This is a genomic window from Haematobacter missouriensis (genome assembly GCF_000740775.1).
Lineage (GTDB): Bacteria > Pseudomonadota > Alphaproteobacteria > Rhodobacterales > Rhodobacteraceae > Haematobacter > Haematobacter missouriensis.
This window is the reverse complement of the sequence record NZ_JFGS01000001.1, coordinates 1-56672: the sequence shown is the minus strand read 5'-3', so window position 1 is coordinate 56672 and position 56672 is coordinate 1. Positions and strand designations below refer to the sequence as shown.

The window sequence follows — 56672 nt, the reverse complement described above, 5'->3', positions numbered from 1 at the left end:
AATGGCCCCTTCGTCCTCCAGAACGTCCAGCACTTGGTCATGCTTGTCGTCAGGCACATTGCTCACTGCAACGAGGTATCCCCCGCGGCGAAGCCCTTCGGCATAGGTCTCCCGTTCGTCGCCGGGGAAAAAGAAGTCGGAGATGCTCTCCCAGAAGCCGCGATCCTCATAATCCGAGGAGGCGCGACCGACATATTCCTCGCCTCCGGTAACGCGGATGGAACTCTCCGGAAGGCCCAGAGCCTTCAGCGCGGTCTTCGCCTTGTCCGCCTCTGCCTTGCTGTCGAAAAATGCCGTCAAGTTCCGGTTTCCATAGTCGGCCATGATATGGTCCTCTTTCATGGATGAGGCCTCGGACGGTCCGCCGCTTCTGATGATTTCAGACCGTTGACGCCTCAGGGTCACCGGAACGGAAACAGCATCGCGCCTCTGGCGCTGGATCAGATGTATCTCTTCCGTAAGTACCAGTCGTCGCTGGACGACTAGACGTTCCTCGACCACGGGGATGATTGTGACACCGCCCTCGACACGCGTCTCGGGGACTGCATCCACCTCCCGGTTGATCGCAACACGCTTCACTTCAACTTCCGTGGAAGCCAGTTCGACTTCCGCAGTCTCGACAACGGTTTCAGTACGAAGATGAACGCTCACACGACCTGACACGCTATTTCTCACTGAGATTTTCACGTGCTCTTCGGCAAGCGGCAGTACCAACTCCTCGTCGCGCATCTCGCACCCTCCGCGATCGGGGTATGAAACGCCGCTTAAGCGGCGAAGTTCCCGCTTATCGCGCAAAGGTCACATCCTTCGATGCGCAGCTATACCGCCATTGCCGTTGCCGCCAGAACGACATATTCGGTCGTTAAGCAGCCATGCGAGGACGCTTCCGTGCCTGAACGCCCATCCTCTCTCGCCCCCTTCCGCCACAAGACGTTTCGGATGCTGTGGATGGCCACGCTGCTGTCAAACCTCGGCGGGCTGATACAGGGCGTCGGCGCGGGCTGGATGATGACCACGCTGACCACGTCCACAGGTCTGGTAGCACTGGTTCAGGCCTCCACCACACTGCCGATCATGCTGTTCTCCATTCCGGCGGGTGCACTGGCCGATACGTTCGACCGGCGGCGGATCATGCTGTGCGCGCAGTCCTTCATGCTGCTCGTGTCAATCGGACTGGCGCTGACCGCTTTTGCAGGACTGCTGACGCCCTGGATCCTTCTGGGCTTCACCTTCCTGATCGGCGTGGGGACCGCGCTTCACAACCCGTCATGGCAATCCTCCATGGGCGACATCGTTCCCCGGCAGGATCTGGCGCAGGCTGTGTCGCTGAACTCCATGGGCTTCAACCTGATGCGGAGCGTCGGGCCGGCCATCGGCGGCATCATCGTGGCGACGGCGGGCGCAGCGGTGGCCTTCGCGCTGAACGCGTTCAGTTATGTCTCGCTCATCTTCGCTCTCTGGCGATGGAAGCCGGAGCCCAAGCCCGCACCTCTTGCGCGTGAACCACTGGGCCGGGCGATCGGCTCCGGCCTGCGCTATGTCTCCATGTCGCCGCATCTGCTGAAAGTGATGCTGCGGGCCTTCTGCTTCGGCTTCTCTGCGGTTTCCATCCTCGCGCTGCTGCCCGTCGTGTCGCAGCGGCTGCTGAACGGCACAGCGCTGACCTACGGCCTGCTGCTCGGCTGCTTCGGCCTAGGCGCGATCGGGGGAGCGCTCTCCAACGCACGGTTGCGCGAAGTGCTCTCGAACGAGAACGTGGCCCGCTGCGGCTTTCTCGCAGTGGCGATCACCACGGCCGTTCTCGCCATCAGCCGGGACTTGTGGCTGAGCTGTCTGTTCCTCCTGCTGAGCGGTGCGGGATGGGTCATTGCTCTGTCGCTCTTCAACGTGACGGTTCAGCTCTCCACACCCCGCTGGGTCGTGGGGCGGGCGCTTGCCTTCTATCAGACCTTCACTTTCGGCGGCATGGCGATCGGGAGCTGGGTCTGGGGCATGATCGCCGAAGGATACGGGGTGGATGTCGCGCTGCTCGCAGCTTCCATCACGCTTGTCCTCGGCATGGCGCTCGGGCTGGGTTGGAGCCTGCCTGCTTTCGGCACCGTGAACCTCGACCCCTTGGAGCGCTTCAACGAACCGGCGCTGCGGCTCGACATCAAGCAGCGCAGCGGCCCCCTGATGATCATGATTGATTACGTCATCCGCCCCGAGGACACCGACGACTTCCTTACCGCGATGAGCGAGCGACGCCGCATCCGCATCCGGGATGGCGCGCGGCAATGGGCGCTCCTGCGTGACCTCGAACAGCCGGATCTCTGGACCGAAAGCTATCATGTGCCGACATGGATGGATTATCTCCGCCATAACCAGCGCCGTACCGTCGGCGATTATGAGATCACCAAGCGGCTCCGCAGCCTTCATTCCGGCGATGCGCCACCGCGCGTCCACAGGATGATCGAACGCCAGACGGTGCCCCCGCACGACGATCTGCCGCTGAAGCCGATCAGCGAAAGCATTCACTAGCTCTGGCGAGATCGTCAAAGAGCACTATACCTCCACCCTTGTCCCATGCGTGATCGATCACGTACGGGAAGGGTGCGGCCTGCATCGGAATGGCTGGCGAGAAGGATACTTTGATGACGGATATGCCGCGACGCTGGCACCTGCGTACAGCAACGCATGCCCTGCATGATGTTGTGGACAAGACTGTCGGCAGCGTGGACAGCCTAGCCGGGTATGGTGACTATCTCCTGGCGCTTTTCCGTTTCCGGATCGCGGTGGAGACAGCACTTCAGACCATTTCTCTGCCGGAGGGGCTTCGGGGGTGGCAACCCGCCCGAGTGGCCCCTGCTCTCCTTTCCGATATCCGTGACCTTGGCCTGACACCAATGGCCCCGTTGGCGGGAGGTCCCATTCTTGATGCGCGGCGCGAGACGGCTTACGGTACGCTCTACGTTCTGGAAGGCGCGACCCTTGGGGCGCAGGTGTTGCTTCGGCAGGCACAGACGCTTGGGCTGACAGGCGAACATGGAGCGCGGCACCTTGTCCTCCAGGCAGGGCGCATACCCCAATGGCGAGAGTTTCTTGCCCGGCTTGAGGCGGAGACCGACTTTGATCTCGGTCTCGCCGCCACGGCGAGCAGCGCCTGCTTCGCCCTTGCCAAGAACGCCTTTGGAAAAGGTATCTGATGCAGGGGGACTTCCAGCTCGATCTGACGACCTGCGACCGGGAACCGATCCACGTTCCCGGCGCCATTCAACCGCATGGCTGCCTGCTCGCCCTGAGCGGCGATCTTACGGTGGTGCACCGTGTCTCTGCCAATGCCGCGGCCATGCTGGAGGCGCCGGAACTCCGGCCCGGCACATCGACCGACACCGTTCTGGGACGTGGTGCCCTTCATCGGCTCCGCAACGCTCTCCTGCTCGCCATTGACCGTCCCGCCCTGCTCTTCGCCGTGGAAGCGCGGGAGGGCAGTCCCCTGTTCGACATCGCCATCCATCGCTCCGGCGAAGAGATCGTGGTGGAGTTCGAACCCGCGGAGGAAGGCGGCGGCGCGCCGCTGGAGATCAGCCGCACCCTGATGGCCCGCATCCGCCGCATCGACCAGGAATCAGCCCTTATCCAGCAGGCTGTCCGGCTGGTCCGCGGCACCACTGGATATGACCGGGTGATGGCCTATGCCTTTCAGGAGGACGGGTCCGGCAAGGTGATCGCCGAGACGAAACGGAATGATCTGGAGAGCTTTCTCGGCCAGTACTTCCCGGCTGCGGATATTCCCATCCAGGCCCGCGCGCTTTATCTGCGCAACACCATCCGCATCATATCCGATGCGTCGGACCATCGCGTCCCGCTTCTGCCGGAAGTGGATGACCAAGGGCGCAAGCTCGATCTGTCGCAGGCCCATCTGCGCGCCGTCTCTCCCATCCACTGCGAATACCTGCGCAACATGGGGGTCGGCGCTTCCATGTCGATCTCCATCGTGGTGGATGGCCGCCTCTGGGGGCTGATCGCCTGCCACCATTACGAAAGCCGCGTCCTGCCGATGTCGCTTCGCGTGTCGATGGAGATGTTCGGGGAGTTCCTCTCGCTCCAGCTCAGCTCCCTCCAGCGGCAGGAGAAGCTGGAGGTCGCACGTGAGGTCCGGGCGACCGTGGAGCGGTTGACCTATCTCGGCAGCACCACGCCGCCGGATCGGGTGCTGGTCCGCAGCCTGCCGGACCTTGCGCAGGTGCTGCATGCCGACGGCGCGGCGCTGCTGATCGACGGGTTGTGGACGGAAACCGGCAGCACCCCTCCCCCGGGCGCGGCGCGGGGCATCGTCGCCGATTTGCGGGATGTGGCGCAGGGGCGCGTCTGGTCGACCAATGCGCTTTCGTCCATACTGCCCGAAGCGGCGGAGTATCATGAGGCGGCCTCCGGCTTGCTCATCATCCCGCTGTCGCAGTTGCCGCGCGATTACATGTTCTTCTTCCGCAAGGAGATCATCCAGTCGCTCGACTGGGCGGGAGACCCGAACAAGACCTATACGACCGGCCCCCATGGCGACCGCCTCACACCCCGGCGCAGCTTCGCCATCTGGAAGGAGACCGTCTATCAGCAGTCGCGCCCCTGGACCGTTCAGGAAATAGACGCGGCGGAGTCGATCCGCAGCGCGATCACGGAAATCCTGCTCCGCCACAGCGAGCTGCTGGCCGATGAGCGCGACCGCGCGGCCCTGCGACAACGGGTGCTGAACGACGAGCTGAACCACCGGGTGAAGAACGTGCTGGCGCTCATAAAGTCGCTGATCGGCCAGCCGGTCGTCGACGGCGGGAGCCTGAGGGATTACGTGGAGGATCTGCGCGGACGCATTCAGGCGCTGGCCTATGCTCACGACCAGGTGATCCGCGGCGAGGATGGCGGGATGCTCGATGACCTGATGCGTGCCGAACTCGGTCCCTATCTGGGACATGCGGTCACGCTTTCCGGGGAGCCCGTGCATCTTGACGTCCGCGCCTTCCCGGTTCTCGCCCTCGTACTGCATGAGATGGCAACCAACGCGGCGAAATACGGCGCGCTGTCGGAGCCTGAAGGCAGGCTGCTCGTCGAGTGGCAGCGCCGCGCGGATGGAGCGGTGGCGATCACCTGGACAGAGAGCGGCGGGCCGGAAGTCGTCGAGCCAAAGCGCGACGGGTTCGGCTCCACGCTCATCACCCGCTCCATTCCGCACGATCTGGACGGAGAGGCGGAGGTGACCTTCGCGCCGGAAGGGCTTCGTGCCCGTTTTCTGATCCCTTCTCAGCATGTTACGTCGAGCGGTCTCACAGCCGAAACCGCATACACGGAGGAATCCATGTCCTTGCCCAAGCCGGAGTCACAAGCCCAGGCGCCCGCGCATGACCTGAACATACTTCTTGTCGAGGATCAGGTGCTGATTGCGATGGATGTGGAGGCGATGTTGGGTGATCTTGGTTATGACAACGTGTCGGCAGCCCGCGCATCGGGTGAGGCGCTGTCAATGATCGAGCGCGCAGCGCCCGACCTCGCCGTTCTGGACGTGAATCTGGGACGGGACACATCCTTCCCTGTGGCGGAGGAGCTGATCCGACGGAAGATCCCGTTCATCTTCGCCACAGGCTACGGGGACAGTTCCATCATTCCCTCGGTGTTCGAGAAGATACCCGTGGTGCAGAAACCCTATGAGGCAGAAATGATTCTGGCCGCGCTGAGCAGGGAACAGGCGCGGCTGGCGGGCAAGGTCTGACCCCGCCCGCCCGGTCGCAGGCATCGAACTACTGATCCGCGCCGCCGATATTGGTCCCTGTCGCATCCGGCGGCAGGCCCTGCGTCCGCTCGATCTCGCGCCAGCGGGCGACATTGCGGTTATGTTCCTGCAAGGTAGTGGCGAAGGCGTGCCCCCCCGTGCCATCCGCGACGAAGAAGAGGTACGTCGTCTGCTCGGGGTTCAGCGCGGCCTCGATCGACAGCCGGCCCGGATTGGCGATGGGCGTAGGCGGCAACCCTTCGATGACATAGGTATTGTACGGGGTAGCCCGCCGCAGCTCGCTCTGCCTCAGGCCACGCCCAAGAGCGCCTTTCCCCTGCGTGACGCCATAGATCACCGTCGGGTCGGTCTGGAGCCGCATCCCCTGTTCGAGACGGTTTACGAACACGCTGGCGACGCGGCCGCGCTCCTCCGGCAGTGCGGTTTCCTTTTCCACGATGGAAGCCATGACGAGGGCCTCCTCTGGTGTGCTGTAAGGCAGACCTTCGGCGCGGTTGGCCCAGAGTTCCGCCAGCGTCGCCGCCTGCCGGTTCTCCATCTGGCCGATGAGCTGTGCCCGGTTGCCGCCGCGGGTCACCTCATAGCTGTCAGGGGAAAGCGACCCCTCCGCAGGGACCGTGCCCACCTCGCCCGAGAGGAACTCCGCACGTTTCAGCGCCTCGACCACCTGCCAGCTCGTCACGCCTTCGGCCAGTGTCACGCGAAAGCGCACGTCCTGCCCCTGGGCGAGATCGACATATTTCGCCGGAGCCGCTTCCGTCGCGGGGTCGAACTTCACCACTTCCACGTAGCGGTTGGTTGTCGGGTCAAGTTCCCGAACCACGGTATCGGCGACAAGGACGCCGATGCGGTAGTTGATCTCCGTCCCGCAGGTGCTCTGTCCGGCCTGCGTAAGGCTCTGGAGGATGGCTTCCATCGGGGCGCCAGGGGGGATGAGATACGAGCCGAACTTGAGGTTGCCCGACTGGTCCCGGTAGTTCGCGCCAAGGCGGAAAATGGCCGCGTGAGAGATCGCTCCCTGATCGGCCAGACGTTCGGCGACAGTGCTCATGGAGGCGCCACGGGGCACCTGAAAGCAGATCGCCTGCGCAAGCGGCCCCTGCCCGGTGAACTCCCGCTTACCCCAGGCCACGATGCCCGCCACCACCGCCAGAAGCACGATGAACAGCGTCAGCGCGTTGGAGGCGATATTGCGCCACATCAGCCGGTCACCCGCCCCATCACCAGCGACGCATTCGTGCCGCCGAACCCGAAGGAGTTGGAGAGCGCCACGTCGATCTTGCGCTTCACCGCTTTGTTCGGCGCAAGGTCGAGTTTCGGCTCCACTGCCGGATTGTCGAGATTGATCGTCGGCGGCGCCACCTGATCACGGATCGCGAGAATGCAGAAGATCGCTTCCACCGACCCGGCCGCACCGAGCAGATGGCCGATCGAAGACTTGGTGGAGGACATGGTCGCGGAGGCGGCCGCATCGCCCATCAGCCGCTCCACCGCGCCGAGTTCGATCGTATCCGCCATGGTCGAGGTTCCATGCGCGTTGATGTAGTCGATATCGGAGGGTTGCATCCCGGCCCGGTTCAGCGCGGCCTTCATGGACCGGAAGCCCCCGTCGCCATCCTCCGCGGGTGCGGTGATGTGGTAGGCGTCGCCGGAGAGGCCGTAGCCCAGAACCTCGGCATAGATCTTCGCGCCGCGCGCCTTGGCGTGCTCGTATTCCTCCAGCACCACGATGCCCGCGCCTTCGCCCATGACAAAGCCGTCGCGATCCGCGTCATAGGGGCGGGAGGCGGATTTCGGATCGTCTGCCCGTTTGGTGGAAAGCGCCTTGCAGGCGTTGAAGCCCGCGATGCCGATCTGGCAGATCGCGGCCTCGGCCCCACCCGCGACCATCACATCGGCATCGCCGAGCATGATGAGCCGCGCAGCATCACCGATGGCATGGGCGCCGGTGGAGCAGGCGGTGACGACGGAATGGTTCGGCCCCTTGAAGCCGAAGCGGATAGACACCTGTCCGGAGACAAGGTTGATGAGCGCGCCCGGAATGAAGAAGGGCGATACGCGGCGCGGACCCTTGTCCTTGATAAGCAGCGCGGTTTCCGCGATGGAGTTCAGCCCGCCGATGCCGGAGCCGATCATTACTCCCGTCCGCTCCTTGTCCTCCTCGGTCGCTGGCTCCCAGCCGCTGTCGCGGATCGCCTGCGTGGCGGCGGCCATGCCGTAGAGAATGAAGGTGTCGACCTTGCGCTGCTCCTTCGGCTCCATCCAGTCGTCGGGGTTGAACGTTCCGTCCGTGCCGTCGCCATAGGGCACTTCGCAGGCATAGGTCGTGGCGAGGCCGGCGGTATCGAACCGCGTGATGGGGCCTGCCCCCGACTCCCCCGCCAACAGCCGGGACCACGTTTCTTCCACTCCCGACGCCAGCGGTGTGACCAGTCCGAGACCCGTGACGACGACCCTGCGCATGCTCGTTCCTCCTGCCTTCTCCGGCGGTTTTCTGGGTGCCGCTCTTACACGCGGGGGCCGCGTGGTGCAATCTCCGGGGCGCGTCTCACCCCGCGGCGCCGGGGTCGCGGGCGACCAGCAGCGGTTTGGTCAGGTCCGAAAGCCGCGTCTTCTGGCACCCGTCCGCCGAGAAATTGCCGGGATCAAGCCAGGCGGCGTGGGCAGCGCGTATGTCCGGCCAGTCCTTGTCGATGATGGCGAACCATGCCGTATCGCGGTTGCGGCCCTTCGTGATGGTCGCCTGGCGGAATGTCCCCTCGTAGCTGAAACCCAGCCGGGCCGCCGCCCGCCGGGAGGGCAGGTTGAAACTGTCGCATTTCCACTCCACCCGGCGATAGCCCGCATCGAAGGCCCAGCCGATCATCAGCGACAGTGCCTCGGTCGCCGCGCGCCGCCCCTGCAACGGCGAGGAGAGGTTGATGTGTCCGATCTCGATGGTGCCCACCTCCGGCGTGATGCGCAGGAAGCTGGCCACGCCGGCGGGGGTGCTTTCCCGATCCAGGTCAAGGATGGCGAAGAAGAACGGATCCTCCAGCGCCGACACGTCACGCACCCATCTTCCGTACTCCTCCGCCGTGGCGAAAGGCCCGTAGGGAAGGTAATCCCAGATCGCGTCATCCGCCCCGTTCGCCGCGTGGAGCGGGGCGGCATGGGCGTCCTCCTCCAGCCGTTCGAGCCGTGCGTATCGGCCCGCCAACGGTGTCGCCTCCGGCTTCCGGGCAGCGGTCCAGTCGGCGACGGGATCTCCAAAGCGCTTGGTCATGTCGGTCCTCAGACGAATTGTTCACGGATAAGCCGTTCTTCCAGCCCATGGCCGGGATCGAACAGGATGCGGTGGCGCACCGCTGGGTCTGAGCGGACAGAGACCCAGAGCACGTCGCGCACGGACCTTCCATCGCTGTCAGCCATCACCGGGCGCTTCTGAGGTTCCAGCACATCGAACCGGACGGTTGCAGTTCGGGGCAGCAACGCCCCCCGCCAACGGCGCGGCCGGAATGCCGCCATCGGCGTCAGGGCAAGCACGGCGGAGCCAATTGGCAGGATCGGACCATGCGCTGAATAGTTGTATGCGGTGGAACCCGCAGGCGTCGCGACAAGCGCGCCGTCGCAGATCAGCTCCTCCATGCGCACCTTGCCATCCACCGTGATTCGCAGCTTGGCCGCCTGCGGTCCGGCGCGGAGGAGGGAGACTTCGTTGATGGCCAGCGCCTCGTGTATGCGGCCCGCGGCATCCTCCGCCGTCATGGCGAGCGGGTTGATGACCTCCTCCTCCGCATCGGCGAGGCGACGGGGCAGCCCTGTCTCCACGAATTCGTTCATCAGGAAACCGACCGTGCCGCAGTTCATGCCGTAGACCGGGACGGAGAGATGCTGCGTACCGTGCAGCGTCTGGAGCATGAACCCGTCTCCCCCGAGCGCCACAATCACATCGGCGGCCTCTACCGGGGCATCGCCGTAGCGCGCGACCAGCCGCTCCCGCGCATCCTGCGCGAGATCGGAAGTCGAAGCGAGAAAGGCGATCCGCCTCCTGTCAGTCATTCTGTCCCCCTGCCCCGTTGTCTTCGCCCGCCCGCAATCCGTTGGCAAGCGGCTCGGGCGGAAAAGCGGCGCATTACCGCTTTCGGCGCGGAGAGGCTTGCGTTAAAAGCGCCCATCTTTCAGCACCCGCAGGGAGTGGCACCCATGACCGCAGCGATCCGCGACAGCGGCTTCTTCACCGAACAACTCGAAGCGCGCGATCCCGAGATTTTCGGCGCGATCGGCAAGGAGCTGGGTCGGCAGCGGGAGGAGATCGAACTGATCGCCTCCGAGAACATCGTTTCGCTCGCCGTGCTCGAAGCGCAGGGTTCGGTGCTGACCAACAAATATGCCGAAGGCTATCCGGGCAAGCGCTACTACGGCGGCTGCCAGTATGTGGATATCGTCGAGACGCTGGCGATCGAACGCGCCAAGGAGCTGTTCGGCGCGAAGTTCGCCAACGTGCAGCCGAATTCCGGCAGCCAGATGAACCAGGCGGTGTTCCTCGCCCTGCTCCAGCCGGGCGACACGTTCATGGGCCTCGACCTGAACTCGGGCGGGCACCTGACGCATGGTTCCCCAGTCAACATGTCTGGCAAGTGGTTCAACGTCGTCTCCTATGGTGTGCGCAAGCAGGACCAGCTTCTGGACATGGAGGCGATCCGGGCCTCTGCGCATGAGCACAAACCGAAACTGATCGTCGCCGGCGGCACCGCCTATTCCCGCATCTGGGACTGGGCCGAGTTCCGCAGGATCGCCGATGAGGTTGGCGCATGGCTGATGGTGGACATGGCCCATATCGCGGGCCTGGTCGCCGGTGGGCAGCATCCCTCGCCCGTGCCGCATGCGCATGTGGTGACCACCACCACACACAAGTCGCTGCGCGGCCCCCGGGGCGGGATGATCCTCACCAACGATGAGGATATCGCCAAGAAGATCAACTCTGCTGTGTTCCCGGGGCTTCAGGGTGGCCCGCTCATGCATGTGATCGCCGCTAAGGCGGTGGCTCTTGGCGAGGCGCTGCGCCCCGAATTCAAGACCTACGCCGCGCAGATCGTAAAGAACGCGAAGGCGATGGCCGACGAGCTGCAGAAGGGCGGAATCGACATCGTCTCCGGCGGCACGGACAACCACCTGATGCTGGCCGACCTGCGCCCCAAGCATGTGACGGGCAAGGCTGCGGAAGCCGCTCTCGGCCGCGCGCATATCACCTGCAACAAGAACGGTGTGCCCTTCGACCCGGAAAAACCTTTCGTGACCTCGGGCGTGCGGCTGGGCACACCGGCGGGCACCACGCGGGGCTTTGCCGAGGAGGAGTTCCGCCAGATCGCGCGCTGGATCGTCGAGGTGACCGACGGCCTGTCGGCAAACGGCGACACCGGCAATGCCGATGTGGAAGCCAAGGTAAAGGCCGAAGTGGCCGCCCTCTGCGGACGCTTCCCGCTTTACCCGACGCTCTGATCTACAGAAAGCCGCGCCAGACCAGCACGGCGCCGATGAGCAGCGCGAGCAGCAGAAACTGAAAGGCCAGCCCGGCCAGCCAGTCGAGAAAGCGGGACCGGCGGAGACGCCGCCGGTCCCGCCCTTCCAGATACCCCCGGCAGACGCGATAGGCGTGGTCGAGATCACGCTCCGCGATCCGTCCGGCGAGCTTCGGGTGGCCCCGGAGCCGCTCCGCCTCCGCCAAAAGACCGACCTCCTTGCGCACATAGCCGGGGATCACTCCCCGAGCGTGCGAGAGCTTGTCCGACAGGGTCCGGCCGTGCAGCCCCGTACGCCGCGACAGAAGCGTGGAAATATCGCCCTCCCTGTCACCTGTCCTATGCATCGCCCTGCCTCGCGTTTCCGTGAGTCAGCTAGTGCGTCGCCCCGCCACAACAACCCCTTGGCGGATCGCTTGGCAGGCGATATCTACCCGGATATGCTGAATACGATCATCACCGGCGAACCGGCCAAGACCACCCCGCTTGTCATCGTGCATGGCCTATTCGGCTCCGCGCGGAACTGGAATGTCATTGCCAAGCGCCTGTCGGCGGGGCGTCAGGTCATCGCGGTTGACCAGCGCAACCACGGCGACAGCGCCTGGGCCGCACCACATGATTATCCCTCCATGGCCGCCGATATAGCCGAGGTGATCCGCGCGCATGGCGGGCGGGCCGATGTGCTGGGGCACTCCATGGGCGGCAAGGCGTCGATGGTGCTGGCGCTGCAGGCGCCGGAACTGATCCGCAGGCTCGTCGTGGCCGATATTGCCCCCGTCGCCTATCATCACACGCAGCAGCCGCTGATCGACGCGATGAGGGGCCTGGACCTTACCGAACTCACCACGCGCGGTGAGGCGGACAAGCGATTGGCGGCGGATGTCGAAGACGCCGGGACGCGCGCCTTCCTGCTCCAGTCGCTAGACCTCCGCGCAGAGGGCGGCCCGCGCTGGAAGCTGAATCTTGAGGAACTGGAACGTGGCATGCCGAATGCCGTAGGCTTCCCGGATGTCTCCGGCCAGTTCGACGGCCCTGCCCTGTTTCTCAGTGGAGCAGAGTCCCGTTACGTTCGCCCGGAGATGCACGCGCGCATTCAGGAGCTGTTCCCGAACGCGGTGTTCGAGGAGATCGCCGGGGCCGGTCACTGGCTCCACGCAGAACGTCCGCGCGAGGTTGAGGCCGCGGTCGAGAAATTTCTTTCCTGACCGGGAACCCATGCCCGTTCCCGAATGTTAGACGGCAGCATTCGAAAGGAGTATTCCACATGAAAAGCTCGCTTCGCCTTCTGCCGTTGCTTGCCGTCCTTGCCATCGCCGCCTGCAACACCATGGCAGGTGCGGGGCATGACATCCAGTCCGGGGGCGCCGCCCTGACCGGGGAGGCACGGAAGGCCCAGTCCCAGATGTGAGCCGCATGACAGAATGAGAGAGGGCTGCCCCGCGGGCAGCCCTTTTTTCATGGCAAGGACATGGGGGAACCCCGTGCTGGAGAACATCGCCGACCGTCATTGGCTCCCCACAGACACGGCCGCCTGCCTTGCCATATTCGACAGCAATGTGCCCGGGTTCTTTGCGGTGTCGGAAAGGGATGCGTTTGAAACCCATCTGCGCACCATGGACCCCGCGACCTACGTGGTGCTGCTGTCCGATGAGAGGATCCTGGCCTGCGGTGGCTTGTCGGTCGATGCGGAAGCGCATCGGGCCATTCTCACGTGGGGCATGGTGGATCGCGCCGAGCACCGCAAGGGGCTGGGAAGGAAGCTGACGGAAGCGCGGCTGACGCTCGCCCGTCGCCTGCCGGGCATAACGGAGGTTGCTCTCGCCACAAGCCAGCACACCCACGCCTTTTATGAGCGCTTCGGCTTCATTGCCGCCGCGGTCACGCCCGATGGTTTCGGCGACGGGCTCGACCGTTGGGACATGGTCCTGCGGCTACAGGACCGGCCGGGCATGCTCTGCACCTGAGAACTCCGCCGCCCGGAACCGCAGTTTTCGGCCAACCCTCACGGCCCGGAAGAGCCGGCGAGGCGCATAGCGCAATCAGTTGTCCATCTTCAGCGCGTTGATAAAGGCCTGCTGGGGGATTTCGACCTTGCCGAACTGCCGCATCTTCTTCTTCCCGGCCTTCTGCTTCTCGAGCAGTTTCTTCTTCCGCGTCACGTCACCGCCGTAGCATTTGGCCGTCACATCCTTGCGCATGGCGGAGATCGTCTCCCGCGCGATGACGCGCCCACCGATGGCCGCCTGGATCGGGATCTTGAACATGTGCCGGGGGATCAGCTCCTTCAGCTTCTCCACCATCGCCCTCCCCCGCGTTTCCGCGCGGTCGCGATGCACCATGATGGAGAGCGCGTCCACCGGTTCATCGTTCACCAGCACCTGCATCTTGACGAGGGAATCTTCACGGTAACCGGCCATCTGGTAGTCGAACGAGGCGTAGCCCTTCGTCACTGATTTCAACCGGTCGTAGAAGTCGAAGACCACTTCGTTCAGCGGCAGGTCATAGACCACCATAGCCCGGCTCCCCGCATAGGAGAGGTCGAGTTGCTCGCCCCGCCGGTCCTGGCAGAGCTTCAGCACGTCCCCCAGATATTCGTCTGGGACGAGGATCGTCGCCTTGATCCGCGGCTCCTCGATATGATCCACATGGGTCAGATCGGGCATGTCGGCCGGGTTGTGCAGCTCCATCATGGAACCGTCGCGCATATAGACATGATAGACCACCGACGGCGCGGTGGTGATCAGGTCGATGTCGTATTCCCGTTCCAGCCGGTCGCGGATCACTTCGAGGTGCAGCAACCCGAGGAACCCGCAGCGGAACCCGAACCCGAGCGCGGCGGAGGTCTCCATCTCGTAGCTGAAGGAGGCATCGTTCAGCGCCAGCTTCTCGATGGCGTCGCGCAGCGCCTCGAACTCGGAACTGTCCACCGGGAACAGGCCGCAGAACACCACAGGCTGCGCGGGCTTGAACCCCGGAAGCGGTTTGTCAGTGCCCTTTCGCTCATGGGTGATCGTGTCGCCCACGCGGGTATCGCGCACCTGCTTGATGGAAGCGGTAAGCACGCCGATCTCACCTGGCCCGAGCTCCGCGATATCCACCATCTGCGGCTTGAGCACGGCGAGCTTGTCCACGCCGTAAAGCGCGCCGGTCTGCATCATCTTGATCCGATCACCCTTGCGGATGACCCCATCCATCACCCGGATCATGACGACAACGCCGAGGTAGGGATCATACCACGAATCGACCAGCATCGCCTTCAGCGGTGCATCCCGGTCGCCTTTCGGTGCGGGCAGGCGGTGAACGATGGCCTCCAGCACCTCGGGGATCCCCAGACCTGTCTTGGCGGAAATCGGCACAGCGTCGGAAGCGTCGATGCCGATCACATCCTCGATCTGCTCCTTCACCCGCTCGGGGTCGGAAGCGGGGAGGTCGATCTTGTTCAGCACCGGCACGATCTCGTGCCCCGCGTCGATAGCCTGATAGACATTGGCGAGCGTCTGCGCTTCCACCCCCTGCGTCGCGTCGACGACGAGGAGCGACCCCTCCACCGCGCGCATGGAGCGCGAGACTTCGTAGGCGAAGTCCACGTGGCCGGGCGTGTCGATCAGGTTCAGGATGTAAGTCTTGCCGTCCTTCGCCGGATAGTCGATCCGCACGGTATTGGCCTTGATTGTGATCCCCCGCTCGCGCTCGATATCCATCGAGTCGAGAAGCTGTGCCTTCATATCGCGCTCAGCCACCGTGCCGGTGAGCTGGATCAGCCGGTCGGCGAGGGTGGATTTGCCGTGGTCGATATGGGCCACGATGGAGAAGTTGCGGATCAGCGAAAGCTCGGTCATGGCGCCATATGAGCGGGTTTCGAGGAGCGGTCAAGCGGGCGTCTGATTCGCGCGTATCCGAGCCGCACCGGAGGCCCGATCTGGTGGCGGCGACGCCCTGCCCCACTGCATGTCGGGATGCACGGAAAGGTGGCGAAAATACTCGGGCCGTGCTAGCGTCACTAGATCAACAAATCCGGGCGGCGAGACAACGCCACCCCTAAGGCGAACGAGGACAGCAGCATGAAATACGTGATTCTGGCCATCGGCATGGCCGTCTCCGGTCTTTCCCTTGCGACCGGAGCAGAAGCGCGCGGGACGATAGAAAACGCCTGCCTGGGCTCCGACCGCGGCGCGCGCGCGGGTGCCATGTGCAACTGCATCCAGCAGGTTGCCGACATGACCCTCTCCGGCTCCGATCAGCGTCGCGCAGCCCGGTTCTTCAAGGATCCGAACGAAGCGCAGGAAGTGCGCGTGTCCAAGAAGACGTCCGACAACGAATTCTGGACGCGCTACCGCAGTTTCGGCAGCGCCGCGGAAACATACTGCTCGCGCTGAGCCGCCGCTTTCCGCTGAAGCGAAGCGACAAGACCCCGGCAACCGCGTTCGATGAGATCGAGCGCGTATTCGAACCGACCGTCCATGAAGGGGTCAGGAACCTGCACGCGGAGCCATCGCCCCGCGTGTCTGAGCAGCAGGTCGCTGTCCGCCCGTGACCCTGCCGGTGCGAGTCGGCGAACGACAGCCAGATTGGCCCTGTCCATCACGATCAAATGATCGAAGGCGGAGAAGTCCTCCTCACAGAGCCTCCGTGACCGGATGCCTTCAAGGTTGTAGCCCCGCGCCTCCGCCGCGTCGAAGGCACGCAGATCGGGCAACGCGCCCTCTGTCCATACGCCGGTGCCAGCACTGTCCGCCACCACGGCCAGCCCCGCCTCTCCAGCAATCCGGCGGAAAACCCCTTCCGCCAGCGGGGAGCGGCAGAGATTGCCATGGCACACGAAAAGGATGCGCTTGACCGGCATAAACGCCCTCCAGTTGTACCCAGTCACTGCAGCACGCGACCCGCCATCGCACAAGCCGCGAAAAGCGAAAGGGCGCCCCGGAGGACGCCCTTGCCACAGTTCATACGGATATTCAGGCGTCCTTGCGGCGCCGGAAAAGGGCGATGGCCCCAAGCCCCGCAAGGGACAGCGGCAGCGCCGCCGGCAGCGGCACCGGCGAAATCGGCGGCGGGATGATTTCATCACCCACACCGAAGCGCACGTTGTCGATATTGTAGCCCGCGGGTTCATTGCCGACGAGATCGAGGAACACCCCGGCGATCGCCGGTTTCAGGTCGTCTGTAACGAGGCCGAGGAACTCGATCCCGATCGTGGTGTTCACGACGGTTCCAAGGATGGAGCCGTCACGCGCGAAGGCGGTGATACCAGTGCTGCCTACGGCATCGAAATAACCTGCCTCAAAGCCAACGCCTGTCTGATCCTCACTGAACAGAAGGGCGACCGGCCCGTTGAAGCGGGGCGTGCCGCTCAGGGTCGGAGAGGTGGGGAAAGCGCCGTCCGTCGTGATGAACGCGGGCGGGGCGGAGGCGTCCAGCGACAGCGGTCCCGTAGGGGAGCCGATGACGCATCCGGTGGGCGAAGCGCCGGGGCAGTCGGTGCCGGGGTTGGGGCTGATCGACTGGCCAGTGAAGTATCCACCGGTATAGACCGTGGGAGAACCCGCACCACCGCCATAGTCGGCGGGGGCGTATACAGGATTTTCCGTCCCGACAGCGAATTCGGAAAATGTAAGCTTTCCGGCTGCTGCCGTGAAGTTATCCTCAGTCACGCGGATGACAGCCGCGTTGACCGCAAGAGGAGACAGCAAAACGAGAGTGGCGGTAGTCGCAAAAATGGAAGCGGGGGTCATTTTATAAAACTCCGAAAATACAAAGTACGATGACCGTGAATTCACATTAACACGTAACCGTTAACCATAAAGTGAAATCCGCGCTGAACGTATAAATATTTATAACTATCGGCTACAGGAGTATAAAAATGCGTATCGTCATCCTGACCGGAGCGGGTATCTCTGCAGAAAGCGGGCTCAGAACCTTTCGCGCCTCCGACGGGCTTTGGGAAGATCATCGCATTGAGGATGTGGCGACACCCGAAGCCTTCACCCGCAATCCACGTCTCGTGCAGGACTTCTACAACGACCGACGCCGTACTTCCCGCGCGGCGGTGCCCAATCTTGCACATGCAGCCCTCGCGCGCCTGGAGGCGATGCTGCCAGGGGAGGTGATGATCGTCACACAAAACGTGGATACCCTGCATGAACGTGCGGGATCACGGAATGTGCTGCATATGCACGGATCGCTGGAAGGCGCACTCTGTGCGGCCTGCGGCCATCGCTGGCCAGCACCTGCGGTCATGGCGGTGGAGGAGGTCTGTCCCGCCTGCGGCGCCCCGGCCGGACGCCCGGATATCGTATGGTTCGGGGAATACCCATACCACATGGAGGAAATCTGGACGGCGCTCCGGAAGGCCGAGATCTTTGTCGCCATCGGCACGTCTGGCAATGTCTATCCGGCAGCGGCCTTCGTGCAGGATGCGGCCCGTGCTGGGGCACATACGATCGAACTCAACCTCGAAGCCTCGGCCATCCATACGGATTTCGACGAGACGCGGCAGGGCCGCGCCACCGAAATCGTGCCCCCGTGGGTGGAGGAACTCCTGAAGCGCTAGAGCCCGAGAACGTCGGCCATCGTGTATTCGCCGGGCGCTTTCCCCTGCCCCCAAAGCGCCGCGCGGAGCGCTCCGCGTGCGAAGATCGCACGGTCCGTCGCGACATGGCGCAGAATCAGCCGCTCCCCCGGACCGGCAAAGATGACGTCATGTTCACCCACGACATCACCGCCCCGTACGGCGGAAAACCCGATATGGCCCGGCTCCCGGGGCCCGGTAATTCCATCGCGTCCCCGGTCGGAGACCTCGGCGAGCGCAACGCCGCGTCCCTCCGCCGCCGCGTCCCCCAGCATCAGCGCGGTACCGGAAGGTGCATCGACCTTGTGGCGATGGTGCATCTCCACGATCTCGATATCGAACTCCGGCCCCAGCGCCTGCGCCACCTTGCGGGTCAGGCCGAGCAGGAGGTTCACCCCAAGGCTCATGTTGCCCGCGCGGATGATCGTCGCATGGCGCGCGGCGGCGGCGATCTTGGCAAGATCACCCGCCTCCAGACCGGTGGTCCCGATGACATGGACGGCACGGGCCTGCGCGGCCAGCGCCGCGAATTCCACCGTGGCGGCAGGTGAGGTGAAGTCGATCACCGCCTGCGCGCGGGCGAATGCGGGAAGCGGGTCATCCTCCACAAGCACACCTACCGGATCGCGACCCAGCAGACGGCCGACATCCTCGCCCACCCCGGCGCCGCCGGGCCGCTCCAGACAGCCGACCAGCCGCAACTCCGGGCTGTCGAGCACCAGGGCGGCGAGCGTCCGCCCCATCCGCCCCGATACCCCCGTGACGACCACGCCGGGCCGGGTTTCGCCTGCTTCGAGTTCCGTCATCGTGCTCTCCGTTTGCCCCTCCCTAACCGTCACGGGCAAACTTGGCAAACCGGCGCATTGCGGGCGGCCCCTGCATGACCTAGATGGTGGATCATGGCACAAAAGCGCACTCCTCGGGATTCACACAGGGGCTCCGGCCCCTCGCAACGCCAGCTCCGCGTGGGCGAGCTGATACGCCGCACCTTGTCGGAGGTGTTGGCGCGCGGCGACATCCATGACCCGGACCTCTCCCGCATGTCGATCACCGTGGCGGAGGTCAGCACCTCCCCCGACCTGCACGTGGCGACGGCTTATGTCATGCCGCTGGGCGGCGCGGGACAGGAGGAGGCTCTGGCCGCGCTCCGCCGCAACCGGCACGAGCTGCGCCGCCTCGTCGCCTCCGGCCTGTCGCTGAAATTCGCGCCCGAGCTGCGGTTCGCGCTGGACGAGACATTCGACCGGATGGACGAGACCCGCCGTCTTTTCGCCCGCGATGACGTGCGCCGCGATCTGGAGACCAACGAGGACGACGACAGGGACGATGACCGGCAGGTTTGAGGGGCCATTCGCCCCCGTCCTGCTCTTTTTCGCCGCTCTGATGAGCCTCGTCCCCGTCGCAGCCCCCGCGGCTGCCTCTCCCTGCGAGCGAATGACATTCGGGGGCGAGGGTTACGTCCTGTGTTCTGTGCCGAAGGGTGCGGACATGCGGGTGTGGCACAGAGATGCCGCCGGTAGTCTCTACGGCTCCTTCCGGCGGATCGACAACGACCTGCGGACAGAAGGGCGGCGCCTCGGCTTCGCCATGAACGGCGGCATGTATCACGCCAACCGCGATCCGGTCGGCCTGCTCGTGACGGACGGGGTAGAGCACAACGCCATCGTCACCGGCGCGAGCAAGGGCAATTTCGGCATGTTGCCGAACGGCATCTTCTGTATCGGCGACGGAGGTTACGCCGTTATCGAAAGCCGGGCCTTCGCTCGCCATCCCCTGCCCTGCCGCTTTGCCACCCAGTCCGGTCCCATGCTGGTGATCGAGGGCGAATTGCATCCCCGATTCCTGCCGGACAGCGACTCCCGCTTCATTCGCAATGGCGTGGGTGTCCGGCAGGATGGGACAGCGGTGTTCGCCATCTCCGACCGGCCCGTGACCTTTTACGAGTTCGGCCGGCTGTTCCGTGACGGGCTGAAGACGCCGAACGCGCTTTATCTGGACGGCAAGATCTCCCGGCTCTACGCCCCGGCGCTTCGGCGCAACGACTTCGGCTTTCCGATGGGCCCGATCGTCGGACTGGCCGTACCGGAGAACGCCGCCGATTGACGGCCCCGCCTGCGGGCGCTAGCTAGCCCGCTTTCGGGAACAGGGAAGGAGCGGAGCTTGGCACGGCGCAAGGGACGCAATATTTCGGGTTGGCTCGTGGTGGACAAGCCTGCAGGCATCACCTCCACCGCGGTCGTCAACAAGGTCCGCTGGGCGCTTGACGCGAAGAAGGCTGGCCATGCCGGCACGCTCGATCCGGCGGCGACAGGCGTTCTTGCCATCGCGCTGGGAGAGGCGACCAAGACGGTGCCATATGTCACCGATGCGTTGAAATGCTACCGGTTCTCCGTCCGCCTCGGCACCGCGACGAACACCGATGATGCGGAGGGAGAGGTCATAGCGACCTCTGCCAAGCGCCCCACGGATGCAGATATCGCCGCCGCGCTCCCCTCTTTCAGAGGAGAGATCATGCAGGTGCCGCCGCAGTTTTCTGCCGTGAAGGTGGATGGTGAGCGCGCCTATGCCCTTGCGCGAGACGGGGAGGAAATGGAGCTTGCCCCCCGCCTGCTCTGGGTCGACAGCCTAGAGGTCATGCACCGGCCCGACGCGGATCACGTGGAGTTGGAGATGGTCTGCGGCAAGGGCGGCTATGTCCGGTCCATCGCGCGTGATCTGGGGCAGGCTCTGGACTGCTATGGCCATGTCGAATGGCTGCGCCGCGTCTGGTCCGGCCCCTTTGAGGCAGAAAAGGGCGTCACAATGGAACGGATCGAGGAACTGGCGCGGAAACCCGAGCTGGATGCTCTCGTCCTGCCGCTGGAAGACGGGCTGGAGGATCTGCCGGAATTGCGTGCGACGCCCGAGGGCGCGGCGCGGCTCCGCAACGGCAATCCCGGCATCGTCCTGCCATCCTCCGATGTGGAATATGGCGAGGAGGCATGGGCCTCCTTCGAGGGACAGGCGATTGCCGTCGGCACCTACCGGAGCGGCGAGCTGCATCCGGTGCGGGTGTTCAACCGGGAATGAAGGACTGAGAGCCTGGCCTGAAGGATCAAAGGGCGGCCATAGTGGCCGCCCTTTCCAGTCCTACTGCGTGTCGCCTTGCGGGCCGGAGGGCGCGTCGTCCGAATGCTCGGGATGACGCCGGTTGTAGAGGATCGATGACCATAGCGAGACACCGATCAGCGCCGCGCCGCCAAGCCCGGTGATGACCTCCGGGATATGCACGAGCGACTGCACATACATGATGACCGACAGGATCAGGATCGCGTAGAACGCTCCGTGCTCCAGATAGCGGAAGTGAGCGAGCGTCCCCTTCTCCACCAGCATGATGGTCATGGAGCGGACATACATCGCCCCGATGCCAAGACCGATGGCAATAACGAAGAGGTTGTTGCTGAGCGCAAAGGCCCCGATCACTCCGTCGAAGGAGAAGCTTGCGTCCAGCACCTCGAGATAGATGAACGCGCCCAGCCCGCCCTTTGCGGCGGCCGACATCGTCTCCTCGCGCTTGTCCAGCACACCGCCGACCACTTCCACCAGAAGGAAGGTCAGAAGACCCCAGACCGCCGCGTGGAAGAAGGTGTTCGCCGCCGCGGGCCCGAGGTCGGGATCGGACTGGATGATGCGGGAGAAGGCCAGCATGATGACGAGCACGACCGCGATCTCGATCCCCTTGACGGAGGAATAGCGCGCGGCCTTCTCCTCCACCCACTTGACCCAATGCACGTCCTTCTCGTGGTTGAAGAAGAACGTGAGACCGACCATCATCAGGAAGGTGCCCCCGAAAGCCGCGATGGGCAGGTGAGCGTCGTGCATGATGCGGGAGTATTCTTCGGGTTGGCTCGCCGCCATGACGAGGGCCTGCCAAGGACCGACATTCGCCGCGATAACGACGATCAGCAGCGGGAACACCACCCGCATCCCGAAGACCGCGATGAGGATACCCCAGGTCAGGAACCGGTGCTGCCACTCCGGGGTCATGTCCTTCAGCTTGTTGGCGTTCACGATGGCATTGTCGAAGGAGAGCGAGATCTCCAACACCGCCAGCACGCAGCAAATGAAGAAGACCGACAGCATCCCCTGCATCGTCCCGGTCGTCTGCCAGCCAAGCCATGCGCCCAGCGCGAGGCCGAATACAGTAACGACGAAGGCCCATTTGAAATAGGAGAGCGTGTTCTTTTGGATCGCGCCGCTCATCCGCGCAGCCTCCCGGGGCCAAATGCGCAAGCACGGGTCCGGCCCGTTCCTGCACGACCGTTGGTCGCGTTGTTCATGTGTCCATAGTTCCGCCGGCTGTTTCCACAGCGGCACCGACATCGCGAGAGCGCCGATGAACTCTCGCCAGAGGGGCCCGGTACCGGTTTCCGCGCCGAGAGCTTCCCCTCTGGCGCTGGCGAAACACGTAGCAAAACGCCGCCCTGCGTCAACCTGCCTCCTGCGTGTTTTTTGATCCCTCGTGATCTTCACGTGAACGAGGATGGGAGATGCTTGCGCGAAGACGACGCTTTGCCGAAGAAAATTGCTTCGTGCACATGGCATGAGCTTCACCCGCCCACTGTCGCACAATAATTGTGCATCTCAGCCAAGGTCTTCATTCGCCAGGTCCAGAATCCTTTGCCCAATGTCGGCACCGTGGCAAGCCTCCATCATCCCGCCGGAACGCTGGTGCCGGGATAGAGCCGCGCCGCGGCAGACTGCGGGACAACAACAACGGGGGGAGACGAACGGCGGTCGCCTGCGGCGCGTCGAGCGGACTGCCGCCATCCACCGGGAGTATTGGACAGAATGAAATTGGGACAATCCCTTCTGGCGGCAGCAGCGCTGGCCGCCGCCTTCGGTGCGCCTGCCCGCGCCCAGGAAGATACGATCAAGGTCGGCATCCTGCATTCGCTTTCCGGCACGATGGCGATCTCGGAGACGACGCTGAAAGATGTCATGCTCATGCTGATCGAGGAGCAGAACGAGAAAGGCGGCCTGCTGGGCAAGAAGCTGGAGCCGGTCGTCGTGGACATCGCCTCCAACTGGCCGCTCGCGGCGGAAAAGGCGCGGCAGCTGCTGGAGACGGACAAGGTTGCCGCGGTGTTCGGCTGCTGGACCTCGGTCTGCCGCAAATCCGTTCTGCCGGTGTTCGAGGAACTGAACGGCCTGCTCTTCTACCCCGTGCAGTATGAGGGTGAGGAAAGCCAACGGAACGTGTTCTACACCGGTGCGGCACCGAACCAGCAGGCGATCCCAGCCGTCGATTACCTGATGGAGAACGAGGGCGTGGAGCGCTGGGTGCTGGCCGGCACCGACTACGTCTATCCGCGCACGACCAACAAGATCCTCGAGCAATACCTGAAGGATAAGGGTGTCGCCGCCGAGGACATCATGATCAACTACACGCCCTTCGGCCATTCCGACTGGCAGACCATCGTCTCCGACATCAAGAAATTCGGTTCCGCGGGCAAGAAAACCGCGGTCGTCTCCACCATCAACGGCGATGCCAACGTGCCGTTCTACAAGGAACTCGGCAACCAGGGCATCAAGGCGGAGGACATCCCGGTCGTCGCGTTCTCCGTGGGCGAGGAGGAACTGGCGGGTCTCGACACCGCGCCGCTGGTGGGCCACCTCGCCGCCTGGAACTACTTCATGTCCGTGGATACGCCCGAAAACGCAGCCTTCATAGACACGTGGCACAAGTTCATCAAGGATGACAAGCGCGTCACGAACGACCCGATGGAAGCCCATTACATCGGCTTCAACATGTGGGTGAAGGCCGTGGAGGCGGCGGGCACCACCAAGCCGGACGCGGTGATCGATTCCATCATCGGCGTCGCCGTGCCAAACCTCACGGGCGGCTACGCGTCCATGGGGCCGAACCACCACATCACCAAACCGGTGCTGGTTGGCGAGATTCAGGCGGACGGCCAGTTCGACGTGGTATGGGAAACCCCGGGCCTCGTGCTGGGCGACGAATGGTCGGACTTCCTGCCGGAGTCCAAGCCGCTGATCTCCGACTGGCGGGCGCCGCTCTCCTGCGGGAACTTCAACACCGAAACCAAGACCTGCGGCGGCTCCCACTGATCCGCCCTTCGCGGCGCGCGCCTTTCCGCGCGCCGCACGTATTTCCGGGACAGGTGCATGACCTTCTTCCGCCTTTTTCTTGCCGCTCTCGGCATCACTCTCGCGGGAATGGCCGCCGCGCAGAGCGTGGACGAGCTTGTGCGCCAACTGCCCTCCGGCAGTTTCAGCGACCGGTCCCGCGTGGTAACCGCGCTTGCCGCCACCGGCGATCCGCGCGCTGTCGATGTGCTGAACGCTCTGGTGGACGGCGATCTGGCCGCCCTGAAATCGGACGGCACCGTGGTGATCCTGAAGGGCCGCGAGGCACGTGTTGCACTGACGGGGGAAGCCATCGCCGACCCCGGCCGCAATGCGGAGAAGGTGAAAGTCAATAACTCCCTGCGGCGCGACATCCGCGCCGCACTTGGCGTGCTGACGCTGCGCGATCCCGATCCGGCCAAACGCCTTTCGGCCGCAGATGCCGCCTTCCGTGCGCCGGACCCAGAGCAGCTTTCCGCACTCGAGGCCGCGATGGCGGCGGAGACCGACGCTACGGTGGGTGCGCGGCTTGCCCTCGCCCATGCAGCGGCAGTACTGACCTCCGACCGGCCCGTGGTCGAGAAGGAGGAAGCCGTGGCCCTCATCGGCGATCTCCGCGACCAGTCCGCTCTCTCGCTGCTGACCCCCCTTCTCGCCTCCCCCGAACCCGCCATCGCCGCCGCCGCCGAGAACGCGATCGCCGAGATCGAAAGGTCGCGCGCCCTCTGGAACACCGCGCAGAATGTGTGGTTCGGCCTGTCCCTCGGCTCTGTGCTGCTCCTGGCGGCAGTGGGACTCGCCATCACCTTCGGGGTGATGGGCGTCATCAACATGGCGCATGGGGAGCTGGTGATGCTCGGCGCCTATACGACCTTCGTGGTGCAGGATCTGATCCGGACCCATGCGCCCTGGCTGTTCGACTGGTCGCTTCTCATCGCCCTGCCCCTGGCCTTTGCCGTGGCGGGCGGGGTCGGCGTGTTGATCGAGCGGGGGATCGTGCGCCACCTCTACGGCCGCCCGCTGGAGACGCTGCTGGCCACCTGGGGTGTCAGCCTGATCCTGCAACAGGCCGTGCGGTCGTTCTTCGGCCCGAACAACCGGGAGGTGGGCAACCCCTCATGGATGTCGGGCGCGTTCCAGATCGGTCAGATGACCATCACCTGGAACCGGTTGTGGATCATCGTCTTTGCGCTCGTGGTCTTTGCAACCCTGCTCGTGGTGCTGAAGCGCACGGCCATCGGTCTCCAGATGCGCGCCGTCACGCAGAACCGTCCGATGGCCGCGAACATGGGCATCCGTACCGGGCGAGTGGATGCACTGACCTTCGGCCTCGGTGCAGGCATCGCGGGGCTGGCGGGCGTCGCCCTGTCACAGATCGACAATGTCAGCCCCAATCTCGGGCAGGGCTATATCGTGGACAGTTTCATGGTCGTCGTCTTTGGCGGTGCGGGCAACATCTGGGGCACCTTCGCGGCAGCCTTTTCGCTCGGCATCATCAACAAGTTCCTGGAGCCCTTCGCGGGGGCCGTGCTGGCGAAGATCCTGATCCTCGTCTTCATCATCCTGTTCATCCAGAAGCGTCCGCGCGGCCTGTTCGCCGTCAAGGGCCGGTTCGTGGAGGGCTGAGAGATGCGGGACTCCTTCTTCAACCGCCGTCTCATCGTCGCGCTCATCGTGCTGTTCATTGTCATCGTTGCGGTGCCGGTGGGCAACCTGATGATGGAGCAGCGGCCCATTCCCTCCTACATTGTGGCGCTGATCGGCAAGTACTTCTGCTACGCGCTGCTCGCCGTGGCGCTGGATCTCGTCTGGGGATACTGCGGGATCCTGTCGCTCGGGCACGGGGCGTTCTTCGCGCTCGGCGGCTATGCGATGGGCATGTATCTGATGCGCCAGATCGGGGATCGCGGCGTCTATGCCAACCCGACACTGCCCGATTTCATGGTGTTCCTGAACTGGCAGGAGCTGCCGTGGTACTGGCAGGGTTTCAACCACTTTCCCTTCGCCATGCTGATGGTGCTGCTCGTGCCGGGACTGCTCGCCTTCGTCTTTGGCTGGTTTGCCTTCCGCAGCCGGGTGACGGGGGTCTATCTGTCGATCATCACGCAGGCGATGACCTATGCGCTGATGCTGGCCTTCTTCCGCAACGAGATGGGCTTCGGCGGCAACAACGGGCTTACCGATTTCAAGGACATCCTCGGCTTCCCGATCCAGGCCGACAGCACGCGGGCGGCGCTCATGGTGATCTCAGGACTCGCGCTGGCCGGCGGGCTGCTGCTGGGGCGCTGGATCACCCGGTCGCGTCTCGGCCAGGTGCTGGTCTGCGTGCGGGATGCAGAAAGCAGAACGCGATTCATCGGCTACCGCGTAGAGCATTACAAGCTCTTCATCTTCACGGTTTCCGCCATGATGGCGGGGGTGGCGGGCGCGCTCTACACGCCGCAGGTCGGCATCATCAACCCGTCGGAATTCTCCGCCGCGAACTCCATCCTGATCGTGATCTGGGTGGCTCTCGGTGGCCGCGGCACGCTGGTGGGAGCGGCACTCGGTGCGATCATCGTCTCGCTCGCACAGACCTTGCTGACAAGCTGGTTCCCGGATGCGTGGCTCTTCTTCCTCGGCGCGATGTTCATTCTTGTGACCATCGGCCTGCCGAACGGTGTGCTGGGCGCGATCGAAGGCACCGGGCGACGCTTCCGTCGTCGTCGTTCCAGCGACCCGGTGGAGGCCGAGGCATGACCGTGCACACGACCATTCCGGGCAGCGCCACACTGCAGCAGCTGCAGCTCGACAGCGTTTCCAAGACCTTTGACGGCTTCAAGGCGATCAACAACCTGTCGCTCGTGGTGGACAAGGGGGAGTTGCGCGCCGTGATCGGCCCGAACGGCGCGGGCAAGACCACGATGATGGACATCATCACCGGCAAGACCCGTCCCGATGCCGGAAAGGTGCTCTGGGAGCAACAACTCGACCTTACAAAACTGGACGAAGCCGACTGCGCCCAATTGGGTATCGGGCGAAAGTTCCAGAAGCCCACCGTATTCGAAAGCCACACGGTGGAGGACAATCTCCGCCTCTCCCTCAAGGGAGACCGGGGGGTGCTGGCAAGCCTCTTCCACAAGACCACCCCGGCCGAGACCCGGCGGGTGGCGGAGCTGCTGGAGATCGTGCGCCTTGGCGATGCCCGCCGCCGCCCCGCCGCCGACCTGTCGCACGGGCAGAAGCAATGGCTGGAGATCGGGATGCTGCTCGCGCAGGATCCGCAACTCCTGCTGGTGGACGAACCCGCTGCGGGCATGACCGATGCCGAAACGATGCGAACGGCTGAACTGCTGCGCGCCATCGCCGGGGAACGCGCGGTGATCGTTGTCGAGCATGACATGGATTTCGTCCGCGCACTCGACTGCAAGGTGACTGTTCTGCATCAGGGCAGTGTTCTGGCGGAGGGCAGCCTGGAAACGGTGAGCGCCATGCCCGAAGTCATCGAGGTCTATCTGGGACGCTGAGATGTTGGAAGTCGATCATATCAACCTGTCCTACGGTGCGGCGCAGGCGCTGAAATCCGTCTCCGTCTCCGCGCGGGAGGGAGAGGTGACGACGGTGCTCGGGCGGAACGGCGTCGGCAAGACCTCCCTGCTGCGGGCCATCGTCGGGCGGCATGGCATCACCGCGGGCGCGATCCGATGGCAGGGGGCGGAGATCGCCCGCCTCTCCCCGGTGGAGCGCGCCCAGCGCGGCATCGCCTATGTTCCGCAGGGAAGAGAGATATTCCCCTTGCTGACCGTGCGCGAGAACCTGGAGACCGGCTTTGCCGCCCTGCCCCGGGGCCGGAAGGTCATACCCGACGACGTCTTCGCGCTGTTCCCGGTGCTCGGTGAGATGATGGCACGTCGTGGCGGCGATCTGTCGGGCGGACAGCAGCAGCAGCTTGCCATCGGCCGTGCAATGGTGATGAGGCCGAAGCTTCTGGTGCTGGACGAGCCGACGGAAGGCATTCAGCCCTCAATCATCAAGGACATCGGCCGTGCCATACGCTATCTGCGCGATGAAGCCGGCATGGCCATCCTGCTGGTGGAGCAATTCTTCGACTTTGCCCGCGAACTGGCCGACCGCTTCTACGTCATGGACAGAGGCGAAGTGGTGATGGACGGGATACAGGTGGAGATGAGTGGCGAGCGGGAGCCGGAGTTGCGCAGGTGGCTCACCGTCTGAGGCAATATGCCCCGGCGGCTGGAAATGTGAACGGAATGCTGCATGCTAGGTTGTGTCAAAACATAAACCAAGGGCGGGGCAGCGATGACAGACAGGACCGACGGGAAGTGGCATGCCGCTCTGCTATGCGCAACGGCAGTCCTATTTGGCGTTTCCCTCGTGCCCGCCGTGCTTCTCGCGCAGCAGAATCAGCCCGGCGAACAGCGTCAGCAATCGCGCGACGGCATACACTTCAACATCCGCGGTGGTCGTGACGATGATCTGGAAACGCTATTGCGGGGGGCTTCGCTGCTTGCCGCGGCGGCGGAAAACCGGCAGGGCGACCCACAGGAACTCATTGCCTCTGCCAGAGCCGATTACGCGCGTCTCATCGGGGCGCTCTATTCACGCGGGTACTACGCGCCGGTCATCAACATTCTCGTGGACGGGCGAGAGGCCGCCAATATCCCCACCCTGCAGGCGCCCAGCGCCATCCGTCGCATAGATGTAAACGTCGATACCGGCCCCACCTTTCAGTTCGGTCAGGTCTCCATCGCGCCGCTGACACCCTCCACCACCCTGCCCGCCGACCTACGCCCAAGGGAGCGGGCGCGCTCAACGCTGGTTCAGCAAGGCGTGGATGCGGCGACGACCGGATGGCGTGAAGCAGGTTACGCCAAGGTCGCCACCGGCAAGCAGGATATCGTGGCCGATCACCGGCAGAACCTCCTGAATGTCGATATCGGCATGCTACCGGGGCCGCGGGTGACCTTTGGCAAACTGATCGTCGCCGGAAACGAGAATGTGCGGACGGAGCGCGTCCACGCCATTGCCGGTCTTCCGGAGGGGGAGGTCTTCGATCCCGACGATCTGGAGGAAAGCGCCCGCCGACTGCGTCGCGCCGGAGCCTTTTCCTCTGTGGCGATGCAGGAGGCCGACCGCCTCGGGCCGGGAAATACAATGGACATCACCGCGACGGTTGTTGAATCCCTGCCCCGTCGCTTCGGCTTCGGGGCGGAGGTATCCTCCTCCGACGGGGTAAACCTGAACGGCTACTGGATGCATCGCAACCTGTTCGGAGGGGCGGAGAACCTGCGGTTCGATCTTCAGGGGCAGGGCTTGGGAAGCGGCGAGGACCAGGAATACAGCATCGGCGCCCTCTTCTCCCGTCCCGCAACGTTTGACCCGGATACGACGCTGAAACTCGGCACGCAGCTCAAACGTACGGATGAGCAGGACTACACCAGCGACAGCTTCACCGTCTCCGGGGGGGTGGAGCACTATTTCAACGAATACCTGACGGGGCGGATCGCTCTGGAATACGGCTTCTACCGTATCCGCGAGTTCGGCGAGACGACGAACCTACAGATCCTGTCGCTTCCGACAGGCGCCACGTATGACCGGCGCGATGATAAGCTGAACGCCACAAGCGGCTATTTTCTGGATGGTGAAGTCCGGCCCTTCTACGGGATCAACGACGATGCGGGGTCCGGTGGCCGGATCCGGCTCGACGGCCGCGCATTCTGGAGCCCCGGCGAAAGCAAGCGCGTGGTTCTGGCGGGGCGGGTGCAGGTCGGCTCGGTACTGGGCGCCGACATTACCGAAACACCGCGGGAATACCTGTTCTACTCGGGCGGGGCGGGCACGGTCCGGGGCCAACCCTTCCAGTCGCTTGGTGTGCAGAACCCGGACTACCTGTCGCGGGACACGACCATCGGCGGCCGGAACTTCCTCGGTCTCTCGGGCGAGGTGCGCACGCGTGTGACCGAGAGCATCGGCATCGTCGCCTTCTACGATGCGGGCTATGTCTCCGCCGACAAGTTCTTTGACGACACCGGTGATTGGCAGGGCGGTATCGGGCTCGGGCTGCGCTACAACACGGGCATCGGTCCTATCCGTCTCGATGTCGCAGCTCCGCTCGGCGGAGATACGGGTGACGGTGTGCAACTTTATGTCGGTATCGGGCAGGCTTTCTGATGCGGTTTTTAATCCTTTTCATCGCCCTTCTGACGTTCTGGCTGCCGGCCCCTGTCCGCGCGCAGGACGATGACGGTGCCTCCTATCTGGAGAGCCTCCTGCAGAGCAGCCTGTCCGGTGCGGGGCGACAGGTCACGATCCGGGGCTTTTCCGGCGCTCTTTCCTCCACGGCGCGGATCGAGGAGTTGGCGATTTCCGACGATCAGGGCCAGTGGTTCTCCGCACGCGACGTGGTGCTGAACTGGAGCCGCCTCGCCCTGCTGACGGGTCGCGTTCAGGTGCAGGAATTCTCCGCCGCCGAAGTGGTGCTGTCCCGCCTGCCGCAGACGGAAGCCGCTCCGCCCTCGCCGGAGGCGGAGCCGTTCTCCCTTCCCGACCTGCCGGTTTCCATAAACATCGACAGCCTGCGCATCGAGCGGCTGGAAATCGGTGAGCCGGTGTTCGGCATCGCCAACGTCTCCCGCGCGACGGGTTCCGCCAATCTCTCTGGAGGAGAAGGCGCGCTTCAGGTCCGGCTGGAACGGACAGACGGCCAGCGGGGAGTATTCAACATCGCTGGCAGCTATGCCAACACCAACCGGCACCTGAGCGTGGATGTCGAGCTTGACGAGGGTCCGGGCGGCATCGTCACCACTCTGGCGGGGCTACCCGGCGCGCCCGCGCTCACTCTGTCCGTCAAGGGTGATGCACCGATCGACGATTTCGCCGCCGACATCCGCCTTGCCACCGCCAATCAGGACCGCCTGACAGGGCAGGTCACTGCGCGGGCAGTGGAGGCGGCACCGGGGCAGCCCGCGGGCGCCGCACGGAATTTCACCTTCGACCTCAACGGTGACATCCGGGCCTTGCTGCCCGAGCAGTTCCGCGCCTTCTTCGGATCAGAGCTCACCCTCACGGCGGATGCTACGCGCCAGCCTGACAGTTCCCTGGCGGTGCCCCAATTCGTCCTGCGGGCCGAGGCGATTGATCTGAACGGCCAACTCCGCATCGCGGCCGACGGATTGCCGAGCTTCGTCGACGTGAAGGGCTCCATACACGCGCCTGCCGGCACGCAAGGCCCAGTGGTCCTGCCGATCGCCACGCCGACCGAGCTTTCGGGCGCCGATCTGGCCATCGCCTACGACGACACGGTGAGCGAGACCTGGACGATCAACATGACCGCCCGGGACTTCAAGCGGCCGGATATGACGATCTCCACTCTCCGGCTCGAAGGCGGCGGCGGTGTCATGAGGGAAACGGCGCAGGACGCGCCGCGGCTCGACGCCAACCTGCGGTTCAGCGCGGATGGCATCTCCCTTGACGACCCGGCCCTTGCCCGCGCCGTGGGGAAGCAAGTGGAGGGGACCACCGTGTTCGTCTGGCAATCCGGCGACGGGGTGGTGACGATGCCCGTCCTGAACGTGCGAGGGGAGGATTATTCCGCTGTTGCGGATCTGGTCTTCAATGGCTTGAACGCCGCGCTCAGGGTGTCCGGCAAGGTGACGGCGAGCCTTGCTGACATCTCCCGCTTCTCCGACCTGGCGGGTCGTCCGCTTTCCGGCCGGGCGGAGACGCAGGCCAGCGGCGCTTTCGAACCGCTTTCCGGCATGTTCGATGTCGTGGCGGACGTGACGGGAACGGATCTGAAAGCCGCGCAGGAGCAGCTCGACCGGCTTCTCGCGGGCCAATCCCGCATCACGCTTTCCGCCAAGCGGGATGAGACGGGGACCGAAATCCGGGATGCGCAGCTTACCGCCCAGTCTCTCAGCCTGCAGGCCTCTGGCAACATCACCAGCAATGCAACGGATGTGAAGCTCAACGGGCGGTTTGCCGATGCGCGCGTACTCGGACCGGGCTTCTCCGGCTCGGTTGACGTTGACGGGCGCGCTTGGCAGGTGGCCGAAGGGCTGCGGCTCACGCTTGACGCGACGGGGAACGATCTCCGCATAGGCCAGCCACAGGCGGACGGGCTGCTGCGCGGCCAAAGCCGCATCCGGTTCGCCGGCGTGCAGAACGACGATGTGCTGACCATCGATACAGCCACCATCGACGCAACGACGCTGAAGCTCACCGCGACGGGGCGTTATGCGCCGGGAAATACCGACGTGTCGCTTGATGGCGCATTCACCGATCTCTCCGTATTGGGCCAGGGATATGGCGGTGCGGGCGCGGCCACGGCACGGGTTCACGACACGCCGGAGGGACTCCGGCTTGAGACGAACGTCTCCGGCCAGGATCTGCAAGTGGGTCAACAGCAGGCGGATGGCCTGCTCCGGGGACAGAGCCGCATCGACCTAGCCGCCGTGCAGAATGGCGAGCGGATCACCATCGACCGGCTCGCGGTGAATGCGACGACGCTCACGCTCACGGCGAGCGGCCGCTACGATCCCAACGACACGGACTTGCAGGCCGCGTTCAGCTTCTCCGATCTGGGTGTGCTCGGCAGCGGGTTCCATGGCGCGCTTACGGCCGACGCCCGCGCTCTCAGCGAGCCGGGCGGTATCCGCATCACCGCCGACAGCCGGGCCTCCGGTCTCGCCCTTGGTGGCCAACCGCAGGTGAATGCCCTTCTAAAGGGGGACGGCACGCTCGCGCTCAATGTTCTGCGTGGGCCCGACGGCTTTCTGCAGATCGACCGCTTCGCCTTCCAGAACCCGCAGCTTTCCGCGAATGTGAACGGCGAGGTTCAGGGCGAGGCGCGTAACGTGACCGTCGATGCACGGCTGAACAACCTTGCCATCCTCGTGCCGGGCTTCCCGGGGCCGGTCACCCTGCGAGGGACTGTCGTCGATGCGGAGAACCAGCTCCGCCTCAACCTCGCGGCACAAGGCCCGGGTCAGATCGACACCCGGCTGACCGGAACCATGGCGCGGGACTTCTCCCGCTCCGATCTTGCGCTGACCGGATCCTCCCAGCTTGGGTTGATCAACCCGTTCCTCAGCGCGCGGTCCGCGCAAGGACTGGTGCGGTTCGACCTGACGATGAACGGTCCTCTCGGGCTCAACGCTCTCGGCGGCACGGTCACGGCCAGCAATCTGCGCATCGTCGATCCGGCGCTGAACATCGCGCTGAGCGGTGGAACCGCGCGAGCGACCCTCGCGTCCGGCACCGCCCGGATAGACGCGACAACCAGTGTCGAGGGCGGCGGAACGCTCAGCGCGGCGGGAACGATCGGCATGACCGCGCCCTTTGCCGCCGATCTTCAGGTCAGCGCGCGTGAGGCGCGGCTGCAGGATCCGCAGCTCTACACAACCTCTCTCACAGGATCGGTTGCGATTACCGGACCGCTGACGGGGGGAGCAAGGATCGCGGGCACGATGAACCTCGGACAGACGGATGTGCGCGTACCCTCCAGCTTCGGCGGTACGTTCACCATCCCCACGATCCGCCATATCGCGGAGCCCGCCGCCGTGCGTGCCACGCGGGTGCGGGCTGACCTCATTCAGACCCAATCGGGGTCCTCCGGGGGAGGTAGCGGTATTTTCACACTTGATGTGACGATAAACGCTCCCAGCCGCATCTTCATCCGCGGGCGTGGGCTGGATGCGGAACTCGGCGGCGCCATCCATATCGGCGGCACGACCGCAAACATCGTTCCATCCGGCCAGTTCGAGCTGATCCGAGGACGGCTGGACTTTCTGGATCGCCGGTTTGACCTGACGAGCGGCAGCTTCTTCCTGCAAGGCGACTTCGATGCCTTCATCAACCTCACGGCACAGACCAATACCAACCAGGGCCTGACCGCTATCATCAACGTCACGGGGCCGGTCAACGATCCCGACATCAACATAACGTCCAACCCGTCCCTCCCGGAAGAGGAGGTGCTGGCCCAGATCATCTTCGGGCGCGACCTTTCCAGCATTTCACCGCTGCAGGCAGCGCAACTGGCCTCCGCCGTCGCCACACTCGCAGGAAGCGGGGGAGATGGCCTCGTGGGGCGCTTCCGCAAGAGCGTGGGTCTGGATGACTTCGACGTTGTGCCCGATAAGGAAGGCAATACGGGCGTGAAAGCGGGTCGTTATCTGTCCGACAATGTCTATACCGAAGTCGTCGTGGGATCGGGCAACCAGAGCCAGATCAACCTGAATCTCGACCTCAGCAAGTCGTTCACCGTCAGGGGCAGTGTCGGGGAGGACGGCAACACCGGTATCGGCGTCTATTTCGAGCGCGACTACTGACCTGATTGTGGGATGCCCTTGGGATCAGATCCCTGGGGCATCCGCGGGCCAAGGCATCCGACTGTTCGGAAACCGGATCTTCGGAAATCGGGATAGGGAAATTTGAACAGGTCGCTCCCGATTTGCCCGTGAACGCTCGAAACCGCAAAACGTTCCACAAAAACTCTTTGATTTTGTTTAATTTTCCTTGGAACGCCCCGACTGCACAGACGTTTGGCAAATGTAAGTCCTGCGCACAGGACATGCCCAACGAAAGGACCGTTCCATGAAAAGATTCCTTGTGACCACTGCCATCGTTGCGATGACCTCCATGCCGGCGCTCGCGCAGACCGCGCCTGCCGGAGGCACACCGGTGGTTGTCGAGGCGGAAGCCGTGTTCCTTGGAACCGCCATGCCCGAGGCGCTCTATGCCGACGATCTGATCGGCAAGCGGCTCTATACCAGCGATGTGGAAGTGGAAGTAAACGCCAATTCGGCCGAACTTTCGCGCGACTGGCACCATGTCGGCAACATCAATAACCTTGTGCTGTCTCGCGAAGGTCAGGTTGAGGCCGTACTGGTCGATGTTGGTGGTTTCCTCGGCATCGGTGCCCGCACAGTCGCTGTGGACATGGATGCCATCCGCATCATCCCCGACGGCGAGAACCCGAGCGATTACTTCTTGGTCTTCACCGCAACGCGCGACGTTCTGGAGAATGCCCCGGAATATCAACGTCCCGAGCGGATGAGCAATATGGATGCCGCGACCAACGCCACGGGCGCTGCGGCAACCGGCGTGGCTGCAACCGGAGCGGCCGCCGGAGCGGCACACACAGGTTGGATGACGCCGAGCGAAGGCTATGAGCGTGTGGAAACCGCAGGCCTCACGGCGGATCAGCTCAAGGGCGTGAAGGTCTATGACGCGCACAACACCGACGTCGGCTCCGTATCTGACTTGGTGATGGCCGCTGACGGGCGTATCGATCAGGTGATCGTCGATGTCGGCGGCTTCCTGGGGATCGGTGCAAAGCCTGTCGCCCTGCCCTTCAACGAGATGGACGTTCATAAGCAAGTCGATGGAGATACCTACCGGGTCTACGTCTCCATGACCAAGGAGCAACTCGAGGCGCTTCCCCGTCACGAGAGCTGAGCGCTTTCATCAGCATGATTCGAAAGGCCCGCGATCCTCGCGGGCCTTTTTGGAATCAGCCTCCATCCGACGCTTGCCCAAGCCGATGGTTGCACCATCCTCTCTCCTGAATATTCATGAATGCAGGAGAAGCGAATGTCCGATCTGATCGTGGTTGCCTTCAATGACGAGGCGACGGCCTTTGAACTGCGGGCTGAGCTGGCCAAACTGCAGAAGGATTATCTTCTGGAGATGGATGACATCGTCGTGGTCACCCATGACGAGAACGGCAAGGTCAAACTGCATCAAGCCGTCAACATGACTGCCGCCGGCGCGGCGACGGGCTCGCTCTGGGGTCTGCTGGTAGGGGTTCTCTTCCTCAACCCGATCCTCGGAGTGGCGGTAGGTGCCGGTGCCGGTGCGCTTTCCGGCGCATTCACGGACATAGGCATCGACGACAAGGTCATGAAAGAGATCGGAGAGACCCTGACCCCCGGCACCGCCGCCGTTTTCGCGCTGATCCGTTCTGCAACAGCAGACAAGGTGATGACCGCTCTCGAGCCGTTCCGCGCGAAGGGCAAGATCATCCGCACGTCACTTTCGAACGAATCCGAGCAGAAACTGAAGGATTTCTTTGAAAGATCGCAGGCGGAGCCGCCGGCGGTTACGAGCTGAGTAAATATCTCGCACGGGGCGCCCCCGGGAGGGTATAGTTGGTCTGGCCGGGTATCGCCCGACGGACGGTTACAGAAAACGTTTTGGGGGACGCTCATCCCATGGCACTTTTCAACTTGCTCAAGGGCGAGTTCATCGACGTCATCGCATGGACGGATGATACCCGCGATACCATGGTCTGGCGCTTCGAGCGTTATGGCCATGCGATAAAATACGGCGCGAAGCTCACGGTGAGGGAAGGTCAGGCCGCGGTGTTCGTGCATGAGGGGCAGATCGCCGATGTCTTCGGTCCCGGCCTCTACATGCTGGAAACCAACAACCTGCCGATCCTCACCACGCTCCAGCACTGGGACCACGGGTTCCAGTCGCCGTTCCTCTCGGAAGTCTATTTCGTCAACACCACCCGGTTCAACGATCTGAAATGGGGAACGAAGAACCCGATCATCTGTCGCGACCCGGAATTCGGTGTGGTGCGTATCCGGGCCTTTGGCACCTATTCCGTCCGCGTCACCGATCCTGCGAAGTTCATCCGGGAGATCGTGGGCACCGACGGTCAGTTCACAGCCGATGAAATCACCTTCCAGATCCGCAATGTCATCGTGCAGGAGTTCTCCCGCGCCGTGGCGTCTTCGCGCATCCCTGTGCTGGACATGGCGGCGAATGCCGCTGATCTCGGTCGTATCGTGGCGGAAGCCATCGCCCCCACCATTGCCAACTACGGCCTGACGCTGCCCGAGCTTTACGTGGAGAATATCTCCCTCCCCGATGAGGTGGAGGCGGTGCTCGACAAACGGACCTCCATGGGCATCCTGAAGGGCGATCTGGCCGCGTACACGCAGTTTTCTGCGGCCGAGGCGATGACGCGCGCCGCCGGCACCCCCGGAAGCGGCATGGGGGACGGGATCGGTGCCGGCCTTGGCATGGCGATGGGCATGAACATGGCGCGGAGCGGGCCTTGGGGCATGGCGCCCGCCGAAGCCGCGCCGCCCCCTCCCCCGCCGCCCGTGGACAAGGTGTGGCACCTCGCCATCGACGGGGAAGCGAAGGGACCGTTTTCCCGTGCCTCGCTCGGACGTCAGGCGGCCGACGGCAGCCTGACGAGACAGACCCTTGTCTGGACAGCAGGGCAGGATGGGTGGAAGCCTGCAGGCGAAATCCCTGAGCTCGCACAGCTTTTCACGGTCGCGCCTCCACCGCCGCCGCCCCTGCCGCCCTCGGGCGGAGCCTGATCGAGAATGGCAAGCGATATCCCCCGCGTCGCCCGTCAGGGCAGCGCGGGGACGGAAAAGGGTGTGGCCGCGCGTCCCGAGGGTCTCCATTTCCCCTGCTCCTCCTGCGGGGCCGATCTGGTGTTCCAACCGGGGCAGACCTCTCTCGTCTGCCCCTATTGCGGGCATGTGCAGGACATTCCCGGCGCCACCCCCGCCGAACGGCGCCGCGCGCTGGCAGAGATCGACTACCGCGCGGCGATCGAACGGCGGCTTCCCAATGCGCTGGACCATATCCAGATCCTTGCCTGCCCCAACTGCGGTGCCAAGATCGAGGTGGACGCGAACCTCCGCGCCACCACCTGCCCCTTCTGCGCTACCGCGCTGGTCGGCGAACCGGCAATGGAGCAGTTGTTCCGGGCGCAGGCCCTCGTGCCCTTTGCCATCACGGAGGAAAGGGCGCTGAGCCTCATGACGAGCTGGCTCGGCTCGCTCTGGTTCGCGCCGAACGGCCTCAGACAATATGCACGCAAGGACAAACGGCTCACGGGGATATACGTCCCGTACTGGACCTTCGACGCGCGGACGGAGACCCAGTATCGCGGCCTGCGCGGCACTGTCTATGTCGAGTATCAGACCGTCACCGTGATGGTAGATGGCCGTCCCCAGCAGCAACAGCAGCCGGTGCAGAAAATCCGCTGGACGCCTGTCGCGGGCCGCGTCGCGCGGGAGTTCGACGACGTGCTGGTCGTCGCTTCCACCAGCCTGCCCCGGCGGGAGGCAGAGGATCTGGAACCCTGGAACCTTGGCTCGCTCCAACCTTATGCGCCGGAATATCTCGCCGGTTTCTTCTCCGAAGGCTACACGGTCGATCTGGAGGATGGCCACGCGATGGCGAGGCAGAAGATGGATGCGGTGATCGAGGGAGACATCCGACGCGACATCGGAGGCGATGCGCAGCAGATACAGGCTGTCAGAACCGATGCGCAGAGCGAGACTTTCAAGCATATCCTGCTGCCCGTCTGGACCGCAGCCTACAAATACAGCGGGCGGAGCTTCACCTTCGTCGTCAATGGCCAAACCGGCGAGGTGCAGGGTCAGCGCCCCTATTCGCCATGGAAGATCGCCGGCGCGGTGATCGTGGCGCTTCTGCTTGTCCTTCTGTTCATGTGGCTTGCGGAGCAGCAGGGCATGTTGCGCTGACCGCCTGCGCCATTGACAAGCCCTGCCCATTCGCCGCAACACGGCGCATCGCCCCAGCCCCCCGGAGAGCCCATGCGCATTCTGGCCGAAGCCCGTTTCCCCGAACTCCCCCATCCCTATTTCGGCAAGGTCCGCGACAATTACGACCTGCCGGACGGGAGGCGGATCATCATCTCCTCCGACAGGCTGTCGGCCTTTGACCGGATCCTTGCCTGCATCCCGTGGAAAGGCCAGGTGCTGACCCAGACGGCGCGCTACTGGTTCGAGAAGACGGCAGACATCTGCCCGAACCATGTGCTCTCCTATCCCGATCCGAACGTAGTGGTCGGCAAACGGCTCACCATCCTGCCCGTGGAAGTGGTCGTGCGTGGCTATCTGGCGGGCACCACGGGCACCTCCATCCTCACCCTCTACAAGAAGGGCGAGCGGGAGATGTATGGCCACCGCTTCCCAGACGGGCTGCGCGACAATGAGAAATTGCCCAAGCCGATCCTGACCCCCACCTCCAAGGAGTTCGACGGCGGCCATGACGCGCCCCTCACCCCGAGGGAGATCGTGGAGGGCGGTCTGCTCACAGCGGAACAGTGGGAAACGCTGTCCATCTATGCTCTCGGCCTCTTTGCCCGCGGGCAGGAGATCGCAGCGCAACGCGGGTTGATCCTCGTCGATACGAAATATGAATTCGGTCTCGACGAGGACGAGAACATCGTGCTGGCCGACGAAATCCACACACCTGACAGCTCCCGCTACTGGCTGGCGGAGGGCTACGAGGAGGCATTCGCCAGCGGCAAGCGTCCACCCTCCTTCGACAAGGATTTCGTACGCGCCTGGGTGGCGGAGCGTGTCGACCCCTACACCGATCCGATTCCCGAGATTCCGGCAGAGCTGATCGAGGCGACCTCCCGCGTCTATATCGACGCCTACGAGCGCATCACGGGGGAAACGTTCGTGCCCGACACCAGCGGCGCCACGCCGGTTGAGCGGGTGCGCGACAACCTCGCCCGCGCCTTTCCCCAATATTTCGGCGCATGAGAGCGGTCGTCCAGCGGGTCAGCGAAGCCTCCGTCACCGTTGCGGGAGAGGTCGTGGGGCGGACCGGCCCCGGTTTTCTCATCCTCCTCTGCGCGATGCGGGGGGATGACCGGGTGAAGGCTGAGCAGATGGCGGCCAAGATCGTCAAGCTCCGCATCTTTGAGGACGACGCGGGCAAGATGAACCTGTCTCTTCGCGACACTGGCGGCTCGGTGTTGTTGGTGAGCCAGTTCACGCTCGGCGCTGATACGCGCGGCAACCGTCCGGGTTTCACCCCCGCCGCACCGCCGGAGGAGGCAGAGCCGCTCTATCTCCACGTGGCCGACCGCATCCGCGCGGAGGGCATCCGGGTTGAGACAGGCCTCTTCGGTGCAGAGATGCGGGTAGCTCTGGTCAACGAGGGGCCGGTGACGATCTGGCTCGACCTTTAGCAGAGCGGCGGAAAAGGCCTTCGAATCTGCGCCGGAGCGGAAATCGTCCGCAAACTGCGGAGATCCAGCTCGAAACCCATGCTTTCCTCGTGATTCCTCGGATAATCCTTATTTTCAGAGCTTTTAGGGAGCCTGTCAGGTAGCTCCCGAAGACGGCATCGCGATCGGCTTTGGCGCAAGAATCGTTCGTTATCCGACGAAATCTCTCGGGGAGAGCCGGGGGCGACTTCCCCAGCAGAGACGCTTCCGCGGCCTATCAGCCCGCCGGCGTGGCGGCCTGCCGCTGACGCTTGCGCTCAAGCCCAAGCTGTCGCTCCCGCCATATGATGAGCAGCCCTGCCATGACCACCAGCGATGCCCCCCAGAGCATCGTCAGCGTGGGCACTTCACCGAAGAACATGTACCCGATCGCCAGCGCGAAGATCATCGAGACATATTCGAACGGCGCCACGACCGAGGCATCGGCATAGCGATAGGCAGTGGTGATGAAGATCTGCGCGACCCCGCCCAGCAGGCCCGCCATGACGAGCAGCCAGAACTCCGTCCGCGTCGGCACCACCCACCCGGGAATGGTCAAAAGCGACAGCAGGGTGGAAAACAGCGAGAAATAGAACACGATGGCGGAGACGGATTCCGTCACCACCAGCCGCCGGAGCAGCACCTGCACCAGCGCCGCGCAGGTGGCGCTTCCCAGCGCGATGAAGGCGCCCGCGGTCTCCCGCTCCGAGAGCATGCCGCTCCCGAAGGCGGAAAGCCGCGGCGACAGGACGATCAGCACGCCTGCCAGCCCGAGAAGTACACAGGAGATGCGAAACCCCCGCACCACCTCCCCCAGAAAGAGCGAGGCGAAAACAACGGTCAGCAAGGGCGCGGCATAGCCGATCGCCGTGACCTCCGGCAGCGGCAGAAGGCCCGCCGACCAGAAGTTGAGCGTCATGGAAGCAGTGCCGATCACGCCGCGCCACAAATGCCCGAAAGGGTTTTTCGTGCGGAGGCCCATGCCGAGCTGCTTTGTCGCGCCCAGCCAGATCACGATGACAAGGACTGCGAAGAAGGACCGGAAAAACACGATCTGCCCGGTGGGCACATGCTCCGTAGTGGCTTTGACAAGCGCGAGCATCACGATGAAGAGCAGCACCGAGGCGATCTTGAGGCCGATGCCGTAGAACACGTTCATGGAGAAATCCGGAGCCTTGCCTGTCTGCCTTGCGACGATTCGGTCGGACGATCAAGCACGCATTCCATCTTTCGGATAGCTCTTGCAGCAAAGCCACGCTAGCATCGGTCCCGTCAGGAGAATGCCATGATCGAAGCTGGCCAGCCCGCCCCGGATTTCACCTTGCCGCTGAGCGACGGGAGCAGCGTGACGCTTTCGGCCCTGCGCCCGCGCAAGGTGGTCGTGTATTTCTACCCCAAGGCCGACACACCCGGCTGTACGACGGAGGCGCTCGATTTCTCGGCGCTGCTGCCGGATTTCGACACGGCAGGGACGACGGTCATCGCCATTTCCAAGGATCCTGTCGCCGCGCATGAGAAGTTCGCCCGGAAACATGGCCTCTCCGTGCTGCTGGCCTCCGATGCGGAGGGCGACACGGCGGAGCGCTACGGGGTCTGGGGCGAGAAGAAGATGTATGGCCGCACCTTCATGGGCCTGACACGGGCGACCTTCCTGATCGACGGCGGAGGAAAGGTCGCAAGGGTGTGGCCGAAAGTGAAGGTCGCGGATCACGCGGCGGAGGTGCTGAAAGCCGCGCAGGAGTTGCATTAGAAGCAAGTGATTCTGCTGCAACAATTTGCTGATAATCTGCATGCCAGAATGAAATCGGCAAGATTTCGCCGAGAATAACCCCCCTTTGGCAAGACGGCGCCATGAAATGTCGGGGATTGTTGCCCGTCCGTCCCATCGCCAGTAAGGACCGGGGATGTGAAGCCCCGGAAGCGGCCTTCACCCTCCTTACTGAAAACGACATACGGGACAGTAGTGTGACGGGGCGTCTGACCAACCGACTGAATGCCGCGCTTGAGCGCCGCCTGCCCGAGAAACGGGTCTTCCTGAAATCGGACACGGAAACGCGGTTCATCCGCCTCCGCCCGCTGACACAGGCGGCTCTGCTTGCCGGGACCACCCTGGTTGTGGGCTGGACGATCCTGTCCTCTGCAGTGTTCGTGATGGACGCCATCGGAGCGGGCGGGGTCCGAGAGCAGGCCCGACGGGAGCAGATGATCTATGAAGCCCGGCTGAACGACCTGTCGGACGAACGGGATCAGCGGGCGGCGGAAGCGTCCGCGGCTCATGAGCGTTTCAATGTCGCTCTCGGCGGTGTCTCCGATATGCAGACGGCGCTCCTGTCTTCCGAAGACCGCCGCAAGGAACTGGAAACCGGGCTTGAAGTGGTGCGCCAGTCGCTGCGCAAGGCCCTTACGGAGCGCGACGATGCGCGCACCCAGCTTGCCCTGCTTCAGACGGAAGTGGATCAGAACCAGGACGAGGGTCTGACCGCAGCCCGGCTCGAAGATGAGCGGCGCACGCTCGACTACCTGACCGCCGCGCTCAGCACGACCGCCTCGGAGCGGGACAAGCTCTCCCAGCAAGCGACGGAAGCCCAGCAGCAGGCGGACATGCTCGCCCTTGAAAAACGGCTGATGCAGGATCGCAATGAGCAGATCTTCGCGCGGCTGGAAGAGGCCGTCAGCGTTTCGATGGAACCGCTGGACAAGATGTTCAAATCGGTCGGACTTTCGGCCAGCAAGGTCATCACAGAGGTGAAGCGCGGCTACAATGGCCAGGGCGGGCCGCTGGTGCCGATGGGGATCTCCACCAAAAGCTCTCCCCTCGACGCGGATACCGAGCGGGCCAATGATGTGCTCGGCGCGCTGGACCAGATCAACCTCTACCGCATGGCGGCGGAAAAGGTGCCCTTCGCGCTCCCCCTCCAGACTGCGTTCCGTTACAGCTCCGGCTTTGGCGGACGCTCCGACCCGTTCCGCAAGAGCCGCGCGCGGCATGACGGCGTGGACATGGCCGGCGCACACGGGAGCCCCATTCTCTCCACCGGCGAAGGGGTCGTCACCTTTGCGGGCTGGGCGTCCGGCTATGGTAATCTGGTCAAGATCCAGCACGATTTCGGCTTGGAAACCCGCTATGGACACATGTCCAAAATCCGCGTGAAAGTCGGGCAAAAGGTGTCGCGCGGGGACCGGATCGGTGATATGGGCAGTACAGGACGCTCGACCGGCACTCACCTGCATTATGAGGTGCGCGTTGGCGGAACCCCTGTGAACCCGATGACCTACATCAAGGCGGCACAAGATGTTTTCTAAGAGCAGGATTCAGGAACCGGGACCGAAGGCCACAGAGCCCGCAGCAGATGTTCCGGTCGCGAAAGGCAGCATGGACTACGCAAGCACGACCCCCAAGGCCAAACCTCCTGCCTCGGTTCTCTCTTCGGACCTGACGGTGACGGGCAACATCAAGACGAGCGGTGACATTCAGGTCGAAGCGAATGTTGAGGGGGACATCCGCGCTCATCTGCTGACCGTAGGGGAACAAGCCACGATCAAGGGGGAGATCGTCGCGGACGATATCGTCATCAACGGCCGGGTGATCGGGCGGGTCCGGGGCCTGAAGGTCCGCCTGACCTCCACCGCGCGGGTGGAAGGCGACATCATCCACAAGACCATTGCCATCGAATCCGGCGCGCATTTCGAAGGCTCCGTGCAGCGGCAGGAAGATCCGCTCTCCAATGGCAAGCCCGCAGCCCTCGCGGCGCCCGGCGCGGTTGATGCAGTCTGAACACGGCTCATTCTGAAGACAAAAAAGGCGCCTCTCGGGCGCCTTTTGCGTTCTGGACTGGCTGGGTCAGTGGGATTGAGCAGAATCCCGAATGTAGTTCACCAGCATCCGCGTGGATGCGTCACGTTTTTCCGCCCCCTGTTTGCCCTGGACCACCGGCACCAGAGTCGCGGCAAGCTCCTTGCCCAGCTCCACACCCCATTGGTCGAAACTGTTGATACCCAGGATCACCCCTTCCACGAAAACGCGATGCTCATAGAGCGCAATGATCTGACCCAGGACAAAGGGCGTTAACAGGCGATAGATCAGCGTGGTGGAAGGCCTATTGCCCAAGAATACCCGATGGCGCGCCTGCCGTTCCAGCTCCGCTCCACTTAGCCCTTGCGCGGCCACCTTTGCGCGCGCCTCCTCAAGACTCCGCCCCCGGACAAGCGCCTCCGCCTGTGCAAGACAGTTTGAGATGAGAAGCTGGTGCTGATAGCTGTACTCTGGCTCATGCCCCTCAGCCGCAACCAGGAATTCGCAAGGCACGATACGCGTTCCCTGGTGGATGAGCTGGAAGAAGGCGTGCTGCCCGTTCGTTCCCGGCTCCCCCCAGACGATCGGGCCGGAGTTCACCGTGAGATCCGAACCATCCATACGCACCCGCTTGCCGTTCGATTCCATATCGAGCTGCTGAAGGTAGGCGGCCAGTCGCGACAGGCGCTGATCGTAGGGCAGCACGGCACGGGTTGCGTAGCCGCAAACCTGCGCATGCCAGATGCCGATCAAGGCCAGCATGACAGGGATATTGTCGACCAGCGGCGCGGTGCGGAAATGCTCGTCCATCGACTGACCACCGGCGAGAAAGCGCCGGAAATTCTCGCTGCCGATGGCGATCATCAGGCTGAGCCCGATCGGCCCCCACATCGAGTAGCGCCCGCCCACCCAATCCTCAAAGCCAAAGACACGCTCCTCCGGGATACCGAAGGCGCAGGTCTTTTCCAGCGAGGAGGACAGCGCCACGAAATGGCCTGCCGGTTCCAACACCGTCCCTGAAAGCCACCGGCGTGCGGCCTCCGCGTTGGCCATCGTCTCCTGGGTCGTGAAGGTCTTGGACGCGACGATAAACAAGGTCGAATGCGGGTCGAGCGCATCCAGCGTATCATGGATATGCGCGCCATCGACGTTGGAGACGAAATGCACCCGTGGCCCTGTGTGATAGGGCCGGAGAGCGATCGTCGCCATCGCGGGACCAAGATCGGAGCCGCCGATACCGATGTTGACCACATCCGTCACCCGGCGGCCTGCCACACGGAAGCGCCCGGATCGCACATGCTCGGCAAAGCGGCACATTCTGTCCAGCGTTTCCCGCACCTCGGGCATCACGTCCTGTCCGTCAACCACAACCTCCCGGTCGAGATCGCGGAGCGCGGTATGCAGGACAGCGCGGTCTTCGGTTTCGTTGATCTTGTCCCCGCGGAACATCGCTTCCCGTCGGTCCATGACGCCGGTTTCGCGCGCAAGCTTCAGAAGCAGGTCCCGCCCCTCATGGTCGAGGTTCGTCTTCGAATAGTCGAAAAGAAGGTCGCCCAGGCGGATGGAGAATTCCTCCACCCTTTCATCGGTCAGCAGCGACAGAATCGTACGGTCTTCGTGACTTTCCCGATAGGCGGAAAGCTCTTTCCAAATTGTCATAGTTTACTCCGACCAGTGAATGCGGGCGCGGTCCAGCACAAGGGCGACGGGCACCTTCAGCGCGCCTGCCCCCGCTGATCCGCCATAGGGCAGGCCCCGCAGGGCCTTCCGTTTGTCATCGCCCGCAATGAGCAGATGCGCCTGCCGCGCATCCGTCAGGACCTGAGCCGACAGGCTCACCCGCGGCTCGCCGGCAGTTGCGGCCCGAATTTCCACCACCGGCGGGGCATCGACCGCAAACGCGGCCTCCAACCCTTCTGCCCCCGGAAACAGCGAGGCGACATGCAGGTCCGCCCCCATGCCGAGCAGCAGCACGTCAATGGGAAGAAGTGCGTTGACGGCTTCCAGTACGGTTTCCGCATCCTCGCCCCAAAGCGGTTGGAAACCGGCCGAACTGGCGGGGCCGGTGAGCAGCCGCTTCCGGATCAGCCGCGCGTTGGAGCGATCGGAGTCCTCGGGTACCTGACGTTCGTCCGTGGGCAGGACAGTCACCCTCGACCAGTCCAGGGGTACCGCGGACAGCAGGTCAAAGACCGGGCCGGGCGTCGTTCCCCCCGGCACGGCCAGCGTGACGCGATCCTGTGTTTCAAGCGCGGCCTCCAGATCGGCGGCGATGGCCTCAGCAGCACCGGCAGCCCATTGGGCGCGGTCGGGATAGTCGATGAAATCCAACTCGTCCTCCTTGCGGCATGGTCAGCCCGTGCGCATTTCGCGCCAGCGGCGCCCATCTCGATGCATGAGCATCAGCGCCTCTTCCGGTCCGCTGGTGCCGGGATCATACAGGTTCGGGCGGTCGCCGCGCCCTTCCACCGCCGCAAGGACCGGGTCGGCCCAGGCCCAGGCGGCCTCAACCTCATCCCCGCGCATGAACAGCGTCTGATTGCCCCGGATCACATCCATGATGAGCCGCTCGTAGGCATCGGGCATATCGGTACCCTCCTCCCCCAGCGCCTCGGCAAAAGACATGTCGAGCGGAACCTGAACCAGACGCATTCCGCCCGGCCCCGGTTCCTTGATCATCACCTCAAGCGTGATGCCCTCATTCGGTTGCAGACGGATGACCAGCGTGTTCGCACGCCAGCCTTCGGCCTCGTCGAAAAGCGAATGCGGCGGCTCCTTGAAGACGACCGCGATTTCCGACGTTCGGGCCCGCAACCGCTTGCCGGTGCGGAGGTAGAAAGGTGTGCCCTTCCAACGCCAGTTGGAGATCCGGCAGCGCAGCGCGATGAAGGTCTCCGTCCGGCTGGAGGGAGCCTGAATATCCTGAAGATAGCTCGCCATACCGCTGGCCGCGGTATACTGCCCACGAACGATATCCTCCGATCCCACCGGATCCAATGCGCGGATCACCTTCAGCTTCTCATCCCGCACAGCGTCGGGGTCAAAGTGATAGGGCGGCTCCATTGCGATAAGGCAGAGGAGCTGCATCATGTGGTTCTGCACCATGTCCCGCATGGCACCCGCATCATCGTAATAGCCTGCACGCCCCGCGACCCCGACCGTCTCCGCCACGGTGATCTGCACGTGGTCGACATAGTGGGCGTTCCACAGCGGCTCGAACAGAATGTTGGCGAAACGGACGGCCATAAGGTTCTGCACCGTTTCCTTGCCCAGATAGTGGTCGATCCGGTAGATCTGGCCCTCATCGAAATGCCGGGCGAGAACAGCGTTCAGCGCCCTCGCGGTGGACAGGTCATGACCGAAGGGCTTTTCCACCACGATGCGGCTGTCACGATCAGCGATTCCGTGGTTGTGCAACCGCTCCGCCAGCGCACCGAACAGGCTGGGCGCGACGGAGAAGTAGAAGGCATGGACGACGCCCGGGCGTATCCGGCTCGCCAGTTCCTCCCATCCCTCCTCCCCCGTCGCGTCGATGGGCACATAGGACAAGTGGGCGATGAACCGGTCCAGCGCATCCGCATTGCTTTTCGCCCCATTCACGAATTCAAGAATGGCCTCGCGGGCAAAGCTGCGGAACTCATCCTCCGTCATGGAGGAGCGCGCGGCGCCGATCACCCGTGCACCTTCCGGCATCTGACCATCCACGAAGCGGCGATAAAGCGAGGGGAAGATCTTTCGACGGGCGAGATCACCCGTTCCACCGAAAACCACGAGGTCGAATGGATCAACCGGGATGATACGCGAAACCATTTTCTTCCTTTGCGATCGCACGATGAAAAAACCGCCTCCCCCAACGATTTCCGAGTCGGACTGTAGCATTCATGCGGTTAATGGAAAGTGGGGATACCGACCGGTCCTATTCGGCCATCACGCAGAGGATCTCGAAAAGAAGCGAGGCCGCGAGCCATGCCGTCCCGCCCGACTGGTCGAACGGCGGCGAAACTTCGACAAGGTCGGCGCCCGCGAAAGTCAGCCCCTTCAGTTCCCGCAGGACGGAAAGCGCCTGAAATGCGTTCGGGCCACCCACTTCGGGCGTCCCGGTGCCCGGGGCGAAGGTCGGATCGACAAAATCGATGTCATAGGAGAGATAAGTCGGCTCCTCGCCCACAATGCTCCGCGCCTCCGCCATGACATCGGGAATGCCGCGGGCAAAGAATTCTTCGATCCGGATGATGCGGATGCCGTTCGCACGGGCAAAGTCGATGTCATCACTGTCATAGCAGGTGCCCCGGATGCCGATCTGCACCATTCGCCGCGGATCCAGAAGCCCCTCCTCCACCGCCACACGGAAAGGGTTGCCATGGGTCAGGGCACGTCCGCCGAAATAGGGCGGATAGAGGTCGGTATGGCTGTCGAAATGCACGAGGCCAAGGGGCCCTTCCACCGCAAGCGCGCGAAGCACCGGCAGTGTGCAGAGATGATCCCCGCCCACCGAAATCGGCCGGATGTCCGCGGTGCGCAGCCGGGAGATGGCCTCCGTGATGCGTGCGAGCGTGTCGGTCGTATCAACGGGATTCGGACCGACATCGCCCAGATCGGCGCAGTTGCGGGCTTCGAACGGGCGAAAGCCGGTGACAGGATGCTGCGCCCGGATCATGGTCGAGGCGTCACGCACCTGCCGTGGCCCGTGCCGCGCCCCGGGGCGGTTGGAGGTGCCTCCGTCCCACGGCAGGCCGATGAAACCGATATCGACATCCGAATGACGGGGATGGTCCGGTGTTACGTACGGCAGGCGCATGAAGGTCGGCACACCGGCAAAGCGCGGCAGGCTCATGCCGGAGACCGGCTGAAAGAAAGTGTCTGTCATGATGTCCCTGTGTCTGGTCGGCCAGACGTCTTATGCGTCCAGTTCGGCATCCCAGTATAAGAAGTCCATCCACGTCTCGTGAAGGTGGTTCGGCGGGAAACGCCGGCCGTGGTTGTGCATTTCGTCCGCCGTCGGCGGTTTCGGCGGACGGGTAAGGCGCATTCCAGCCTGTTTGAGCGACTTGTTGCCCTTGCGCAGATTGCAGGGGGAACAGGCGGCCACCACGTTTTCCCAACTCGTTACCCCGCCACGGGAGCGGGGAACCACGTGATCGAAGGTCAAATCCCCGCGCGAGCCGCAATACTGACAACAGAATTCGTCCCTCAGAAAAAGATTGAAGCGCGTGAAAGCCACGCGCTTCTGAGGTTTGACGAATTCTTTCAGCACCACGACGGAGGGTATTCGGAACTGCGCCCTTTGGCTCCGCACTGTCTGGTCGTATTCCGCGACGATGGACACCCTGTCGAGGAACACCGCCTTCACCGCTTCCTGCCAGGGCCAGAGCGAGAGAGGATAGTAGGATAGCGGGCGGTAGTCGGCATTCAGAACCAGCGCCGGGAAATGCCTGAGCGACGCGGGCTCCCGCACGAAACTTGTCCTGAAATCGCCATCCATACGCGCCACACTCCCTGCTGCGGAGCACCGGGCAGAGCCGGTTTGGGGAGGCAGGAGCACCGCCCCGACACCGTCACTATATCTGGCGTTTTGCATCAGGCAAGCCCCGCGATGCGGTGGGTTCGCCAAAGAAATGCCAGCAAACGGTGACAGTTGCGTGACGCGCTTTCCGAGCGCGGCTTTCCAGTCCGGGCTTTCCGCGCCGATCGCCCGGCGGCGGTCCCCGGCAGGCTCAGACGGGAAGCACGTTGCGGAGGAACTGCATGGCGACGGACAGGCCATCGGGCGCGATCCCGTGCCCCACCCCGGGAGAGGTATGGGTATAGACCTCGAACTCCGCATGGGTCAGGGCGTCGGCGGCGCGGGCCATGTCCTCATAGGGAACCATCTCGTCCCGGTCGCCATGGACGAGCAAAACGGGCGGCCGGCTGACCGTTTCGGCAGCAAGACGCTCGGGCTGGAGAAGCCTGCCGGAGAAGCCGACCACGCCCGCCATCTGCACCTTGCGCCGGGGCGCGACGTGCAGGCTCATCATCGTGCCCTGCGAAAAGCCGACCAGCGCCATCGCAGAGGCGGAAAGCCCCTCCTCAGCGAGCCTCGCATCCAGAAAAGCATCGAGATCGGCCACAGCGGCCTCGAAGCTCGCGCGCGCGACCTCCTCAGGAGAGCCGTCGAGCCGGGGAATGGGAAACCACTGGTAGCCGAAAGGGTTGCCAAGCGACCGCTCCGGCGCGTTGGGCGCGACGAACACGGTATCGGGCAGATGCGGGCCGAGCGGCTCTGCCAGCCCCAGCAGATCGGCACCATCCGCGCCATAGCCGTGCAGAAAGACCACAAGGCTTTTCGCCTTGCCCGAACGCGCGGCCTTCCGACCGAATTCAAGATCGCGCGTCATCTGATACCCTCCCTCTGCTTGACCACCCGGTAGTAGGCCCAGAGCAGGCGGGCCGCAACTCCCCGCCAGGGCGACCAATCCTCGGACATGCGGCGCAGTTCCTTTTCCGAGGGGCGGCTCTCCATCTCGAACAGCAACCGGGCGGCTTCCTGCAGGGCGAGATCGCCGGGCGCAAAGACATCGGCGCGGCCAAGCGCGAACATCGCATAGATCTCCGCCGTCCAGCGGCCGATACCGGGCACGGCGACGAGGGTGGCGACCACCTCCTCCAGCGGGGCATCCCGCAGCAGGTCGAAGTCGATCGCCGCCTCCGCCAGCGCGCGAGCATAGCGCGCCTTCTGTCGCGACAGGCCCGCCCCCCGGAGCGCGTCGTCATCGGCCAGCAGAATGGTTTCCGGCGTGACCAGCCCGGCAGCGGTGAGGCGGGCCATGATGGCATCCCCCGCCGCCACGCTCACCTGCTGGCTGACGATGGCGTCCAGGAGCGGCAGAAACCCGTCCGTCCGCCGTCGGAGAGGCAGCGGCCCCGTCAGGTCCAGCGCGCGCGCAAAGCGAGGATCACGAAGGGCAAGCCATTCCGCCCCTTCCGCCACGTCATCCTCGATGAGGATGAGCCTGCCTATGTCACGGATATCGTCCATGGGACGATCATGGCCGGAGCCTTCGGCCTCCGCAAGCCACCTTCCCTTTAGCGAGGACCGGGACTACGCATTGGACAAACAAGGATCATCCATGGCCGACACGACCTCTCCCCGCATCCGCCGGAACGTGCGCCTGCTCATCGCGGCGCAGGCGATCCTCGGCTCGCAGATGCCGATGATCTTCGCCATGGCGGGGCTCGCCGGGCAAAGCCTTGCCCGCAACCCTTGCTGGGCCACGCTTCCGATCTCTGCCATGGTGTTCGGCTCCATGACCACGGCGCCTTGGCTCTCGCCGTTCATGCAGCGGCGGGGGCGGACCGCGGGGTTCGTGCTGGGCGCGATGGCGGGGGCTGTGGGTGCGGCGCTGGCGGCGTTGGCTCTCTGGGCATCCTCCTTCTGGCTGCTGGTTCTGGGCGGGTACTTCAGTGGCATCTACCAGTCGGCGCAGGGCTTCTACCGCTTCGCCGCTGCTGACGAAGGCGCAGAGGCCGACCGGGCGCGCGCCATTTCCCGCGTCATGGCGGCGGGTCTTGTAGGCGCGATCGTCGGCCCGCAGCTTGTGACGCTGACGGCCTTCGGGCTGGTCGTGCCATTCGTCGCATCCTATCTGGTCATCGTTGTGCTGAACCTTGCCGGGTCGCTGCTGTTCGCCTTTCTCGACATGCCGCCACCTCGCAAGGCAGCGGAGGGTGGCAGACCGATGCGCGAGCTGTTGCGCAATCCCTCCATCGTGGTCGCCATGATCTGCGGCATGGTTTCCTATGCGTTGATGAACCTCGTGATGACGTCCACCCCGCTGGCGGTCATCGGTTGCGGCTTCGGCCAACGGGAAGTGTCGGGGATCATCACCGCGCATGTGCTGGCGATGTTCGTGCCGTCCTTCTTCACCGGAACGCTGATCGCGCGCTTCGGGGTCATACCGATCATCGGCACGGGGCTGGCAATCCTGACCGGGGCCGGCCTGGTGGCGCTGACGGGGGTGACGCTGCCGCATTTCTTCGGGGCGCTGATCCTGCTGGGCGTGGGCTGGAACTTCGGCTTCATCGGCGCCACGGCGCTGCTCACCCGTTCCCACAGGCCGGAGGAGCGGGGCCGCGTGCAGGGGCTGAACGATCTTCTGGTGTTCGGCGGCGTGACGATGGCCTCGCTGTTCTCGGGCGGGCTGATGAACTGCACCGGCGCAGGCAATGCGGCCGGAGGCTGGAGCGCGGTGAACCTTGCCATGCTTCCCTTCCTGCTGCTCGCAGGCGGGGCGCTGATCTGGCTCGCGCGGAGCGGGCGGCAGGCGGCATGATCCGTTCCTTTCACCACGTCGCCATCATCTGCGCCGATTACGCCCTGTCCCGCGCGTTCTACACGGAGGTGCTGGGGCTGAGCGTCATCGCGGAAACATGGCGGACGGAGCGGCAGTCCTGGAAACTCGACCTCGCCCTGCCGGGTGGCGGACAGATCGAGCTTTTCTCCTTTCCCGGCGCCCCGCCCCGCCCCGACCGGCCGGAGGCGCAGGGTCTGCGCCACCTCGCCTTTGCGACTGAGGACATCGGCGAGGCCGTGAACCGCCTGAGCGCGGCTGGCGTGGTATGCGAACCCATCCGCATCGACGGCATCACCGGCGCCCGCTTTACCTTCTTCCGCGACCCGGACGGGCTGCCGCTGGAGCTTTACGAGGTCACGCCACCTTCGCCTGCTCCCGCAGCCTGAACTTCTGCACCTTGCCTGTCGAGGTGCGGGGGATGTCGGTGAAGATCACCACGCTTGGGCATTTGAACCGCGCAAGGTGCTGGCGGCACCAGTCGAGCATCTCCTGCTCCGTCGCCGTCTGACCCGTTTTCAGCTCCACATAGGCAGCGGGCGTCTCGCCCCACTTCTCGGAGGGATGTGCGATCACGGCGCACACCATCACCGCGGGATGGGCATAGAGAACGTTCTCCACCTCGATGGAGGAAATATTCTCCCCGCCCGAAATGATGATGTCCTTCGACCGGTCCTTGAGCTGCACATAGCCGTCCGGGTGCATGACGCCGAGATCCCCGGAATGGAACCATCCGCCCGCGAAGGACTCCTCCGTCGCATGGGGGTTCTTCAGATATCCCTTCATGACGATATTGCCGCGGAACATCACCTCGCCCAATGTCTCGCCATCGGTGGGCACCGGCTCCATCGTCTGGGGATCGCGGACCGACAGCCCCTCCAGCGCCAGGTACCGCACGCCCTGACGCGCCTTTCGCGCCGCCTGGCCGGCAGCGGGCAGCGCATCCCAGTCGTCGTGCCATTCGTTGACCACCGAAGGCCCGTAGGTTTCCGTCAGCCCGTAGATATGCGTGACGGCAAAGCCCACCTCCGCCATACTGGCGATCACCGCCTCGGGCGGAGGCGCGCCGGCGACGTTGAACCGCACCGTGCCGGGCAGATCCCGTCGCTCCTCCGGCCGCGCGTTCACCAGCGTCGCCATGAGGATCGGCGCCCCGCACAGATGCGTCACGCCAAGATCGGCGATCGCGTCGTACATCGCCTTTGCCCGCACCCATCGCAGGCAGACATGCGTGCCGCCCTGAATGGCCAGCGTCCAAGGGAAGCACCAGCCGTTGCAGTGGAACATCGGCAGCGTCCACAGATAGACAGGATGGCGCCCCATCTCCGCGTGGATCGTGTTCGCATAGGCCATGAGCGCCGCGCCCCGGTGGTGATAAACGGCACCCTTGGGATTGCCCGTCGTGCCGGAAGTGTAGTTGAGCGCGATGGCGTCCCACTCGTCCTGCGGCCGAAGCCATTCGAACGCCTCCGACCCTTCGGCGAGAAACGCCTCATAATCGATTTCGCCGATGGCCGGGCCCTTGGCATAGGGACCATCCTCCGGAAAATCGGGATCGTCATAGCAGATGACCAGCGGATCGACCTGCGCCATCGCCAGCGCCTCGCGCGCGACGTCGGCGAACTCCCGGTCCACAATAAGAACCTTCGACTCCGCATGGTCCAGCTGGAAGGCGATGATCGCCGCGTCGAGGCGGGTGTTGATCGAATGCAGCACTCCCCGCGTCATCGGCACACCGAAATGCGCCTCGACCATGGGCGGCACGTTGGGGAGCAACACGCTCACCGTATCGCTGCGCCCGATCCCACGCCGCGCCAGCGCGGAAGCAAGGCGGCGACAACGCTTCCACAGCGCGTCATAGGTGAGCCTGAATCCACCGTTCACCACGGCCAGCCTGTCCGGATAAACCGCCGCCGCACGCTCCAGAAAGGAGATCGGCGTAAGCGCCTGATGGTTGGCCGGGCCTCGGTCAAGAAAGTGGTCGTAGGCTGATGACATGTCGTTCCTCCCAGAAGCGGATCATAGTGTAGACCACGAAAACCGGCAGGGCGAGAGGGGCGGCCATCGCGGAACGTCGGGTCGCGAGCCCACGCGGTTGCCTACTTGGAGAAAACACACTGGGGGAGTAAAGATGCAGGATAGAGGAGAGCTTACCCCGTGTCAGAGACCAACCCGCCCCCGGAAAATCGCCGCCCCCTGACGCTACGGGACGTGTCCGAAGCCTCCGGGGTCAGCGAAATGACGGTGAGCCGCGTGCTGCGCGACCGGGGGGACGTATCCGAAGCAACCCGCGCAAAGGTCCGCGCCGCCGCCCGCGCGCTGGGATATGTGCCCAACCGCATTGCGGGCGCATTAGCCTCCCAAAGGGTCAATCTTGTCTCCGTCGTGATCCCTTCCCTCTCCAACATGGTGTTTCCTGAAGTGCTGTCGGGGATCTCAGACCGGCTCGTCGGCACACCGCTGCAACCCGTGATGGGCGTTACCGACTATTCCGACGAACGGGAGGAGGGCGTGCTCTACGAAATGCTCTCATGGCGACCATCCGGCGTTATCGTCGCCGGGATAGAGCACAGCCCCGCTGCCCGCGCCATGCTGGTCAATTCGGGCGTTCCGATTGTGGAGATCATGGACGTTGACGGTGAGCCGATGGACTCCGTCGTCGGCATCTCCCACCGGCGCGCGGGGCGGGAAACGGCCGAGGCCATCATCGCATCGGGCTATCGCCGCATCGGCTTTCTGGGAACCAAAATGCCCTATGACCATCGCGCGCGGAAGCGGATGGAGGGATTTGAGGAGGCGCTGGCGCAATCAGGTCTCGCGCTGGCGGATCGGGAATTCTACTCTGGCGGCTCCGCCCTGCTGAAAGGCAGGGAGATGACCGAGGCAATCATGAGTCGGACACCGGATATAGATTTTCTGTATTATTCGAATGACATGATTGGCGCGGGCGGTCTGCTTTGGTGTCTGGAAAAGGGCTTTGACGTGCCCAATCGCATCGGGCTCGCGGGGTTCAATGGAGTGGAGCTGCTGCAAGGGCTTCCCTGCCGTCTCGCCACAATGGATGCCGGTCGTCGGGAAATCGGCGAGAAGGCCGCCGAAATCATCGCCACCGGACTTTCCGGTGTGCGGATCGAACTGACGCCAAAACTCCTGCGCGGCGACACGATCAGGCCAGCGCGCTGACCCCCGCTCCACGGGGTTGCGCAGGCCGCCATTTTCCGCGACAACCACCACACGGCCCCGTAGCTCAGGGGATAGAGCGACCGCCTCCTAAGCGGTAGGTCACAGGTTCGAATCCTGTCGGGGCCGCCATTCTTTTCGTCTATTGGCAAGTGGCGGTCGCGCGCGGCCGCAGGCCGGCTTTTGAACGCCGACTGGTGCCTGCTGAAATCGGGGCCTATTTGGGCTGAGCATTCACCATGCGGCGGTGACCGAGCATTGGGCCCATGTTCACTCAGGGCGCGGCGATCTCTCGGGTGTTCGAAGCCCCTTGGCAGCGCTGTCGCGGCCGGCCTACCGCCGCCGCGGTCCGGCAGGCTTTCGATCAGCCAATCGGACCCCGCCGGCGAAACCCTGGCAAAAGGTGGCGGAACACTTCTGCCCGCGCTGACCCAAGCTGGCCGATCTCATGAACGCCAGCGAGCACGACGTGCTGGCCTACATGCCTTCCCTCGCCAGACCCACACGAAGCTGCTATCTACCAACCAATTAGAAAGATTGAATAAAGAGATGAAGCACCGCGCCGATGTCGTGGGCATCTTCTCCGACGAAGCCTCAATCATGCGCCTGATCGGCGCTGTCCTCTTCGAACAGAATATCGAATGGCAGACAGTCAGCCGCTAGATTGATGGTCGAGAACCTTCGCCCAGATCGACAAGGAGCAGACCCCATTCTCACCATCACAACCCAAGCCGCCTGATCAGGCTCTAGGCCATCCGGAAAATTAGACCAGATCAACAGACACGATCCTCGCCAAAGGGTGTCCGGCGTGAAACCGTAAACAGCGCGCACGAGGCAGCCATTTATTGGAAATTTCTGGAGGCGGGTACCGGAATCGAACCGGTCTTCACGGATTTGCAATCCGCTGCGTAACCTCTCCGCCAACCCGCCGGAGCCGTGGTTTGATTAGGTTTTTCGAGCGGGGGCGTCAAGCGGTTATCACTCCGGTTATCAGTTTCACGTTCCGGTCCTGTTCCGTTAGCAGTCATTGGTGTTTCTCCCTCGCCTGACGAGCGCGCATGATCTGGCGCGCTTCCCCGGCATACTTGATGACCATCGCTTCGTGGCATGGCCGGAGTAGGACATGATCTCATCATCGTCGCAGCCCGCCCAAGCCAGCTCCATGATGCCGCGATGGCGCATTGCATGGAGATCATGGGCCTCCAATCCGAGGCGTTGGTGCCCTTTCAGCATGATCTCTGCGATGCAGCGACAAGTCATCCGGCCACCATCCTGAGTGGTCAGGATCGGGCAATTGGGCATTGGAGCGAACGACAAGGCAGCCTTGGCAGCATCCAGCGCGGCCTTCAGTGCGATCGTGCACGGCATCTCTCGACAGAGATGGTTCGGGAAATCTTCTCAGCCGGGATA

At 63.9% G+C, this 56672-nt stretch carries 52 protein-coding genes, 2 tRNA genes and 2 pseudogenes (1 of these 56 running past the window's edge); 34 read left to right on the top strand and 22 right to left on the bottom strand.

All coding sequences use genetic code 11. The annotated features are described in order from the left end of the window. Both CG51_RS00265 and CG51_RS21080 read right to left on the bottom strand, forming a co-directional pair. Positions 1–324: the 5' end (the start) of a YsnF/AvaK domain-containing protein gene (locus tag CG51_RS00265; protein ID WP_169742243.1), read on the bottom strand. It extends 717 nt beyond the left edge of the window; the window shows 324 of its 1041 coding nt (coding positions 1–324); its start codon is at positions 322–324; the stop codon falls past the left edge of the window. Between the two features lie 63 nt (positions 325–387). After that, a pseudogene (locus tag CG51_RS21080) lies at positions 388–729 on the bottom strand (DUF2382 domain-containing protein); the annotation flags it as partial. 159 nt (positions 730–888) lie between these two features. Between CG51_RS21080 and CG51_RS00260 the strand changes: the two are divergent. From CG51_RS00260 to CG51_RS00250, 3 genes are all read left to right on the top strand, one after another. After that, entirely contained in the window at positions 889–2520 is a 1632-nt protein-coding gene (locus CG51_RS00260) for an MFS transporter (protein WP_035741219.1), read from the top strand. A 113-nt stretch (positions 2521–2633) separates the two neighbouring features. Next, positions 2634–3185 (top strand): biliverdin-producing heme oxygenase, encoded by a 552-nt coding sequence (locus CG51_RS18995; protein ID WP_051929948.1) that lies wholly within the window; start codon positions 2634–2636, stop codon positions 3183–3185. Then, a complete protein-coding gene (locus tag CG51_RS00250) occupies positions 3185–5740 on the top strand; it encodes an HWE histidine kinase domain-containing protein (protein WP_035740681.1) in 2556 nt (851 codons plus the stop codon). The genes CG51_RS18995 and CG51_RS00250 overlap by 1 nt, the downstream gene beginning before the upstream one ends. A 28-nt stretch (positions 5741–5768) precedes the next feature. On the opposite strand, the gene mltG is transcribed toward CG51_RS00250, so the two are convergent. The 4 genes from mltG to CG51_RS00230 form a co-directional block, all read right to left on the bottom strand. Beyond that, positions 5769–6962 (bottom strand): endolytic transglycosylase MltG, encoded by a 1194-nt coding sequence (mltG, locus tag CG51_RS00245; RefSeq protein ID WP_051929947.1) that lies wholly within the window; start codon positions 6960–6962, stop codon positions 5769–5771. Next, positions 6962–8224, bottom strand: coding sequence for a beta-ketoacyl-ACP synthase II (fabF, locus tag CG51_RS00240; RefSeq protein ID WP_035740680.1), 1263 nt, complete (start codon positions 8222–8224; stop codon positions 6962–6964). The genes mltG and fabF overlap by 1 nt, the downstream gene beginning before the upstream one ends. A gap of 85 nt (positions 8225–8309) precedes the next feature. Beyond that, complete coding sequence (locus tag CG51_RS00235) at positions 8310–9026, bottom strand: GNAT family N-acetyltransferase (protein WP_035740679.1); 717 nt, start codon at positions 9024–9026, stop codon at positions 8310–8312. A gap of 8 nt (positions 9027–9034) precedes the next feature. After that, positions 9035–9802, bottom strand: a complete 768-nt coding sequence (locus tag CG51_RS00230) for an NAD kinase (protein ID WP_035740678.1) — start codon at positions 9800–9802, stop codon at positions 9035–9037. A gap of 144 nt (positions 9803–9946) precedes the next feature. Here CG51_RS00230 and glyA point away from each other — a divergent pair, with 144 nt between their 5' ends. Then, the gene (gene glyA / locus CG51_RS00225) at positions 9947–11242 is read left to right on the top strand and encodes a serine hydroxymethyltransferase (protein ID WP_035740677.1); all 1296 of its coding nucleotides are present in this window, start codon (positions 9947–9949) and stop codon (positions 11240–11242) included. Position 11243: 1 nt separating this feature from the next. On the opposite strand, the gene CG51_RS00220 is transcribed toward glyA, so the two are convergent. Further along, the gene (locus CG51_RS00220; protein ID WP_035740676.1) at positions 11244–11609 is read right to left on the bottom strand and encodes a hypothetical protein; all 366 of its coding nucleotides are present in this window, start codon (positions 11607–11609) and stop codon (positions 11244–11246) included. A 93-nt stretch (positions 11610–11702) separates the two neighbouring features. Here CG51_RS00220 and CG51_RS00215 point away from each other — a divergent pair, with 93 nt between their 5' ends. From CG51_RS00215 to CG51_RS00210, 3 genes are all read left to right on the top strand, one after another. After that, complete coding sequence (locus CG51_RS00215; protein WP_035741213.1) at positions 11703–12467, top strand: alpha/beta fold hydrolase; 765 nt, start codon at positions 11703–11705, stop codon at positions 12465–12467. Positions 12468–12526: 59 nt separating this feature from the next. Continuing rightward, positions 12527–12670 carry an entericidin A/B family lipoprotein gene (locus tag CG51_RS19325; protein WP_084694959.1) on the top strand — a complete coding sequence of 48 codons (144 nt, stop codon included), beginning with the start codon at positions 12527–12529 and terminating at the stop codon, positions 12668–12670. A 73-nt stretch (positions 12671–12743) separates the two neighbouring features. After that, positions 12744–13226 (top strand): GNAT family N-acetyltransferase, encoded by a 483-nt coding sequence (locus tag CG51_RS00210; protein WP_233141364.1) that lies wholly within the window; start codon positions 12744–12746, stop codon positions 13224–13226. A gap of 75 nt (positions 13227–13301) precedes the next feature. Here the strand turns inward: CG51_RS00210 and lepA are convergent, their stop codons facing one another. After that, positions 13302–15101 (bottom strand): translation elongation factor 4, encoded by a 1800-nt coding sequence (gene lepA, locus CG51_RS00205; RefSeq protein WP_035740675.1) that lies wholly within the window; start codon positions 15099–15101, stop codon positions 13302–13304. Between the two features lie 222 nt (positions 15102–15323). Between lepA and CG51_RS00200 the strand changes: the two genes are divergently transcribed. Continuing rightward, positions 15324–15638: a hypothetical protein gene (locus CG51_RS00200; protein WP_035740674.1), complete on the top strand. Its 315-nt coding sequence runs from the start codon at positions 15324–15326 to the stop codon at positions 15636–15638. On the opposite strand, the gene CG51_RS00195 is transcribed toward CG51_RS00200, so the two are convergent. Further along, positions 15593–16105 (bottom strand): low molecular weight protein-tyrosine-phosphatase, encoded by a 513-nt coding sequence (locus tag CG51_RS00195; protein ID WP_051929945.1) that lies wholly within the window; start codon positions 16103–16105, stop codon positions 15593–15595. The two genes, CG51_RS00200 and CG51_RS00195, sit on opposite strands and share 46 nt — an antisense overlap. Positions 16106–16217: 112 nt before the next feature. After that, positions 16218–16994 carry a VPLPA-CTERM sorting domain-containing protein gene (locus CG51_RS00190; protein ID WP_051929944.1) on the bottom strand — a complete coding sequence of 259 codons (777 nt, stop codon included), beginning with the start codon at positions 16992–16994 and terminating at the stop codon, positions 16218–16220. Between the two features lie 128 nt (positions 16995–17122). Here CG51_RS00190 and CG51_RS00185 point away from each other — a divergent pair, with 128 nt between their 5' ends. Further along, positions 17123–17812: an NAD-dependent deacylase gene (locus tag CG51_RS00185; protein WP_035740673.1), complete on the top strand. Its 690-nt coding sequence runs from the start codon at positions 17123–17125 to the stop codon at positions 17810–17812. Here CG51_RS00185 and dapB read toward each other — a convergent pair. Next, positions 17809–18636, bottom strand: coding sequence for a 4-hydroxy-tetrahydrodipicolinate reductase (dapB, locus tag CG51_RS00180; protein ID WP_035740671.1), 828 nt, complete (start codon positions 18634–18636; stop codon positions 17809–17811). The genes CG51_RS00185 and dapB overlap by 4 nt on opposite strands. Before the next feature lie 93 nt (positions 18637–18729). Between dapB and rbfA the strand changes: the two genes are divergently transcribed. From rbfA to truB, 3 genes are read left to right on the top strand one after another with little or no spacing between them, the layout of a single operon-like run. Then, positions 18730–19173, top strand: coding sequence for a 30S ribosome-binding factor RbfA (gene rbfA / locus CG51_RS00175; protein WP_035740669.1), 444 nt, complete (start codon positions 18730–18732; stop codon positions 19171–19173). Then, on the top strand, positions 19157–19933 hold the full coding sequence (locus tag CG51_RS00170; RefSeq protein ID WP_084694958.1) for a phosphodiester glycosidase family protein: 777 nt from the start codon (positions 19157–19159) through the stop codon (positions 19931–19933). Before rbfA ends, CG51_RS00170 begins: the two co-directional genes overlap by 17 nt. Before the next feature lie 57 nt (positions 19934–19990). After that, the gene (truB, locus tag CG51_RS00165; RefSeq protein WP_035740668.1) at positions 19991–20899 is read left to right on the top strand and encodes a tRNA pseudouridine(55) synthase TruB; all 909 of its coding nucleotides are present in this window, start codon (positions 19991–19993) and stop codon (positions 20897–20899) included. A gap of 60 nt (positions 20900–20959) precedes the next feature. Here truB and CG51_RS00160 read toward each other — a convergent pair whose 3' ends face one another. Next, a complete protein-coding gene (locus CG51_RS00160; RefSeq protein ID WP_035740666.1) occupies positions 20960–22072 on the bottom strand; it encodes a DUF475 domain-containing protein in 1113 nt (370 codons plus the stop codon). A gap of 588 nt (positions 22073–22660) precedes the next feature. Between CG51_RS00160 and urtA the strand changes: the two genes are divergently transcribed. From urtA to dtd, 13 genes are all read left to right on the top strand, one after another. Then, on the top strand, positions 22661–23941 hold the full coding sequence (gene urtA / locus CG51_RS00155) for an urea ABC transporter substrate-binding protein (protein ID WP_035740664.1): 1281 nt from the start codon (positions 22661–22663) through the stop codon (positions 23939–23941). 57 nt (positions 23942–23998) lie between these two features. Further along, positions 23999–25585: an urea ABC transporter permease subunit UrtB gene (gene urtB / locus CG51_RS00150; RefSeq protein WP_035740662.1), complete on the top strand. Its 1587-nt coding sequence runs from the start codon at positions 23999–24001 to the stop codon at positions 25583–25585. A gap of 3 nt (positions 25586–25588) precedes the next feature. Further along, positions 25589–26698, top strand: a complete 1110-nt coding sequence (gene urtC / locus CG51_RS00145) for an urea ABC transporter permease subunit UrtC (protein WP_035740660.1) — start codon at positions 25589–25591, stop codon at positions 26696–26698. Further along, positions 26695–27465, top strand: a complete 771-nt coding sequence (gene urtD / locus CG51_RS00140) for an urea ABC transporter ATP-binding protein UrtD (RefSeq protein WP_035740658.1) — start codon at positions 26695–26697, stop codon at positions 27463–27465. Before urtC ends, urtD begins: the two co-directional genes overlap by 4 nt. 1 nt (position 27466) lies before the next feature. Next, positions 27467–28171 (top strand): urea ABC transporter ATP-binding subunit UrtE, encoded by a 705-nt coding sequence (gene urtE / locus CG51_RS00135; protein ID WP_035740655.1) that lies wholly within the window; start codon positions 27467–27469, stop codon positions 28169–28171. An 84-nt stretch (positions 28172–28255) separates the two neighbouring features. After that, positions 28256–30127 (top strand): autotransporter assembly complex protein TamA, encoded by a 1872-nt coding sequence (locus tag CG51_RS00130; protein WP_084694957.1) that lies wholly within the window; start codon positions 28256–28258, stop codon positions 30125–30127. After that, the gene (locus tag CG51_RS00125; RefSeq protein ID WP_035740653.1) at positions 30127–34284 is read left to right on the top strand and encodes a translocation/assembly module TamB domain-containing protein; all 4158 of its coding nucleotides are present in this window, start codon (positions 30127–30129) and stop codon (positions 34282–34284) included. Before CG51_RS00130 ends, CG51_RS00125 begins: the two co-directional genes overlap by 1 nt. A gap of 265 nt (positions 34285–34549) precedes the next feature. Further along, the gene (locus CG51_RS00120) at positions 34550–35413 is read left to right on the top strand and encodes a PRC-barrel domain-containing protein (protein ID WP_035740651.1); all 864 of its coding nucleotides are present in this window, start codon (positions 34550–34552) and stop codon (positions 35411–35413) included. Between the two features lie 135 nt (positions 35414–35548). Continuing rightward, on the top strand, positions 35549–36067 hold the full coding sequence (locus CG51_RS00115) for a DUF1269 domain-containing protein (protein ID WP_035740649.1): 519 nt from the start codon (positions 35549–35551) through the stop codon (positions 36065–36067). Between the two features lie 101 nt (positions 36068–36168). Beyond that, the gene (locus tag CG51_RS00110) at positions 36169–37296 is read left to right on the top strand and encodes an SPFH domain-containing protein (protein WP_035740647.1); all 1128 of its coding nucleotides are present in this window, start codon (positions 36169–36171) and stop codon (positions 37294–37296) included. A 6-nt stretch (positions 37297–37302) separates the two neighbouring features. Then, positions 37303–38478 (top strand): TFIIB-type zinc ribbon-containing protein, encoded by a 1176-nt coding sequence (locus CG51_RS00105; protein WP_233141366.1) that lies wholly within the window; start codon positions 37303–37305, stop codon positions 38476–38478. 72 nt (positions 38479–38550) lie between these two features. Then, positions 38551–39510, top strand: coding sequence for a phosphoribosylaminoimidazolesuccinocarboxamide synthase (locus CG51_RS00100; RefSeq protein WP_035740645.1), 960 nt, complete (start codon positions 38551–38553; stop codon positions 39508–39510). Further along, positions 39507–39941, top strand: a complete 435-nt coding sequence (gene dtd, locus CG51_RS00095) for a D-aminoacyl-tRNA deacylase (RefSeq protein WP_035740643.1) — start codon at positions 39507–39509, stop codon at positions 39939–39941. The genes CG51_RS00100 and dtd overlap by 4 nt, the downstream gene beginning before the upstream one ends. A 256-nt stretch (positions 39942–40197) precedes the next feature. On the opposite strand, the gene CG51_RS00090 is transcribed toward dtd, so the two are convergent. Then, a complete protein-coding gene (locus CG51_RS00090; protein ID WP_051929942.1) occupies positions 40198–41118 on the bottom strand; it encodes a DMT family transporter in 921 nt (306 codons plus the stop codon). A gap of 126 nt (positions 41119–41244) precedes the next feature. Here CG51_RS00090 and CG51_RS00085 point away from each other — a divergent pair, with 126 nt between their 5' ends. The 3 genes from CG51_RS00085 to CG51_RS00075 all read left to right on the top strand — a co-directional run bounded on the left by CG51_RS00085 (position 41245) and on the right by CG51_RS00075 (position 43734). Continuing rightward, positions 41245–41709: a peroxiredoxin gene (locus CG51_RS00085; protein ID WP_035740639.1), complete on the top strand. Its 465-nt coding sequence runs from the start codon at positions 41245–41247 to the stop codon at positions 41707–41709. 215 nt (positions 41710–41924) lie between these two features. Next, positions 41925–43262 carry a M23 family metallopeptidase gene (locus CG51_RS00080; RefSeq protein ID WP_035740637.1) on the top strand — a complete coding sequence of 446 codons (1338 nt, stop codon included), beginning with the start codon at positions 41925–41927 and terminating at the stop codon, positions 43260–43262. Further along, entirely contained in the window at positions 43252–43734 is a 483-nt protein-coding gene (locus CG51_RS00075; RefSeq protein ID WP_035740635.1) for a bactofilin family protein, read from the top strand. The genes CG51_RS00080 and CG51_RS00075 overlap by 11 nt, the downstream gene beginning before the upstream one ends. A 66-nt stretch (positions 43735–43800) precedes the next feature. On the opposite strand, the gene pgi is transcribed toward CG51_RS00075, so the two are convergent. From pgi to CG51_RS00040, 7 genes are all read right to left on the bottom strand, one after another. Further along, positions 43801–45411 carry a glucose-6-phosphate isomerase gene (gene pgi, locus CG51_RS00070; protein ID WP_035740634.1) on the bottom strand — a complete coding sequence of 537 codons (1611 nt, stop codon included), beginning with the start codon at positions 45409–45411 and terminating at the stop codon, positions 43801–43803. Between the two features lie 3 nt (positions 45412–45414). Beyond that, complete coding sequence (pgl, locus tag CG51_RS00065; protein WP_035740633.1) at positions 45415–46083, bottom strand: 6-phosphogluconolactonase; 669 nt, start codon at positions 46081–46083, stop codon at positions 45415–45417. 21 nt (positions 46084–46104) lie between these two features. Beyond that, a complete protein-coding gene (gene zwf / locus CG51_RS00060; protein WP_035740631.1) occupies positions 46105–47562 on the bottom strand; it encodes a glucose-6-phosphate dehydrogenase in 1458 nt (485 codons plus the stop codon). A 106-nt stretch (positions 47563–47668) separates the two neighbouring features. Beyond that, the gene (gene speB, locus CG51_RS00055; protein WP_035740630.1) at positions 47669–48619 is read right to left on the bottom strand and encodes an agmatinase; all 951 of its coding nucleotides are present in this window, start codon (positions 48617–48619) and stop codon (positions 47669–47671) included. Between the two features lie 30 nt (positions 48620–48649). Further along, positions 48650–49234, bottom strand: a complete 585-nt coding sequence (locus CG51_RS00050) for an HNH endonuclease (protein ID WP_035740629.1) — start codon at positions 49232–49234, stop codon at positions 48650–48652. A 232-nt stretch (positions 49235–49466) separates the two neighbouring features. Continuing rightward, positions 49467–50129, bottom strand: a complete 663-nt coding sequence (locus CG51_RS00045; protein ID WP_035740628.1) for an alpha/beta hydrolase — start codon at positions 50127–50129, stop codon at positions 49467–49469. After that, positions 50126–50770, bottom strand: a complete 645-nt coding sequence (locus tag CG51_RS00040; RefSeq protein ID WP_035740627.1) for a DNA-3-methyladenine glycosylase family protein — start codon at positions 50768–50770, stop codon at positions 50126–50128. The genes CG51_RS00045 and CG51_RS00040 overlap by 4 nt, the downstream gene beginning before the upstream one ends. A gap of 91 nt (positions 50771–50861) precedes the next feature. On the opposite strand from CG51_RS00040, the gene CG51_RS00035 reads away from it, so the two are divergent. Then, positions 50862–52064, top strand: a complete 1203-nt coding sequence (locus CG51_RS00035; RefSeq protein ID WP_035740626.1) for an MFS transporter — start codon at positions 50862–50864, stop codon at positions 52062–52064. Continuing rightward, positions 52061–52471, top strand: a complete 411-nt coding sequence (gene gloA2 / locus CG51_RS00030) for an SMU1112c/YaeR family gloxylase I-like metalloprotein (protein WP_035740625.1) — start codon at positions 52061–52063, stop codon at positions 52469–52471. The genes CG51_RS00035 and gloA2 overlap by 4 nt, the downstream gene beginning before the upstream one ends. On the opposite strand, the gene CG51_RS00025 is transcribed toward gloA2, so the two are convergent. Further along, positions 52440–54080: an acyl-CoA synthetase gene (locus CG51_RS00025; RefSeq protein WP_035740624.1), complete on the bottom strand. Its 1641-nt coding sequence runs from the start codon at positions 54078–54080 to the stop codon at positions 52440–52442. The genes gloA2 and CG51_RS00025 overlap by 32 nt on opposite strands. Before the next feature lie 159 nt (positions 54081–54239). Here CG51_RS00025 and CG51_RS00020 point away from each other — a divergent pair, with 159 nt between their 5' ends. From CG51_RS00020 to CG51_RS19320, 3 genes and pseudogenes are all read left to right on the top strand, one after another. Then, positions 54240–55265, top strand: coding sequence for a LacI family DNA-binding transcriptional regulator (locus CG51_RS00020; RefSeq protein WP_035740623.1), 1026 nt, complete (start codon positions 54240–54242; stop codon positions 55263–55265). Between the two features lie 53 nt (positions 55266–55318). After that, positions 55319–55394 (top strand) — tRNA-Arg (locus tag CG51_RS00015). Between the two features lie 149 nt (positions 55395–55543). Continuing rightward, positions 55544–56001, top strand: a pseudogene (locus CG51_RS19320) (transposase); the annotation flags it as partial. 117 nt (positions 56002–56118) lie between these two features. Here the strand turns inward: CG51_RS19320 and CG51_RS00010 are convergent. Beyond that, positions 56119–56192, bottom strand: a tRNA-Cys gene (locus CG51_RS00010). Positions 56193–56447: 255 nt separating this feature from the next. On the opposite strand from CG51_RS00010, the gene CG51_RS20515 reads away from it, so the two are divergent. Further along, positions 56448–56672: hypothetical protein (locus tag CG51_RS20515; RefSeq protein WP_211254192.1), on the top strand; the 225-nt coding region annotated here is incomplete at its 3' end.

What these genes read in the sequence shown, in the direction of transcription:
- CG51_RS18995 (WP_051929948.1), top strand. Translation starts at nt 2,634, where the DNA reads ATGACGGATATGCCGCGACGCTGGCACCTGCGTACAGCAACGCATGCC.
- CG51_RS00250 (WP_035740681.1), top strand. Translation starts at nt 3,185, where the DNA reads ATGCAGGGGGACTTCCAGCTCGATCTGACGACCTGCGACCGGGAACCG.
- mltG (WP_051929947.1), bottom strand. Translation starts at nt 6,962, where the DNA reads ATGTGGCGCAATATCGCCTCCAACGCGCTGACGCTGTTCATCGTGCTT.
- fabF (WP_035740680.1), bottom strand. Translation starts at nt 8,224, where the DNA reads ATGCGCAGGGTCGTCGTCACGGGTCTCGGACTGGTCACACCGCTGGCG.
- CG51_RS00235 (WP_035740679.1), bottom strand. Translation starts at nt 9,026, where the DNA reads ATGACCAAGCGCTTTGGAGATCCCGTCGCCGACTGGACCGCTGCCCGG.
- CG51_RS00230 (WP_035740678.1), bottom strand. Translation starts at nt 9,802, where the DNA reads ATGACTGACAGGAGGCGGATCGCCTTTCTCGCTTCGACTTCCGATCTC.
- glyA (WP_035740677.1), top strand. Translation starts at nt 9,947, where the DNA reads ATGACCGCAGCGATCCGCGACAGCGGCTTCTTCACCGAACAACTCGAA.
- CG51_RS00220 (WP_035740676.1), bottom strand. Translation starts at nt 11,609, where the DNA reads ATGCATAGGACAGGTGACAGGGAGGGCGATATTTCCACGCTTCTGTCG.
- CG51_RS00215 (WP_035741213.1), top strand. Translation starts at nt 11,703, where the DNA reads ATGCTGAATACGATCATCACCGGCGAACCGGCCAAGACCACCCCGCTT.
- CG51_RS19325 (WP_084694959.1), top strand. Translation starts at nt 12,527, where the DNA reads ATGAAAAGCTCGCTTCGCCTTCTGCCGTTGCTTGCCGTCCTTGCCATC.
- lepA (WP_035740675.1), bottom strand. Translation starts at nt 15,101, where the DNA reads ATGACCGAGCTTTCGCTGATCCGCAACTTCTCCATCGTGGCCCATATC.
- CG51_RS00200 (WP_035740674.1), top strand. Translation starts at nt 15,324, where the DNA reads ATGAAATACGTGATTCTGGCCATCGGCATGGCCGTCTCCGGTCTTTCC.
- CG51_RS00195 (WP_051929945.1), bottom strand. Translation starts at nt 16,105, where the DNA reads ATGCCGGTCAAGCGCATCCTTTTCGTGTGCCATGGCAATCTCTGCCGC.
- CG51_RS00190 (WP_051929944.1), bottom strand. Translation starts at nt 16,994, where the DNA reads ATGACCCCCGCTTCCATTTTTGCGACTACCGCCACTCTCGTTTTGCTG.
- CG51_RS00185 (WP_035740673.1), top strand. Translation starts at nt 17,123, where the DNA reads ATGCGTATCGTCATCCTGACCGGAGCGGGTATCTCTGCAGAAAGCGGG.
- dapB (WP_035740671.1), bottom strand. Translation starts at nt 18,636, where the DNA reads ATGACGGAACTCGAAGCAGGCGAAACCCGGCCCGGCGTGGTCGTCACG.
- rbfA (WP_035740669.1), top strand. Translation starts at nt 18,730, where the DNA reads ATGGCACAAAAGCGCACTCCTCGGGATTCACACAGGGGCTCCGGCCCC.
- CG51_RS00170 (WP_084694958.1), top strand. Translation starts at nt 19,157, where the DNA reads ATGACCGGCAGGTTTGAGGGGCCATTCGCCCCCGTCCTGCTCTTTTTC.
- CG51_RS00160 (WP_035740666.1), bottom strand. Translation starts at nt 22,072, where the DNA reads ATGAGCGGCGCGATCCAAAAGAACACGCTCTCCTATTTCAAATGGGCC.
- urtA (WP_035740664.1), top strand. Translation starts at nt 22,661, where the DNA reads ATGAAATTGGGACAATCCCTTCTGGCGGCAGCAGCGCTGGCCGCCGCC.
- urtB (WP_035740662.1), top strand. Translation starts at nt 23,999, where the DNA reads ATGACCTTCTTCCGCCTTTTTCTTGCCGCTCTCGGCATCACTCTCGCG.
- urtC (WP_035740660.1), top strand. Translation starts at nt 25,589, where the DNA reads ATGCGGGACTCCTTCTTCAACCGCCGTCTCATCGTCGCGCTCATCGTG.
- urtD (WP_035740658.1), top strand. Translation starts at nt 26,695, where the DNA reads ATGACCGTGCACACGACCATTCCGGGCAGCGCCACACTGCAGCAGCTG.
- urtE (WP_035740655.1), top strand. Translation starts at nt 27,467, where the DNA reads ATGTTGGAAGTCGATCATATCAACCTGTCCTACGGTGCGGCGCAGGCG.
- CG51_RS00130 (WP_084694957.1), top strand. Translation starts at nt 28,256, where the DNA reads ATGACAGACAGGACCGACGGGAAGTGGCATGCCGCTCTGCTATGCGCA.
- CG51_RS00125 (WP_035740653.1), top strand. Translation starts at nt 30,127, where the DNA reads ATGCGGTTTTTAATCCTTTTCATCGCCCTTCTGACGTTCTGGCTGCCG.
- CG51_RS00120 (WP_035740651.1), top strand. Translation starts at nt 34,550, where the DNA reads ATGAAAAGATTCCTTGTGACCACTGCCATCGTTGCGATGACCTCCATG.
- CG51_RS00115 (WP_035740649.1), top strand. Translation starts at nt 35,549, where the DNA reads ATGTCCGATCTGATCGTGGTTGCCTTCAATGACGAGGCGACGGCCTTT.
- CG51_RS00110 (WP_035740647.1), top strand. Translation starts at nt 36,169, where the DNA reads ATGGCACTTTTCAACTTGCTCAAGGGCGAGTTCATCGACGTCATCGCA.
- CG51_RS00105 (WP_233141366.1), top strand. Translation starts at nt 37,303, where the DNA reads ATGGCAAGCGATATCCCCCGCGTCGCCCGTCAGGGCAGCGCGGGGACG.
- CG51_RS00100 (WP_035740645.1), top strand. Translation starts at nt 38,551, where the DNA reads ATGCGCATTCTGGCCGAAGCCCGTTTCCCCGAACTCCCCCATCCCTAT.
- dtd (WP_035740643.1), top strand. Translation starts at nt 39,507, where the DNA reads ATGAGAGCGGTCGTCCAGCGGGTCAGCGAAGCCTCCGTCACCGTTGCG.
- CG51_RS00090 (WP_051929942.1), bottom strand. Translation starts at nt 41,118, where the DNA reads ATGAACGTGTTCTACGGCATCGGCCTCAAGATCGCCTCGGTGCTGCTC.
- CG51_RS00085 (WP_035740639.1), top strand. Translation starts at nt 41,245, where the DNA reads ATGATCGAAGCTGGCCAGCCCGCCCCGGATTTCACCTTGCCGCTGAGC.
- CG51_RS00075 (WP_035740635.1), top strand. Translation starts at nt 43,252, where the DNA reads ATGTTTTCTAAGAGCAGGATTCAGGAACCGGGACCGAAGGCCACAGAG.
- pgi (WP_035740634.1), bottom strand. Translation starts at nt 45,411, where the DNA reads ATGACAATTTGGAAAGAGCTTTCCGCCTATCGGGAAAGTCACGAAGAC.
- zwf (WP_035740631.1), bottom strand. Translation starts at nt 47,562, where the DNA reads ATGGTTTCGCGTATCATCCCGGTTGATCCATTCGACCTCGTGGTTTTC.
- speB (WP_035740630.1), bottom strand. Translation starts at nt 48,619, where the DNA reads ATGACAGACACTTTCTTTCAGCCGGTCTCCGGCATGAGCCTGCCGCGC.
- CG51_RS00050 (WP_035740629.1), bottom strand. Translation starts at nt 49,234, where the DNA reads ATGGATGGCGATTTCAGGACAAGTTTCGTGCGGGAGCCCGCGTCGCTC.
- CG51_RS00045 (WP_035740628.1), bottom strand. Translation starts at nt 50,129, where the DNA reads ATGACGCGCGATCTTGAATTCGGTCGGAAGGCCGCGCGTTCGGGCAAG.
- CG51_RS00040 (WP_035740627.1), bottom strand. Translation starts at nt 50,770, where the DNA reads ATGGACGATATCCGTGACATAGGCAGGCTCATCCTCATCGAGGATGAC.
- CG51_RS00035 (WP_035740626.1), top strand. Translation starts at nt 50,862, where the DNA reads ATGGCCGACACGACCTCTCCCCGCATCCGCCGGAACGTGCGCCTGCTC.
- gloA2 (WP_035740625.1), top strand. Translation starts at nt 52,061, where the DNA reads ATGATCCGTTCCTTTCACCACGTCGCCATCATCTGCGCCGATTACGCC.
- CG51_RS00025 (WP_035740624.1), bottom strand. Translation starts at nt 54,080, where the DNA reads ATGTCATCAGCCTACGACCACTTTCTTGACCGAGGCCCGGCCAACCAT.